Source organism: Paracoccus sp. (in: a-proteobacteria) (genome assembly GCF_046289755.1).
Lineage (GTDB): Bacteria > Pseudomonadota > Alphaproteobacteria > Rhodobacterales > Rhodobacteraceae > Paracoccus.
The window spans coordinates 1-52,639 of the sequence record NZ_JBKBVD010000025.1; the positions used below are offsets into that span (position 1 = coordinate 1).

Below are 52,639 nucleotides of genomic sequence, written 5' to 3' on the forward strand. Positions count from 1 at the left end.
GCCACTGAGGCCGCCGAACGCGAGGCAGAGCAACGCCGCGCCGCTGAGGCCGCCGAACGCGAGGCAGAGCAACGCCGCGCCGCTGAGGCCGCCGAACGCGAGGCAGAGCAACGACGCGCCGCTGAGGCCGCCGAACGCGAGGCAGAGCAACGCCGCGCCGCTGAGGCCGCCGAACGCGAGGCAGAGCAACGCCGCGCCGCTGAGGCCGCCGAACGCGAGGCAGAGCAACGCCGCGCCGCTGAGGCCGCCGAACGCGAGGCAGAGCAACGCCGCGCCGCTGAGGCCGCCGAACGCGAGGCCGAGCAACGTCGCGCCGCTGAGGCCGCTGAACGCGAGGCAGAGCAACGCCGTGCCGCTGAGGCTGCCGAACGCGAGGCAGAGCAACGCCGCGCCGCTGAGGCCGCCGAACGCGAGGCAGAGCAACGACGCGCCGCTGAGGCCGCCGAGGATGCGCAGCGGCAGGCGTTGGAAGATGCGCTGCGCGAGGCCCAGCAGAATGATGCGGGCGCGGGGGGCACCAACACGGCCTCGACCGGAGAGACGACAGGCGGCGACCGCCAGCGGATCGAGGGCGGCGATGGTGCCTCGGCGGGGCTGGACCCGCTGGCTGCCGCCCTGGCCGAGGCTCTGTCGGGCAATGGCGCCGACACGCCGCCCCCGCCGGGCGATGCGATGCAGCTTGCGCCCAGCCCGATCCGGCCCGTGCCGATGCCCGATGCAGATCCGGGCGCCAGACAAAGCCGCCTGCCCATGGGCGAGCCGCTGTCGCTGGCCGAACGCGACGGGCTGCGGGCGGCCATCGGGCAGTGCTGGAATGTTGGCATGCTGTCGGTCGAGGCGGCGCAGGTCACGGTGACCGTGGCAGTGACGCTTGGCCCCGATGGCCGTCCCGATCCGGCCAGCCTGCGCATCGCTGATTTCCGGGGTGGTTCCGCCGGGGCCGCGCAGCAGGCCTTTGACGTGGCCCGGCGCGCGATCATCCTGTGCGGTCAGTCGGGCTTTGCGCTGCCCGCCTCGAAATATGGCCGCTGGCGCGATGTCGAGGTGAGCTTTCGCCCCGACGGTATAGAATTCTGATGTGATGAGGACGCCATGTTCCACAAGCTGACCCTAGCCCCTGCCCTTGCGACCCTCCTTGCGATCGGCGGCCCGGCATTGCCCGCGCTGGCGCAGGACGGCCCCTTGCGGATCGAGATCACCGATGGCGTGATCGAGCCGATGGCGATCGCCATTCCGGCCTTTCACGGTGATGCGGAACTGGCCGCGCGCGTGCGTCAGGTGGTCGCCGACGACCTGACCGGCACCGGCCTCTTCCGCGAGATCCCGGCTGCGGCCCATGTCACCCGCCCCGCCAGCTTTACCGAGGCCGTCAGCTATGAGGACTGGCGCGCGATCAACACGCAGGCGCTGGTGGCCGCCGAAGTGACCCGCAACGGCGAGGACATCAGCGTCCGCTTCCGCCTGTTCGACGTGTTTTCGGGCCAGCCGCAGGGCGACGGGATGCAGTTCGACGCCCGCGCGGGCGACTGGCGGCGCGCGGCCCACAAGATCGCCGACCAGATCTATACCCGGCTGACCGGCGAGCGGGCCTATTTCGACAGCCGGGTGGCCTTCGTGCAGGAAACCGGCCCCAAGAATGCCACGATCAAGCGGATCGGGGTGATGGATTACGACGGCGCCAATATCCGCTGGATGACCGACAGCGCCTCGCTGGTGCTGGCGCCCAAATTCGCGCCCAACGGGCGGCAGCTTTTGTATACCAGCTATGACAGCGGCTTTCCCCAGATCCGGCTGATGGATGTGGCCAGCGTCACCTCGCGCCCGCTGACGCAGGATGCGGCTGCGATGGCCTTCGCGCCGGCCTTCAGCCCGGATGGCCGTTGGGTGGCCTATTCGCGCGAACAGGGCGGCAATTCCGACATCTGGCTGATGGACATCGCCACCGGCGCGCAGCGCCCGCTGACCAACGCGCCCTCGATCGAGACCTCGCCCAGCTTCAGCCCGGATGGCAGCCGGATCGTGTTCGAAAGCGACCGTTCGGGGACACCGCAGCTGTATATCATGGGTCTGGACGGGGCCGAGCCGCAGCGGATCAGCTTTGCCGAGGGCCGCTATGGCACCCCCGTCTGGTCGCCCAACGGCGATATGATCGCCTTTACAAAGCGCATCGGTGACCGCTTCCATATCGGTGTCATGCGCACCGACGGCTCGGGCGAGCGCACGCTGACGGAATCGTTTCTGGACGAAGGCCCGACATGGGCGCCCAATGGCCGCGTGGTGATGTTTACCCGCGTCACTCCGGGCGGAACCGGACAGCCGCGTCTGCATTCTGTGGACATTACCGGGCGAAACATGCGACCGCTGAATCTGGACTTTGCCGCCTCGGACCCGTCCTGGGGGCCTATGCTGCCGTGAGGATGACATGACGAACGCCGCGATCAAGCCTGCCCTTCTTGCCTGCCTGCTTGGCCTTGCCGCCTGTGCGCAACCCGCCCCGCCTGCGCCGCCGGTGCTGGACCCCTATGCCCAGACCGGGGCCGGGGCGATCTATCAGGGCAATCTGCCCGGCGGTGTCATCGGCGCCGAGGCCAGTGCCCAGTATTTTCAGGCGCAAGTGGGCGATACGGTGCTGTTTGCCGCCGAGCAGACCGGCCTGACCGCCGAGGCCCGTGCCATTCTGGCGCGACAGGCCGAGTGGCTGAACCGTCACGGCAACTTCACTGCCGTGGTGCAGGGCCATGCCGAGGAAACAGGCACGCGCGAATACAACCTTGCGCTTGGCGCGCGCCGCGCCAGCGCGGTGCAGGAATATCTGGTGGCGCAGGGCGTGGCTCCGGGCCGGGTCCGCACGCTGAGCTTTGGCAAGGAACGCCCGGCCCAGACCTGCTCTGACGAAAGCTGCTATTCGCGCAACCGCCGCGCGGTCACCGTGGTCACCGACAGCGGGGCGGGGATGTGATGATCAGACTGCCGCGTATCGCCCTTGTGGCGCTGATGCTGGCCGGTCCTGTGGCCGGTGCGGGGCAGGTCGTGGCGCAGGATGCTGCGCGCGAGGTGACCCTGGGCCAGATGCGCGGCACGCTGGCCGACCTGCGCACCCAGTTGCAACAATTGCGCGGCGAGTTGGTCGCGTCTGGCGCGGCGGGGTTTCAGGCGGTGGGCGGCGCGGCCGCGATTGACCGCATGAACGCGATGGAAGCGCGGCTGATGCAGTTGACCGATCAGGCCGAGCAGCTGCAGAACCGCATCAGCCGGATCACCACGGACACCGAACGGCGGCTGGCCGATCTGGAGTTCCGGCTGTGCGAAATGGACGAAACCTGTGATCTCAGCGCGCTGACCGTGCCGTCGGGTGTGGGATCACAGGCGCCCGAGCTGGCGCCCTCGGCCCCCGCGGCCGGTCCGGCCGGGCATGATGAGACGGTGACGACCGCCACCGAGCAGGCCGATTTCGATCAGGCGCGCACCATGCTGGACGCGGGCGAGAACCTGACCGCCGCCGAGATGTTCGCCGCCGTGGCCGAAACCCATGCCGGTGGCCCCCTGACCGCCGAGGCCCTGTATCTGCGCGGTGTGGCGCTGGACCGCGCGGGCAACCCGCGCGCCGCCGCAACCGCATGGCTTGAGGGGTTTGCCGCCAATCCCGATGGCGCGCGGGCGGGCGAAAGCCTGCTGGGCATCGCGCAGGTGATCGAGGAACAGGGCGAGGCGACCGCCGCATGCCTCTATCTGGCCGAGATCCCGGCCCGCTTTCCGGGCAGCCCTGCCGCCGCAGAGGCCGAGGCCCGGCTGACGCGCCTGGCCTGCGGCAGCAGCGATCTGGGCGCGCTGGACCCGTTGCTGGACCCGACACTGGACCCAGAGGCCGCCGCCGATCTGGCCGAACACCAGTAGGCCGCCGAGGTGACGGCCCCCCTCCTGCCCGACCCCGCCACCCGTATCCGCGCCGCGCTGGACCGGCTGGCGGGCGATCTTCCTGCGGTCGGGCTGGCCGTGTCCGGCGGCGGTGATTCGGTCGCGCTGATGCAGGTGGCAGCCGACTGGGCGCGCGGGCGGCGCGTGATGGTCGCCACCGTCGATCACGGCCTGCGCCCGGGCAGCGAGGACGAGGCCGCACAGGTCACCCAGAAGGCACGCGCCCTTGGCCTGCCCCACGCCGTGCTGCGCTGGACGCGCGAAACCGACACCGGCAATCTGATGGCGCAGGCGCGGGACGCACGGCTGCGGCTTCTGTCGGGCTGGGCGCAGCGCAATGAGCTGACCGCCGTGGCGCTTGGCCACACCGCCGATGATCTGGCCGAGACGCTGCTGATGCGGCTGTCGCGGGGCGCGGGCATCGACGGGCTGGCGGGCATGGCCGAATGGCGCGACGCCTTTGACATGCGCTGGCTGCGTCCGATGCTGGGTGTCCACCGGGCCGAGCTGCGCGACTGGCTGCGCGCGCAGGACATCGACTGGGTCGACGATCCCAGCAACGACAATGCCGATTTCGAACGGGTGCGCATCCGTCAGGCCATCGCCACGCTGGGGTTTGATACGAGCGCGCTGGCCCTTGCAGCGCGCCATATCTCCGAGGCGCGTGACGCGCTGTCGGATTATGCCGCACTGATCTCGCGCGAGGCCCGGACCGAGCGGGGCGCCCTTGTCCTCAAGCGCACCGCCTTCAGCGACGCCCCGCCCGAGATCCGCCGCCGCCTGATCGTGGCGGCCTGCCGCTGGGTCACCGGCGCCGACTATCCGCCCCGCCGCGCCACCCTGCTGCACGCGCTGCGCGCGGTCGCGGCAGGCGGTCGGGTGACACTTGACGGAACCTTGATCACGCCCGCGGGCGCCGATCTGCGCTTTACCCGCGAGACGGCGGCGGCGATTCGCGCCGACGCCGCCACCGGCGCCGTCTGGGACCGCCGCTGGCGGATCGAGGGGCTGAAGCCGGGCCAGCATATCGCAGCGCTTGGATATGCGCCCCTGCCGCGCCTGCCATGGCGCGACATCGGCATCGACCGCGACGAGGCAGCGGCCAGCCCCGCGCTGTGGCAGGGCACGCTTTTGGTGGGGGCGCCGGTGCTGCGGCCGGTGGCGGGGTTGCGCCTGCGCCCCCTCCGCGATGCGGCGGATTTCCACAGTCTGGTAAAGGCGCATTGAACCTTCGCAGATAATGCCTATTTTCGTCACAACCGCTTTCCCGCCGGAGGACCAGCTTTGGGCAACGCACGCAACTTCGCCTTCTGGGTGGTTCTGTTTCTGATGATCCTCGCCCTGTTCAACCTGTTCAGCGACGGAACAGGAAATATGAACAGCCGCCAGATCAGCTATTCGGAATTCATGCAGAGGGTGCAGAACGATCAGGTCACCGCCGTCACCATCGACGGCGAGGATGTCGCGATCACTGGCACCGATGGCCAGCAATACGCCACCGTCCGCCCATTGGGCGAGGAACTGGCCAGCAATCTGGTCGGGCGCGGCGTCGATGTGCGCGTGGTCAAACAGCAAAGTAGCGGCTTCATGTCGATGCTGGGCGTCTGGCTGCCCTTTATCCTGCTGATCGGGGTCTGGATCTTCTTTATGAACCGCATGCAGGGCGGCGGCAAAGGCGGCGCGATGGGCTTTGGCAAGTCGCGCGCCAAGCTGCTGACCGAAAAGTCGGGCCGGGTGACGTTTGACGACGTCGCAGGTATCGACGAGGCCAAGGACGAGCTGGAAGAGATCGTCGAATTCCTGCGCAATCCGCAGAAGTTCAGCCGCCTCGGTGGCAAGATCCCCAAGGGCGCGCTGCTGGTCGGCCCTCCGGGCACCGGTAAGACGCTTCTGGCCCGCGCCATCGCGGGCGAGGCGGGCGTGCCCTTCTTCACCATCTCAGGCTCGGACTTTGTCGAGATGTTCGTGGGTGTCGGCGCCAGCCGCGTCCGCGACATGTTCGAACAGGCCAAGAAATCCGCGCCCTGTATCCTGTTCATCGACGAGATCGACGCGGTGGGCCGTGCCCGTGGCGTGGGCATCGGCGGCGGCAATGACGAACGCGAGCAGACGCTGAACCAGCTGCTGGTTGAGATGGACGGGTTCGAGGCGAACGAAGGCATCATCATCATCGCCGCCACCAACCGCAAGGATGTGCTGGACCCGGCGCTGCTGCGTCCCGGCCGCTTTGACCGCCAGATCTATGTGCCCAACCCCGACATCAAGGGCCGCGAAAAGATCCTGAACGTGCATTCGCGCAAGGTGCCGGTCGGCCCCGATGTCGATCTGCGCATCATCGCGCGCGGCACGCCGGGCTTTTCGGGCGCCGATCTGATGAACCTCGTGAACGAGGCCGCGCTGATGGCCGCCCGCATCGGGCGCCGGTTCGTCAGCATGGAAGATTTCGAGAATGCCAAGGACAAGGTCATGCTGGGCGTCGAGCGTCGCAGCATGGTGCTGACGCCCGAGCAGAAGGAAAAGACCGCCTATCACGAGGCCGGTCACGCCATCGTCGGGCTGTCGCTGCCCAAATGCGACCCGGTCTACAAGGCCACGATCATCCCGCGCGGCGGCGCCCTTGGCATGGTCGTCAGCCTGCCCGAGGTCGATCGCCTGAACTTCCACAAGGACGAGGCCAAGCAGAAGATCACCATGACCATGGCCGGCAAGGCCGCCGAGATCATCAAATACGGTGAGGAAGGCGTGTCGAACGGCCCCGCAGGCGACATCCAGCAGGCCAGCGCGCTGGCGCGGGCGATGGTGATGCGCTGGGGCATGTCCGACAAGGTCGGCGCCGTGGATTATGCCGAGGCCCACGAAGGCTATAACGGCAGCACCGGCGGCTTTTCGGTCTCGGCCTCGACCAAGGAACTGATCGAGCAAGAGGTCCGCGAGCTGATCGAGGATGGCTATATCGAAGCCCGCCGCATCCTGATCGAGAAAGAGGTCGAGTTCGAGCGTCTGGCCAAGGGCCTGCTGGAATACGAGACCCTGACCGGCGAAGAGATCGGCAGCATCGTGCGCGGTGAGGCGCTGGACGGGGGCGATGACGACACGCCCAGCAGCGTGATCCCCTCGGTGACCGCGATCCCCAAGGCAGGCAAGCCCGCACCGGGCGGCGATCCCGCGCCCGCGTGATCCCTGACACGACGCGATGTGAAACCCCGGCCCCTCTGGCCGGGGTTTTGCGTTCGGGGCGGGCCTCTGCGTCAGGCTGGGCTCTTGCGGTTTTTGTCGCGCCGGTGCATGGGACTGGGGCATGAAACCGACCGACCAGATCCCCGACATGCCCGCGCTGAGGGCTGAAATCGACCAGCTGGACGCGCAGCTTGTCGCGCTGCTGGCGCGTCGGCGTGATCTGATCGACCGTGCCGCCCGCATCAAGGCAGGCAACGGCTTGCCCGCCCGCATCGACGCCCGCGTCGAAGAGGTGGTGGCCAATGTCCGCCGCCTAGCCGCAGCGGCCGGGCTGGATGCCGACCTGATCGAGACCCTCTGGCGCCAGCTGATCGAGGCCGCCATCGCCCAGGAAGAGCGTCATCTGAACCGCAAGGAGCGCCCATGACCGCCCATATCATCGACGGCAAGGGCTTTGCCGCCACCCTGCGTGCCCGGATCGCCACCGAAGTGCAGGCGCTGGCCGCGCGCGGCATCACGCCGGGGCTGGCTGTGGTGCTGGTGGGCGAGGATCCGGCCAGTCAGGTGTATGTCCGCTCGAAAGGCCGGATGACGCGCGAGGTGGGTATGACCTCGTTGGAGCACCGGCTGCCCGAGACGACCTGTCAGGCCGATCTGCTGGCGCTGATCGCGCGGCTGAATGACGACCCGGCCGTGAATGGAATTCTGGTTCAGCTGCCGCTGCCGCGCCATTTGGACGAGGCGGCGGTGATCAATGCCGTCTCTCCCGAAAAGGATGTCGACGGGTTCCACATCCTGAATGTGGGGCGTCTGGCCACCGGGCAGAAGGCAATGGTGCCCTGCACGCCGCTTGGCTGTCTGATGCTGCTGCGCGACCGGATTGGCAGCCTTGCGGGCAAGCGCGCGGTGGTGATCGGGCGCAGCAATATCGTGGGCAAGCCGATGGCGCAGCTGCTGCTGCGCGACAGCGCCACAGTCACGATCGCGCATTCGCGCACTGCCGATCTGCCCGCACTGTGCCGCGAGGCCGAGATTGTGGTCGCCGCCGTGGGCCGTCCGCGGTTCGTGCAGGGCGACTGGCTGCGCCCCGGCGCGACGGTGATCGACGTGGGCATCAACCGCACCGAAGATGGTCTGGTCGGCGATGTCGATTTCGACGCGGCGGTGCAGGTCGCGGGGGCGATTACGCCGGTACCGGGCGGCGTCGGGCCGATGACGATTGCCTGCCTGCTGGCCAATACGCTGACCGCGACGGCGCGGGCCAATGGCCTGCCCGACCCCGAGGGGCTGACGCCCTGACCGGAGCGCCGGGGGCGCTTCGCCCCCCGGACCCCCAGAGGATATTTTTCCAAGGCAAAGCTGAACGTTCCGGGCCGTAGTTTCAGTCCTGAAACAGGCGTGGCTGTTCTGCTGGTCCGCGCGGGGCGTCGAGGCCCAGATGGCGCCAGGCACGGGCGGCCAGCATGCGGCCGCGCGGGGTGCGGGCGATCAGGCCCTGTTGCAGCAGATAGGGCTCGATCACCTCTTCGATGGCGTCGCGGCTTTCCGACAGGGCGGCGGCCAGCGTCTCGACCCCCACCGGGCCGCCGGCATAGTGCTGCGCCATCAGTGTCAGATAGCGGCGGTCGGCGCCGTCGAGGCCCAGATCGTCGACGCCAAGCCGGGTCAGCGCCAGATCGGCGATCTCGCGCGTCAGCCGGCCATTGCCCTCGACCAGCGCGAAATCGACGACGCGGCGCAGCAGGCGGCCTGCGATGCGGGGGGTGCCACGGGCGCGGCGGGCGATTTCCTGCGTGCCTTCCGGGTCGGCGCTGATCCCCATCAGCCGTGCCCCGCGCTGGACGATCAGGTCAAGCTCGGCGATCTCGTAGAATTGCAGCCGCGTCGGGATGCCGAAACGGTCGCGCAGGGGGGTGGTCAGAAGGCCAAGCCGGGTCGTCGCGCCGACCAGCGTGAAGGGCTGCAGCTCGATCCGGACGGTGCGGGCGGCGGGGCCTTCGCCGATCACCAGATCCAGTTCGAAATCCTCCATCGCGGGATAGAGGATCTCTTCGACCGCCGGGTTCATGCGGTGGATCTCGTCGATGAACAGCACGTCGCGCGATTCGAGGTTGGTCAGGATCGCTGCCAGATCGCCCGCCCGCGCAATGACCGGCCCCGAGGTCATGCGGAAATTGACCCCCAGTTCGCGCGCCATGATCTGCGCCAGCGTCGTCTTGCCCAGACCGGGCGGGCCATAGAACAGCGTGTGGTCCATCGCCTTGCCGCGCATCTTGGCGCTTTCGATGAAGACCTTCAGGTTGGCGCGTGCCTCGGCCTGTCCCACGAAATCGGTCAGGACCTGCGGGCGCAACGCGCGATCTTCGGCATCGCCCTCCAGCATCTCGGGGCGCAGGACCGGGTCTGATTGTGTCATCAGCGGCGGCCCGCGCCACTAGGCGGGATGCGGCTGCGGGTGGTGGCGGGCGTGGGGCGGCCCTCGAGGGCCATCAGCCGGGCGATCCGCTCTTCCGTGGGCGGATGGGTCGCGAAGAGGCGGTCGGCCTTGAGCGCGTGCAGCGGGTTGATGATGAACATGGCCGCTGCCGCGGGGTTCTTTTCCGCCGGAACATTGACGCTGCGGCCTGCTGCCTGGCTGATGCGTTGCAGCGCCGAGGCCAGCGCGCGGGGCTGGCCGCAGATGGCGGCGCCGGTGGCGTCGGCCTCGTATTCGCGGGCGCGCGAGATGGCCATCTGCACCATTGCGGCGGCCAGGGGCGCGATGATCATGGCAAGGATGGCGCCCAGACCGCCGCCGCGCCCGTCGCGACCGCCCATGAACAGCATCATGTTGCCCATCATGGCGATGGCGCCGGCCATGGTCGCGGTGATGGTCATGGTCAGCGTGTCGCGATGCTTGATATGGGCCAGCTCATGGGCGATCACGCCGGCGATTTCCTCGCGGCTGAGGGACTGGACCAGCCCCTGGGTCACGGCCACGGCGGCGTTTTGCGGGTTGCGCCCGGTGGCAAAGGCGTTGGGCTGGGCGGTTGGCAGCAGATACAGCTTTGGCATCGGCAGATCGGCGCGGCGGGCCAGTTCAGCGGTCATCTCATACAGCTCGCCCGCCTGACCCGGCGCCAGCTCGACCGCGCCCTGCTGGCGCAGGACCAGCTTGTCGCTGTTCCAGTAGCTGAAAAAGTTCATCCCCCCCGCGATCAGCAGCGCAATCAGCGCGCCGCCGCCGCCGCCCAGCATCCAGCCCAGCCCCATCAGCAGCGCGGTCAGCGCCGCCATCAGCATGAAGACCTTGACGTTACCTTCCATTGACGAAGCCTCCGGTTACTCTTTCGGCGCCAGCAGGCGCAGCGCCGCGCGGATCAACGCCGGCGTGGGCGCATCGGGTTCCCGCCCCTGCGCCTCGGCGATGGCGCCTGCCGCTTCCGAGGGACCATAGCCCAGATTGCTCAGCGCCGACAGCGCGTCGGCCATGGCCTGACCGGACTGCGCAGCGCTTGCGGCCGGGCGGGCCTCGGCGCCCCGCGCCGAGGCGGCGGGCGGGGCGGGCTCGATGCCCGGCCCGTCCGCATCGCCGCCCGCGGCCACGTCGCCCGCGTCGATGGTCAGCGCGCCGCCCATCGCCATGACCGAGGGCGCCTTGTCCTTGAGTTCCAGCACCACCCTTTGCGCCAGTTTCGGCCCGACCCCATTGGCCTTGCGCACCGAGGACCAGTCGCCAAGCGCGATCGCCCGCCCCAGCCCCTCGGGACCCAGCGTGCCGAGGATCGCCAGCGAGACCTTGGCCCCCACCCCCTGCACCGAGGTCAGCAGCCGGTGCCACTCTTTCTCCAGCATGGTCGGAAAGCCGAACAGCTGCAGCAGATCCTCGCGCACCAGCAGCTCGGTATAGAGCGCCGCCGCCTGCCCCACCGGCGGCAGGCCCGCCGCCGTGCGTTCGCTGACATGCACGATATAGCCCACCCCACGCACGTCGATCAGCACATGGTCGCGCGCCCGGTGCAGGATCACCCCGGCGATGCGCCCGATCATGCCGCACCCCGCTTTGGCGTGGCCACGCGCAGGGTGCGGCTTTGCAGATGGCGGGCATGGCAGATGGCAATGGCCAGCGCATCCGCCGCATCCGGGCTGTCGAAGACCACGCCGGGCAGCTGGATGCGCACCATGTGCTGGACCTGTTCCTTGGCCGCATGGCCCACGCCAACCACCGTCTTCTTGACCGCGTTCGGGGCATATTCGCCCACCGAGATCCCCGCCTCGGCCGGGGCCAGCAGCGCCACGCCGCGCGCCTGACCCAGTTTCAGCGTGCCGGTTGCGTCCTTGTTCACGAAGGTCTGTTCGACCGCTGCCTCATCGGGCGCATGCGCCGCGATGACCGCGCAAAGCCCCCGGAACAGGACCGACAGGCGCGCGCCCAGATCCTGCGTGCCGTCCGAATGGATGGTGCCGTTGGCCAGATGGCGGATGCGCGGGCCGTCGACCTCGATCACGCCCCAGCCCATGTTTCGCAAACCGGGATCAATGCCCAAGACCTTCATGCTGCCCTCTTTTTCCGGATTGTTAGCACGAAGCACGAACATCTGGCTAGGGGCAAAGCCGCAGGGGCGGGGGCGCTTCGCCCCCCGGACCCCCAGAGGATATTTTCATGAAGAAGAAGGGCGGGTCATTCCTCGATCACATCCAGCACGCCGGGGGTGGCGCGCAGGGCTTGCCGGGCGGGGGTGGTCAGGGGGGCGTCATTGGCCACCTCGATGTCGATCACCTCGTCGCCTTCGCGCAGGCGCAGGCGGATCGGGCCGCGGGCGCGGGCGGGGGCCATGATCTCGGCCTGGATGCGGGTCAGCACCTCGGCCAGACGCGTCACCGTGTCGGCGCCCTGAATTTCGACCGCGAGGCAGCCCGCGCCCGCATCGGCGACATAGTCCTCCAGCGGCGCCACCGAATTGGCCAGCATCTTGACCTGATCGCCCGAGGGTTCCACCTTGACCTGAAGGACCACGTTCTGGCCCGGTTCCAGCCGGTCGCGCGCGGCGGTCAGCAGGTCGGAGAAGACCGTGACCTCGTATAGCCCGGTCGGGTCGGACAGGCTGACAAACGCGTATTGCGTGCCCTTGGCCGACTTGCGCTCCATCCGTGCCGCGACCGTGCCCGCGATCTGGGCGACCAGCGGGCCCTGCAGCGCCTCGGCGCTGATCTCGGCCAGCGTCTGCACCTTCTTGCGGCGCAGCGCTGTCTGGTAATCGTCCAGCGGATGCCCCGAGAGGTAGAAGCCGATGGCCTTGTGTTCCTCGGCCAGCTTTTCGGTGGGCAACCAGATGCCGGTCAGGGGCGCGCGGGGGGGCGGCAGATCCTCGCCGCCGCCGAACAGCGAGGTCTGGGACGAGGCCGCCTGTTCCTGCACCGCCGCCGACCAGGCCACCAGCGCGTCCAGCGATTTCATCACCCGCGCGCGGTTGTCGTCCAGCGCGTCAAAGCCCCCCGCGCGGGCCAGCATTTCCAGCGGGCGCTTGCCCACGCGCTTCATGTCCACCCGGCGGGCGAAATCGTGGAGATTGCGGAACGGGGTCTCGCCCCCGTCATCTGAACGCCGCGCGTCATGGATCAGGCGCATCGCCTCGATGCCGACGCCCTTCAGCGCACCAAGCGCATAGTGGATGCGTCCCGGCCCCACGGTAAAGGTCGGGGCCGAGCGGTTCACGCAAGGCGGCACCATCTGGATGCCCATCCGGTCGCATTCACGTTTGTAGACCGCCAGCTTGTCGGTCAGGTGGCTGTCGCAGTTCATGACCGCCGCCATGAACTCGACCGGGTGGTTGGCTTTCAGCCATGCCGTCTGGTAGCTGACCACCGCATAGGCCGCCGCGTGGGATTTGTTGAAGCCGTAATTGGCGAATTTTTCCAACAGGTCGAAGACCTCGCCGGCCTTCTTGTCGGGCACGCCGTTGGCCACCGCGCCGGTGACGAATTTGGGGCGTTCCTTGGCCATCTCGGCGGCGATCTTCTTGCCCATGGCGCGGCGCAGCAGATCCGCGCCGCCAAGCGAATAGCCCGCCATGACCTGCGCGATCTGCATCACCTGTTCCTGATAGACGATGATGCCCTGCGTTTCCGCCAGAATGTCGTCGATGCTGGGATGGATGGATTCCAGATCGCGGATGCCGTTCTTGACCTCGCAATAGGTCGGGATGTTCTCCATCGGGCCGGGACGGTACAGCGCCACCAGCGCCACGATATCTTCGATGCAGGTGGGCTTCATGCGGCGCAGCGCGTCCATCATGCCCGACGATTCCACCTGAAACACCGCGACCGTGCGGGCAGAGGCGAACAGCTCATAGCTGGGGGTGTCGTCCAGCGGGATCAGGTTGATCTGGTTTTCCGTGCCCGGCGGCGGGTCATAGAGCTGGCGGCCGTCGGCGGCGATGTGCAAGGGCCGCCCTGCCCCGTTGATCAGATCGACGGCGTTCTGGATCACCGTCAGCGTCTTCAGGCCCAGAAAGTCGAACTTGACCAGCCCCGCCTGTTCCACCCATTTCATGTTGAACTGCGTGGCGGGCATATCCGAGCCCGGATCACGATAAAGCGGCACCAGCTGATCCAGCGGCCGGTCCCCGATCACCACGCCTGCGGCATGGGTCGAGGCGTTGCGATAGAGGCCCTCCAGCTGTTCGGCGTAATCCAGCAGGCGGGCCACGACCTCTTCGCGGGCGGCCTCGCGCAGGCGCGGCTCGTCGGCGCGGGCCTTGGCGATGCTGACGGGTTTCACGCCCTCGACCGGGATCATCTTGGACAGGCGGTCCACCTGACCGAAGGGCAGTTGCAGCACCCGGCCCACATCGCGCACGGCGGCCTTGGACAGCAGCGCGCCGAAGGTGATGATCTGGCCCACCTTGTCGGCCCCGTATTTTCCCTGCACATAGCGGATCACCTCTTCGCGGCGGTCCATGCAGAAGTCGATGTCGAAATCGGGCATGCTGACCCGTTCGGGGTTCAGGAAACGTTCGAACAGCAGGTTATAGCGCAGCGGATCAAGGTCGGTGATGGTCAGCGCATAGGCCACCAGCGACCCCGCCCCCGAGCCGCGACCGGGGCCGACCGGGATGCCCTGCTGCTTGGCCCAGTGGATGAAATCGGCCACAATCAGGAAATAGCCGGGAAAGCCCATCTGCTCGATGATGCCCAGCTCGAATTCCAGCCGCGCGGTGTACTCCCCGGGGCTGACGGCATGGGGGATGACCTTCAGACGCTCGGCCAGACCGGCATGGGCCTCGCGGCGCAGCTCGGCCACCTCGTCATCGGCGAATTTCGGCAGGATGGGGGCGTGGCGGGCCACCGCAAAGGCACAGCGGCGGGCGATTTCGACGGTGTTCTCGATGGCCTCGGGCAGGTCGGCAAACAGCACCGCCATCTCTTCGGGCGATTTGAAGTAATGGGCGGGCGTCAGGCGGCGGCGGGGCTGGGACTGGTCGACATAGGCCTTTTCGGCGATGCAGATCAGCGCGTCATGCGCCTCGTACATGGTGGATTTGGGGAAATAGACATCGTTGGTGGCGACCAGCGGCAGGTCGCGCGCATAGGCCAGATCAATCAGCCCCCCCTCGGACGCCACCTCGGCGGCCATCAGCGCACCGTTCTCGCCCGGATGGCGCTGCAATTCGACATAGAGCCGCGACGGAAAGGCCGCCGCCAGCCGGTCGAGCAAGCCTTCGGCCTTGGGCATCTGGCCCTGCGCGATCAGCAGCCCCAAGGGGCCGGTCGCACCGCCGGTCAGGCAGATCAGCCCCTCGGCCCGGTCACACAGCTCATCGACGGTGACATGGGGCAGCGCGCCACCCTCGCGCAGATAGAGGCACGAGGACAGCGCCATCAGGTTCATCCAGCCCGCCCGGTTCTGCGCCAGCAGCACGACCGGGCCGGTGGCCTCAGCCGCCAGCGTGACCTGACAGCCGACAATGGGCTGGACGCCCTTGTCCCGCGCCTTGATGCTGAACTCCAGCGCCGCGAACATGTTGTTCGTGTCAGTCAGGGCCACCGCAGGCATACCGGCATCTGCCGCAATGGCGGGCAGTTTGCCTACGGGAATTGCACCTTCCAGCAAAGAATGCTCGGAATGCGTGCGAAGGTGGATGAATCGGGGGGATTTTGCGGTCATGATGCCGTCAGTATCGCAGCCTGACCAAACAGCGCAATTGCTCTGTCGGGGAATTGCGGTCTAAGCAGGCAAGGCTTTGACCAAGGGGACAAGTTTGCGCGACAATACCGTTTTCAGGGCCGAGGGGATCGGCAAGTCCTATCCCGGCGTGCGCGCCAATGACGACGTCTCCTTTGTCGTGGCCCCCGGAGAGATCCACGCCCTGCTGGGCGAGAACGGCGCGGGCAAGTCCACGCTGGTCAAGATGATCTATGGTCTGGTGCGCCCCGATGACGGGCGGATGTTCCTGCTGGACGCGCCCCACACGCCTGCCGATCCGCGCGCCGCCCGCGCGGCGGGCGTGGCGATGGTGTTCCAGCATTTCAGCCTGTTCGATGCGCTGACCGTGGCCGAGAATATCGCGCTGGGGATGGAGAACCCGCCCCCGCGCCGCGAACTGGCCGCGCGCATCACGCAGGTCAGCCATGATTTCGGTCTGCCGCTGAACCCCGCCCGCCGCATCGTCACCCTGTCGGCGGGCGAGCGTCAGCGGGTCGAGATCATCCGCTGCCTGCTCCAGAACCCGCGCCTGCTGATCATGGACGAGCCCACCTCGGTGCTGACCCCGCAAGAGGCGCAGCTGCTGTTTGCCACCCTGCGCAAGCTGGCGGCAGGGGGCACCGCGATCCTCTATATCAGCCACAAGCTGGACGAGATCCGCGCCCATTGCGACCGCGCCACGATCCTGCGCCATGGGCGTGTCGTGGACAGTTGCGATCCGCGCGCCCATTCCGCCCGCGATCTGGCGGCGATGATGGTGGGCGGCTCGACGCGGGTGATCGACCGCTCGGGCCGCACGGCGGGCAAGGTGCTGCTGGAGGTGCGCGCCCTCAGCCAGCCTGCGCCCAATGCCGAAGGCACCGCGCTGAAAGACATCGCGCTGTCGCTGCGCGCCGGTGAGATTCTGGGCATCGGCGGCGTCGCCGGAAACGGGCAGGAAGAGCTGCTGGCCGCGCTGTCGGGCGAAGCCCTCAGCCGCGCGGGCAGCATTGCGCTGGAAGGCGCGGACCTGTCGCAGGCCGCCCCCGAGGCACGCCGCGCCGCCGGCCTGCTGACCGCCCCCGAGGACCGGCTGGGCCACGCCGCCGTGCCCGATTTCAGCCTGACCGAGAACACATTGCTGACTGCCGGTGCCCGCAAGGGGCTGGTCCGCCGGGGCCTGATCGACCATGCCGCCGCGCGCAGCTATGCCGAGGCGGTGATCCGGGAATTCGACGTGCGCACGCCCGGCCCCGGCACCGCGGCCCGCGCCCTGTCGGGCGGCAACCTGCAGAAATTCGTCATCGGGCGCGAGGTGATGCAGGCGCCCCGCGTGCTGGTCGTGAACCAGCCGACATGGGGCGTCGATGCGGGGGCCGCCGCCTCGGTCCGCCAGTCGCTGCTGGATCTGGCCCGCGACGGGGCGGGGGTGATCGTGATTTCTCAGGATCTGGACGAGCTGCTGGAGCTGTCCGACCGCTTCTGCGCGCTGAACGAAGGGCGCCTGTCGCCACCCGTCCCCACGGATGGCCTGACGCTGGACCGCATCGGCCTGATGCTGGGCGGCGCGCATGGCATGGAAGAGGCCCGGATATGATCCTGCTTGTCCCCCGCAGCACCCCCTCGGCGCTCTGGCAGATCGCCACCCCGGTCATGGCCGTGCTGGCCACGATGCTGACCGGCGGACTGCTGTTCTGGATATTGGGCCATGACCCGCTGGCCGCGATCCGCACCATCTTTCTGGACCCGCTGTTCGGGCCTGCGGCGTCCTATTCGCGCCCGCAATTGCTGGTCAAGGCGGCGCCGCTGATCCTGATCGCCTCGGGCCTTGCGATCGGCTTCCGGGCGGGCATCTGGAATATCGGCGCCGAGGGGCAGTATATCATCGGCGCCCTGACCGGCGCCGCCGTGGCGCTGGCGCTGTATCCGCTGGAGGCGTGGTGGCTGTTTCCGCTGATGGTCGTGGCGGGGCTGGCCGGGGGCTGGGCCTGGGGGATGATCCCCGCGCTGCTGCGCAACTGGTTCGGCGCGTCGGAAATTCTGGTGTCGCTGATGCTGGTCTATGTCGCGCAGCGGGTGGCCGCATGGATGGCCTTCGGGCCGATGCGCAACCCGCAAGGCATGGGCTTTCCCGGCTCGCGCAACCTCCAGCAATATCCTTCGGCTGCGAACCCCGAGCTGATCGCGGGCACGGGCGCGCATTGGGGCGTGGTTGCGGCGGCCGTCGCGGTGCTGGCGACATGGTTTCTGATGAGCCGCCACATCCGCGGCTTTCACATCCGCGCGGCAGGCACGGCGCCCCGCGCCGCACGGTTTGCGGGCGTGAACCCGGCCACGCTGGTGGCCTTCTGCCTCGGGCTGTCGGGCGCGCTGGCGGGGGCTGCGGGCCTGTTCGAGGCGGCAGGCCCGGCGGGCCAGATCACCGACCGCATCGGCGTGGGCTATGGCTTCACCGCGATCATCGTGGCCTTTCTGGGGCGGTTGCATCCGGTGGGCATCCTGCTGGCGGGTCTGCTGCTGGCGCTGACCTATATCGGCGGAGAGCTGGCGCAGATGACCATGCAGCTTCCCGCCGCCAGTGTGCAGGTGTTCCAGGGGATGCTGCTGTTTTTCCTGCTGGGGTTCGACCTGCTGACCCGCTATCGCCTGACGCGGAGGGTGCACGCATGATCGACCCGTTATCCGTCTTTCTGCTGCTGCTGGGCGCTGCGACGCCGATCCTGTTCGCCGCCCTGGGCGAGCTGGTGGCCGAACGCGCCGGTATCCTGAACCTCGGCGTCGAGGGCATGATGATCACCGGCGCATTGGCCGGTTTTGCCGCCGCCTATGCCAGCGGCAACCCGTTTCTGGGCTTTGTCGTGGCGGCACTGGCGGGGGCCACGATCTCGTTGCTGTTTGCTGCGCTGACGCAGGTGTTTCTGGCCAATCAGGTCGCCTCGGGGCTGGCGCTGACCCTGTTCGGGCTGGGGCTGGCCGCGATGTTCGGCAAGCCGTTCGAGGGGGTCAAGGCGCCCTCGATGCCGGTGGGGCCGCTGCGGATCAACTGGATCGTCTGGCTGGGGCTGGCGATGGTGCCGCTGGTCTGGTGGTTCCTGAACCGCTCGCGCGCCGGGCTGATCCTGCGCGGCGTGGGCGAGAACCACGACGCCGCGCATGCGCTTGGCTACAATGTGCGGCTGACCCGGGTGGCGGCCATTGCCTTTGGCGGCGCCATGGCGGGGGTGGGGGGCGCCTTCATCTCGATCGCGACCGTGCTGCAATGGACCGAGGGGATGACGGCGGGCGCAGGCTGGATCGCGCTGGCCATCGTGGTGTTTTCCAACTGGACCGCGCCCGGTGTGCTGGCGGGGGCGTGGCTGTTCGGTGGCGTCACGGTGCTGCAGCTGCGGCTGCAGGCGGCAGGCGTGGCGGTGCCGGTGCAGCTTTTGTCGATGGCGCCCTATCTGGCGACGATCACGGTGCTGGTCGCAATCTCGGCCCGCCAGAAATACAGCCGCCGGGCGGGGGGCGCGGCCCCCGGATCGCTTGGCACGAATTTTCACACGCTGCGCTGAGGCGCGGCGTTTCCATCCAACAGAGGATCAGACCCATGCAACGCAGAACCCTTCTGGCTTCGGCCTCGGCCCTGATACTGGCACTGGCCGCCCCGGCGCTGGCCCAGGACGAGCCCCTGAAGATCGGCTTTATCTATGTCGGCCCGGTGGGCGACGGCGGCTGGACCTATCAGCACGATCAGGGCCGCCTGGCGATCGAGGCCGCGTTCGGCGACCGGGTGCAGACCACCTTCATCGAAAGCGTCCCCGAAGGCGCCGATGCCGAACGCGCGCTGGCCGCGCTGGCGTCGCAGGGCAACCAGCTGATCTTTGCCACCAGCTTTGGTTTCATGGACCCGGTGATGAACGTCGCCGCCCGCTTTCCGGATGTGAAGTTCGAACACGCCACCGGCTACAAGACCGCCGAGAACGTCGCCACCTATGACGCCCGCTTCTACGAAGGCCGCGCCGTGATCGGCACCATCGCAGGCCACATGACGGAATCGAACCGCATCGGCTATATCGGGTCATTCCCGATCCCCGAGGTGATTCAGGGCATCAACTCCAGCTTCATCCATGCCCGCAAGGTGAACCCCGATGTCGAGATGCGGGTGGTCTGGGCCTATAGCTGGTTCGACCCCGCCAAAGAGGCCGACGCCGCAGCCGCCCTGCTGGCCGAGGGCGTGGACGTGATCCTCCAGCACACCGATTCGACCGCGCCGCTGGCACAGGCGCAGGCCGCAGGCGCGATCGGATTTGGTCAGGCCAGCGACATGGCGGCCTTCAAACCCGCGCCGCGCGTCGCCTCGATCATCGACGAGTGGTCGCCCTATTACATCAAGCGGGTGCAGGCGATGCTGGACGGGACCTGGGAAAGCGGGTCGAGCTGGGCCGGGATCGGCGACGGCGAGGTGGTGATCGGCGAAATCACCGAGGCCGTACCCGCCGAGGTCAAGGCCGAAGCCGAGGCGCTGCGCGATGCGATCGCTGCGGGCGACTACCATCCATTCACCGGCCCGCTGAACAAGGCCGACGGCAGCGTCTGGCTGGCCGAGGGCGAGACCGCCACGGACGCGGATCTGCAAGGCATGAACTTCTACGTGGAAGGCATCACGGCGCAGATCCCGCAGTAAAGGGGGGCGCTGCCCCCCGTCGCCTGTGGCGACTCCCCCCGGGATATTTTGACCAAGGCAAAGACAATGACGCCCCGCCTCGACAAGAGACGGGGCGCTTTGCCTTGGACGGTCATCGGCGTCCCCGCCTGTACCGCATCTGAGATCCTGACAGATGGGGGTTAAAACAACGTTAAGCCGCTTTGCCTTGGTCGAAATATCCTGCGGGGGGAGTCGCGCCTGCGCGACGGGGGGCGCAAAGCCCCCCTGCCCGCCCTCGGATCCGACAGAGCCGCGCGGAGGCTCACCCCATCCGCTCGCTGGCGTAGCTGCCGGGAGATGGCGGGAAAACGACCGTCTTGGATCCGTTGACAAACACCCGGCCGTGGATATGGGCGTGCACCGCCCGCGCCAGCACCTGCGCCTCGACATCGCGGCCCAGGCTGACGTAATCGCCCGGCGATTGCGCATGGGTCACGCGGGCCGTGTCCTGTTCGATGATCGGGCCCTCGTCCAGATCGGCGGTGACGTAATGCGAGGTGGCGCCGATCAGCTTCACGCCGCGCTCATAGGCCTGCTTGTAGGGGTTCGCGCCCTTGAAGCTGGGCAGGAATGAGTGGTGGATATTGATGATCCGGCCCGACATCTTCTGGCACATCTGGTCGGACAGCACCTGCATGTAGCGCGCCAGAACGACCAGTTCGGCGCCGGTATCCTCGATCACCCGCATCTGCGCAGCCTCGGCTTCGGCCTTGGTCTCGGGGGTGACGCGGATCATATGGAAGGGGATGTCGTGGTTGACGACCACCTTCTGATATTCGTGGTGGTTCGAGATGACGCCGACGATGTCGATCGGCAGCGCGCCGATCCGCCAGCGATAGAGCAGGTCGTTCAGGCAATGTCCGAAGCGGCTGACCATGATCAGCACGCGGCGCTTGACCGCGTCGTCGGTGACCTCGACCTGCATCCCGAAGCGTTGCGCGATGGGGGCAAAGCCCGTGCGCAGATCCTCCAGCGTGGCCGTCCCCTCCGAACGGAAACTGACCCGCATGAAGAACCGCCCCGTCTCGGTGTCGTCGAACTGGGCGCTGTCGGTGATGTTGCATTGGGCATCGGCAAGAAAGCCCGAGATCGCCGCGACGATGCCGCGGGTCGAGGCGCAGGTCACGCGCAGCGTATAGGTCTTCATCTGGTATCCCTCTGGCAGACGCGCGGGGCATCCGGTCCCGCACACCGCCATTTCGACCGTTTGCCCGCCAAGGGCAATCATGTTTGCGACGGGGCGCGCGCGCCCCGCGACATCAGGCGCCAGGATCAGGCGCCAAGATCAAGCGGCGGGCATCCGCGCCTCGATCATGCCGGCATACCAGCTGCTGCCTGCCGGGATCGCCTCGTCGGTGAAGTTATAGGCCGGGTGGTGCACCATCGCCGTGTCGCCATTGCCGACCCAGATATAGGCGCCGGGGCGTTCATTGAGCATATAGCTGAAATCCTCGCCGCCCATCATCGGCTCCATATCCGTCTTGATGTCGCCCGCAATGCCCTGCGCCACCTCGGCGGCCCATTCGGTCGCCTGCTCGTCGTTCATCGTCACCGGGTAGCCGCGCTCATAATTGACCTCGGCCACCGCCCCCATCGCCGCCGCCATATGGGTGGCGACGCGGGTGATCCCCTCTTCCAGCTGGTCGCGCACGCCCGCATCCAGGCTGCGCGCCGTGCCGCGCAGCGTCACCACCTGCGGGATCACGTTATGCGCCGTCGAATCGGTCGAGACGACGCAGACCGAGATCACCGCGTTCTTCAGCGGGTCGATATTGCGCGCCACCACCGATTGCAGCGCGACGATGATCTGCGCCGCCGTCAGCGTCGTGTCGATGCAGTCATGCGGCTTGGCGGCGTGCCCGCCCGTGCCGGTCACGGTGATGTCGAACTGATCGGCCGCCGCCATCATCGGCCCCGGCTTGATCGAGAAGCTGCCCACCGGCAGGCCGGGCATATTGTGCATGCCGTAGAATTCCTGGATCTTCCAGCGATCGACCAGACCGTCCTGAACCATCGCCAGACCGCCGCCGCCGCCCTCTTCCGCGGGCTGGAAGATCACGACCGCGGTGCCGTCGAAATTGCGCGTCTCGGCCAGATATTTCGCCGCGCCCAGCAGCATGGCCGTGTGGCCGTCATGGCCGCAGGCATGCATCTTGCCGGGCACTTTCGAGGCATAGGGCAGGCCGGTTTTCTCGATGATCGGCAGCGCATCCATATCGGCGCGCAGCCCGACCACACGGCCCATAGTGTCAGACTTGCCCCGGATCACGCCCACGACGCCGGTGCGGCCCACGCCCTCGGTGACCTCATCGCAGCCGAATTCGCGCAGCAGTTCGGCCACGAGGCCCGCAGTGCGGTGCACCTCATAGAGCAGTTCGGGGTTTTCGTGAAAATCCCGACGCCAGGCGGTGATTTCGGGCAGCAGTTCGGCAAAGCGGTTCTTGACGGGCATGGTGTTCTCCTTCGGGCGCAGGGTGGCGATTTCCTGCATGATCTGCAAGAGGGCGGCAAACAGAGCCGCCCCGCCTGCCTAGGAATGCGTCACGGGATCAACCAGCACCCGGTGCCCCGGCGCCACCTCGCGATAGACCGAGGGGGTCGCCACATAGTCGACCGGGTGCATGGGCGAGGGGATGGGGCGGAATTTCAGATCCTCGCTGATCTTCTTCTGGCGCGGATCGGCCACCGGCACCGCCAGCATCAGCTGCCGGGTGTAGCTGTGCTGGGGGTTCTCGAAGACCTGCGCGCGGGTGCCCATCTCGACGATGCGGCCCAGATACATGACGCCGACATGATGGCTGACACGCTCGACCACCGCCATGTCATGGCTGATGAACAGCATGGAAATCCCCAGATCCTGCTGCAGCTCCATCAGCAGGTTCAGCACCTGCGCCTGTACCGAGACGTCCAGCGCCGAGACGGCCTCGTCCGCGATGATCAGCTTGGGGTTCAGGGCCAGGGCGCGGGCGATGGCGATGCGCTGGCGCTGTCCGCCCGACATCTCGTGCGGGTAGCGGCGCATGAAGCTGCGCGGCAGCTCGACCCGGTCGAACAGTGCGGCGATGCGGTCCTCGCGTTCCGATCTGCTGCCGATGCCGTAATTCAGCATCGGCTCGGCCACCTGATCATACAGCTTCATATAGGGATCGAGGCTGGCGAACGGGTCCTGAAAGATCATCTGCATGTCGCGCCGGGCGCGACGCAGATCGCGCTGCGACAGGCCGATGACATCGGTGCCGCCCAGATCGACCGTCCCCGATTCGGGTTCGACCAGCCGCAGGATCGAGCGTCCGCAGGTCGATTTCCCGCAGCCCGATTCGCCGACCAGAGACAGCGTTTCGCCCGCGTTGATGGTAAAACTGACATCCTCGACCGCATGCACCCGCGCGACCGTGCGCCGCAGCAGGCCGCCTTTGACGGCAAAGCGCGTGGTCAGGTTCTTGACCGTCAGCAGCGGTTTGGGGTCGGTGACGATGATCGGCTCGGGGGCGCCGGTCGTGCCGTCCTGCATCAGGCGCAGGCGTTCGGGGGCGGGTTTGCCGGTCATCTCGCCCAGACGCGGCACGGCGGCCAGCAGCATCTTGGTGTAATCTTCGCGCGGATTTTCAAATATCTGGGTGACCGGGCCTTCCTCGACCTTGTTGCCGCGATACATGACCACGACACGATCTGCCATTTGCGCGACCACGGCCATGTCATGGGTGATGAAAAGAACGGCAATCTGTTTCTCCCGCTTCAAACGGTCGATCAGCGCCAGAATTTCAGCCTGAATCGTCACGTCCAGCGCGGTCGTCGGCTCATCGCAGATCAGCAGGCGCGGCTCGCAGGCCATGGCGATGGCGATCACGACGCGCTGGCGCATGCCGCCCGACAATTCATGCGGATACTGGTCCAGACGGCGTTCGGGTTCGGGGATGCGGACCTGCCGCAAAATCTCCAGCGCGCGGGCGCGGGCCTCGGATTTCTTCAGGCCGCGATGGGCGATCAGCCCCTCGGTCAACTGGTCGCCCACGGTAAAGACCGGGTTCAGCGCCGTCATCGGTTCCTGGAAAATCATTCCGATCTGGTTGCCGCGGATGTCGCGCATGGCGGCGCTGGACTGCTTTGCAAGGTCGATCATCCGGCCGTCGCCGGGATCGAACATCAGCGCGCCGCCCGCAATCGTGCCGCCGCCATATTCCACCAGCCGCATCAGCGACAGCGAGCTGACCGACTTGCCCGAGCCGGATTCGCCCACCACACAGACGCATTCACCCGGCTTGATGTTGAAGCTGACATCCTTGACGCCGACGACGACCCCGTCATTCGTTTCGAATTCGACCCGCAGCTTCTCAATGGAAACAAGAGGTTTGTCGTCAAGCATGGCCGGCCCCCGGATTTGTCCAAGTGGGCAGGCTAGCCAATGCCCGCCGAGAGGTCAAAGCCGAAACCGCGCGTGCGACCTTGCGCGAATGGTCTTGCTTTCCGCGCGGGCTTCGTTCGATGATGCGCGAATTCAGCGCGGGGCAGACCGGACCTGACACATGCGGGAACGCGACCAAGAACAGGCCCGAAGATGGCCGGTGTGACGTGGCTGCCCCACGCGCACGAGACCCAACAGGAGAGTGTGATGAAATTGAGAACCGTGTTGATGGGCGCAGTGGCGACGCTGGTGATGGCACCGGCAGCCATGGCCGAACGAGGCCGCGACGGTCAGGTCAACCTGATCCTGTGGCAGGCCCCCTCGACCATGAACCCCTATCTGTCGGGCGGCACCAAAGAGATGATCGCCGCCAGCCTGACGCTGGAGCCGCTGGCGGGTTTCGACGCCGAGGGCAATATCTATCTGCGCCTTGCCGCCGAGATGCCCAGCCTTGAGAATGGCGGCATTGCCGAGGATCTGCGCTCGATCACCTGGAAGCTGCGCGACGACATCAAATGGTCGGACGGCACCGATTTCACCGCCGATGACGTGGTGTTCACCGCCGAATACTGCATGCATCCCGAAGGCGGCTGCTCGCAGCTGGCCAAGTTCGAGGGTGTCGAATCGGTCGAGGCCGTCGACCCGCACACCGTCCGCATCACCTTTACCGAGCCGCGCCCCGATCCCTTTACCACCTTTGTCGGCTCGCAATCGCCGATCCTGCAAAAGGCCCAGTTCGCGGACTGCCTCGGCGCAAATGCGCCCACCTGCACCGACCAGAACTTCAGCCCGGTCGGCACCGGCGGCTTCCGCGTCACGCAATTCCTGACCAATGACACGATCAGCCTTGAGGCGAACCCCGAATACCGCGACCCCGACAAGCCCGCCTTTGCCACGATGCTGGTCAAGGGCGGCGGCGATGCGGCAGGCGCGGCGCGTTCTGTTCTGGAAACCGGCGAGTTTGACTATGCGTGGAACACCCAGCTGGCCCCCGACGTGATCGCCAGCATGGAGGCCGCCGGTCGCGGTCAGGTCTCGGCCGCCTTCGGCAGTCTGGTCGAGCGTCTGCACATCAACCTGACCAACCCCTCGTCCAGCTTGCCCGAGGGCGAGCGTTCGACGAGCCAGCACCCGCACCCCTTCCTGTCCGATCCGGCGGTGCGGCAGGCGCTGTCCATGGCCATCGACCGCGAACTGCTGGTCGAGATCGGCTATGGCACCTCGGGTCAGCCGACCTGCAACTATGTTCCCGCGCCCGAAGCCTGGGCCTCGGACAACACCGACTGCCTGGCCCAGGACATCGAGGGCGCCAATGCGCTGCTGGAAGAGGCCGGCTGGGTCATGGGCGGCAATGGCGTGCGCGCCAAGGACGGGGTCGAGCTGCGGATGCTCTATCAGACCTCGGTCAATGCGGTGCGTCAGGACTTTCAGGCGCTGATCAAGCAGTGGTGGTCGGAGATCGGCATTGATGCCGAGCTGAAGACCGTCGATGCCTCGGTCTTCTTCGGTTCGGATGCGGGTTCGCCCGATACGCTGCAAAAATTCTATGCCGATGTGCAGATGTATGCCGACAACTTCGATGGCGTGAACCCGACGCCCTATCTGTCGAAATGGACCTGCAACAAGACCCCTTCGCCCGCGAACCAGTGGCAGGGCGAAAACATCAGCCGCTTCTGCGACGAGGAATATGACCAGCTTGTCGCCCAGCTTGGCGGCATCATCGACCCCGATGAGCGCGCCGAAATGGGTCGCCGGATGAACGACATGCTGACGAAAGACAGCAATGCGATCATCCCGCTGGTCTATCGCGGCACCGCCTCGGCCCATGCCAACACGCTTGGCGGCGTGCAGCTGAACGCCTGGGACAGCGAAATCTGGAACACCGCCGACTGGTACCGCATCGCGGAATGACCTCTCTGCCGCCCCGGTTTCCGCGACCGGGGCGGCGCCCTCTGATCGCGGCCCCGCGCGGGCCGTGACACGGGGCTGGTCCCTGCCCGCCCCCTTCCGACCGAGGCATCATGCTGACATTCACCCTCCGCCGGCTGTTTCTGGCGATTCCCACCCTGTTGTTCATCTCGCTGGTGATCTTCCTGCTGCTGGAGGCATCTCCGGGCGACCCCTTGGGCGATGTGCCCCTGACCGTGCCCCCCGAGGTGCGCGAACGCATGCGCGCCGCCCTTGGTCTGGGCGAGCCGTGGCCCGTCCGCTATCTGCTGTGGCTGAAACAGTTCTTCTGGGTCGAGCCGCTCTACTGGACCGACCGCTGGATCGGCACGGATTTCAGTCAGGGCGCGCAGCGCATCGTCAGCTTCCAGTCGCGCAGCCCGGTCTTTGACGTGATCGCACAGCGCCTGCCGCAGACCCTGATCGTCGTGGGCATGTCCTATATCGTGGGCATCCTGATCGCCGTGCCCATCGGCATCCTGTCGGCCTACAAGCAGTACAGCCTGTTCGACCAGATCGGCACCTTCGTGTCGATGATCGGCTTCTCGATGCCGACCTTCTTTACAGGTGTGGTGCTGATCATCGTCTTTGGGGTGAACCTGCAATGGTTCCCCTCGGTCTATGACACGACGCTGGTGGTGCGGGACTGGGACAGCTTTCTGGCGCAGGTGCGGCAGATGGTGATGCCGGTGACGGTGCTGGCGCTGTACAACGCGGCGCAGATCAGCCGGTTCATGCGGTCGTCGATGCTGGACAATCTGGGGCAGGACTATATCCGCACCGCCCGCGCCAAGGGCCTGTCGGAACGTAAGGTGGTGCTGAAACACGCGCTGCGCAACAGCCTGATCCCGGTCGTGACGGTGATCGCGCTTGGCCTGCCCGCGGTGTTCGGCGGCGCCATCATCACCGAACAGGTGTTCCGCGTGAACGGGCTGGGGCAGTTGCTGATCTCCTCCATCTACGCCAATGACATTCCGATGGTGATGACCCTGACCTTCATCTTTGCCATCCTGATCGTCCTCTTCACCCTGATCGCAGACATCCTCTATGGGGTGCTGGACCCGAGGATCCGCTATGACTGAGCCGACACGCCCCCCCGCCGAACAGATGACCCCCACCGCCGGAGGCCCTGCCATAAGCCCCGCCGCCCCCGAGGCGGTCATCCACCGCAGCCAGTGGTCCGATGTCTGGCGCCAGTTCCGCCGCCACCGCGGCGCCATGGTGGCGCTGAGCCTGTTTATCGGCATCATCCTGTTCGTGTCGGTCGGACCGCTGATCTGGCGGATCGACCCGACCTTCGTCGACATCCGCGCCCGCAATCAGGGCTTCACGCTGGCCCACCCGCTTGGCACCGACCAGCTGGGCCGCGACCTTCTGGCGCGGCTGATGGCGGGCGGGCAGGTCTCGATCGCGGTCGGGCTGACGGCCATGGTGATCGCCATCTTCCTGGGCAGCCTGATCGGCGTGCTGTCGGGCTATTTCCGCCGGCTGGACGCGCCGCTGATGCGCATGACCGAACTGTTCCTGGCCCTGCCGCTGCTGCCCTTGCTGCTGCTGATGGTGACCCTGTTCCGCGAGCCCCTGTCGCAGAATTTCGGCGCAGCCTTCGGGATCTTCCTGCTGATCGTGACAGCCATCGGCGCAACCAGCTGGATGCAGGCCGCCCGCATCGTGCGCGGCGAGGTGCTGGGCCTGAAAGAGCGCGAGTTCATCCTGGCCGCGCGTTCGATCGGCACCCCCGCGCATCGGATGATCCTGCGCCATGTGCTGCCCAACGTCATGTCACCGATCATGGTCGCCGCGACCCTGGGCATTGCCACGGCGATCATCACCGAATCGGCGCTCAGCTTTCTGGGGCTGGGCTTTCCGCCGGACTTCCCGACCTGGGGGCGGCTGCTCTATGACGCGGTCGATCAGATGGTGCTGTATCCGTGGCGGGTCATCTTTCCCGGTGTCCTGATCTCGCTGACGGTGCTCTGCGTCAACTATATCGGCGACGGTCTGCGCGACGCGATGGACCCGCGCATCCGGGGGCGGTGAGGGGGCGCTGCCCCCGTCCCTTCGGGACTCCCCCGGGATATTTTCGGCCCCGGCAATGGCGCCTTTGCCTGGGCTGAAAATATCCTGGGGGGTGAATTGGCCGAAGGCCAAGAGGGGGCGGAAAGCCCCCTTTTTCTGTTCAATAGGCCGCGCTGCCGGTGCCCGAAGGCAGGGCGCCGTAGGGAAGCCAGATCGTCTTGAGGCGAGTGGCGTGGCGCAGAAAGGTCTCACCCTGTGCTTGCGGGCCGGTCCAGTCGCGCAGGGGCACCGGCCAGACGGGTTTGAGGTTGCCGCTGGCCGCGCGGTCGATCGCCGCCAGTTCCCCGGATGCACCTGCATGCCAGAAGGCTGCGACCTCATCATGGGCGGCCAGATGCGGGGCCAGATCGGCGCGCGGGCCGGTGACGATGTTCACCACCCCGCAGGGCAGGTCCGAGGTGTCCAGCACCTGATACAGGTCGGTTACCGCCAGCGGGTCGTCCTGTGCCGGGATCGCGACCACCGCATTGCCCATCGCGATCGCCGGCAGAACCAGCGACATGAACGCCGCCAGAGGCTGCGTGTTCGGGCAGGCGATGCCGATGATCCCGAAGGGTTCGGGGATGACATTGACCAGATGACCGGGTTTCGCCTGCACATTCGCGCCGTCGAACTTGTCGGCCCATGCCGCATAGTGGAAGGCGCGCGCGATGGCGGCGGTGATCTCGGGTTTGCTGGTGCGGGCAGCGAACTCGTCTGCGCGGGCCGCAAGGTTCTCGGCGATGTAATACAGCACCTGCGCGCGGGCATGCCCGCCCATCGCCGCCCATTTCCCGGCCTTGGCCGCCGCCTCGACCGCGTTGCGGATGTCCTTGCGGCCACCAAGCGGCGCCAGCCCGCCCGGCACCGCATACATCGCGCCGCCATCCGGGCGCTTTTGCGCGCCGCCGATATACAGCTTGGCGGTGCGGTCGATGCCCTGCCCCTTGCCGGGCGTGCCCTCGGTCGCCGTCACCGGCGCTTTCGTTTCAGCTTCGCGCGCGGGTTTGATGGCAGGTTCAGCCAGGTAATCCAGCATGCCCGCAGCCCCGCCCTCGCGGCCATAGCCGCTTTCGCGATAGCCGCCAAAGGGGGCGGCGGCATCGAAGAGGTTCGCGCTGTTGATCCAGACGATCCCGGCCTTGATCCGGGCCGCCAGATCGGTGGCCACGGTGACGCTTTCCGACCAGACCGAGCCTGCCAGCCCATAGCGGGTGTTGTTGGCCAGTTCGACCGCCTCATCCGCCGTGCGGAAGGTGGACAGGGTGGCGATGGGGCCAAATATTTCCTGCTCCATGCCGGGATTGGCGGGGGCGATGTTCTTCAGATAGCCGGGCGCGACAAAGCAGCCCTCATCCGCCGCACCGCCGACCAGCTCGGCGCCCGCATCGACCGCCGCGCGGCAGATCGACAGGATGCGGTCTTTCTGCACCGGATCGACGATGGCGCCGATATCGGTGGACTTGTCCAGCGGCGGACCGACACGGAGGCGGGCCATGCGGGCGGCCAGCAGCGTCTCGAAGCGGGGCGCCACCGCCTCGGCCACCAGAATGCGCGAGCCCGCGCAGCAGACCTGCCCCTGATTGAACCAGATGCTGTCCACGACGCCCTCGACCGCGGCGTCCAGATCGGCGTCCTCCATCACGACAAAGGGCGACTTGCCGCCCAGTTCCAGCGTCAGGCGGCGGCCCGTCCCGGCCAGTGCCTGCGCGATGCCGCGTCCAACCTCGGTCGAGCCGGTGAAGGCGATCTTGTCCACCTCTGACGCCACCAGCGCCGCCCCCGTCGCCCCGTCGCCGGTGACGATATTGACCACGCCTGCGGGCAGGCCGACCTCGGCGCAGATCTCGGCAAATGCCAGTGCGGTCAGGGGCGTGTATTCGGCGGGTTTCAGCACCACCGTATTGCCCGCAGCCAGCGCCGGCGCGATCTTCCAGGCCAGCATCAGCAGCGGGAAATTCCACGGGATGATCTGGCCGCAGACGCCAAGCGGGGCATGGTCCGGGAACTGGCTGTCGCGCAACTCGGCCCAGCCCGCATGGTGATAGAAATGCCGCGCGACCAGCGGCAGGTCGATGTCGCGCGCCTCGCGGATCGGCTTGCCATTGTCCAGGGTTTCCAGCACCGACAGAAAGCGTTCGCGTTTCTGCACATGCCGGGCCAGTGCATAGAGATAGCGCGCCCGGTCCGTCCCCGACAAAGCCGCCCAGCCCTTTTGTGCGCGGCGGGCAGCCTTGACCGCCGCCGTGACATCGGCATCCGTGCCCTGCGTCACATGGGCCAGCACCTCGCCGGTCGAAGGGTCGCGGGTCTCGAAACTCTTGCCCGGTTTGGTGAAGGCGCCACCGATGAAATGGCCGAACGCCGCGCGCCGGGCCAGCCAGTCGCGCGCGGCCGAGGCATCCTCGGTCGAGGGGCCGTAGTCCATGCTCTGCATGATCTCGCTCACTGTGCTCATGGGGTCCTCAGGCGATCGCTTGGCGGTGGGCGCTGGCGTAGCGGCCCGTCACATGGTGGCTGATCTGGCGTTCGATATCGCCCAGAAGGCTGCTGGCGCCGATGCGGAACAGACCGGGGCGCAGCCAGTCGCGGCCCAGTTCCTCGGCCATCAGCACCTGCCACGCAATCGCGTCCCTGGCGGTGCGCAGCCCGCCTGCGGGCTTGAAGCCGACCTTGTGGCCGGTCTGCGCGTGATAGTCGCGGATGGTGCGGCACATGACCAGAGAGACGGGCAGCGTCGCGTTCACGCCCTCTTTCCCGGTCGAGGTCTTGATCCAGTCCGATCCGGCCTGCATGGCGACATGGCTGGCGCGGGCCACATTTTCCAGAGATTTCAGATCGCCGGTGGCCAGGATCGCCTTCATCCGGGCCGCGCCGCAGGCCTCGCGCATGGCGCGCAGCTCATCATAGAGCGCGGTCCAGTTGGCCTGCAGCACATGGGCGCGGGTGATGACGATGTCGATCTCATCGGCGCCCTGATCCACGGCATAGCGGATCTCGGCCAGCCGCAGGTCCAGGGGCATCAGACCGGCGGGAAAGCCGGTGGCGACGCTGGCCACGGGGATGCCGCTGCCTTCAAGCGCGCGTTTGGCGGGCGCGACCATGGTGGGATAGACGCAGACCGCGCCGGTGGTCAGGCCGGTGACGCCCACAGCCTCCAGCAGACCGGCGTCGATGGGCTGGCGGGCCTTGGCACACAGCCGCGCCACACGGTCGGGCGTGTCATCGCCCGCCAGCGTGGTAAGGTCGATGCAGCGCACGGCGTTCAGAAGCCACGCCGCCTGATGGTCCTTTTTCAGGCTGCGGCGGCTGGGCAGGGTGGCCGCGCGGCGTTCCACGGCAGGGGTGTTGATGCGGATGCCCTGAAACCAGTCGGGCCGCAGCGCGGTGCCGGGATTGCTCATCGCGGCCCCCGGCGGAAACGTGCCAGCCCGCGTTGCCGGAACTGCGCCCACATCCGCCAGATCAGGGCCAGAAACGCCAGCAGAACCAGACAGATCGCAATGGCGGGCCAGTTCAGCGGGCGCTCGTTCGGGCCTGCCACGGTGTTGATCGAGATGGCGTTGGGATAGGTCGACAGCCACGGCATCCGCCAGCCATACGAGGTGATGCTGACCCAGATCGGCGCCTGCGCCGAGGATTGCAGATTGGTCGCCTCGGCCTGCAGATTGGCGCTGTCATATTTGAAATAGGGCGGCCAGACCCAGCCCGTATCCTCGTTACGATAGACGCGGACGCGGCCGCCGGGGCGGACCGTGTCGACAAAGCGCACATCACGCTGGCCCTGCATGTTCTCGACCGTGCCGGTGCTGTCCGAGGCCCAGAACACCGAGGCCGAGGGCGGGATGGCGGTCAGCCGGTTATAGGTGTTGCTGATCCTGACGGTCTCTCGCGAGGGCAGCGTATAGTCCAGCAGCGCGAATACCAGCACGCCGAACAACACCCCGATAACGACACGGGCGTAATACATGATGCGGCACCTCCTAGCGCCAGTTGACCGCCGCCACGATGCCCAGCATCGCCAGCGACGGCAGAACAAAGACCAGCCAGGTCAGGCGCGCCTTCAGGCTGCGCTCGAACCCGACCATCGACCGCGAAATGAACGCCCGTCGCGCCGGTGTGTCGCCCGCCAGTTCGGGATGGCGCGCGTCCCACCGGTTCTCCAGCCGCTCCAGCCGCAGCGAACGGACATAAAGCCGCAGCAGGACATAGAACACAAGCTGCACCGCGAACATGAACAGAAACAGCCGGATCAGTGCTCCCACGATGCCTTGCCCCTTCTGCCCTGGCCGGTTGCGCAAAGCCTAGCACGCCCCGCGCGGGCGGGGCCAGACGTCGCGTCGCGTCAAAGTTGCGGCAGTGGCGGTGGCTGCGGGGCCTCCACAGAAAGGCGTGATGCGGCATGGCGGCGCTTTCGATCCGGTGCGATCCCGGATATGGACGACCCAGCCGGAGGCCCAAGGGAAGGGATGTGATGTTCTGGATACTCAGCGGGGCGCTGACCCTGATTGTCGGTCTGGTCATTCTGCTGCCCGCCTGGCGCGGACGCGGCGCCGGGTCCGAACCTGCGGCGGCCTATGATCTGCGCGTCTATCGCGACCAGCTGCGCGAGGTGGACCGCGATCTGGACCGCGGCCTGATCCAGCCCGAGGACGCACAACGCCTGCGCGCCGAGATCGGGCGCAAGGTGCTGGATGCCGACAAGCGGGTGACGCAGGCCCGTCCCACGGCGGCCCATGGCGGCGGTCTGGTCGTGGCGGCGGTGCTGGCGGTTCTGCTGGGCGGGACATTCGCGCTCTATCTGCGCGAGGGGGTGCCCGGCGCCCCCGACATGCCCATCGCCGAGCGCTTCGCCGCAGCCGAGGCCGCCTATCGCACCCGTCCCACGCAGGCCGAGGCCGAGGCCGCAGCCCCCGCGCGCCCTGCCCCCGACCCCGCCGAACTGGACCCCGACTATCTGGCGCTGATCGAACAGCTGCGCGCCGCCGTGGCCCAGAACCCGCAGGACCGGCAGGGCCTGTCGCTGCTGGTCACCAATGAGATGCGCCTTGGCAACCTGCCCGCCGCCCGCGAGGCCGCCGAGCAACTGGTCGCGCTGCAGGGCGATCAGGCTGATGCGACCGACCTCATGCGCCTGTCCTCGTTGATGATCGAGGCGGCGGGCGGGATCATCACCCCCGAGGCCGAGGCGATGCTGGTCCGCGCGCTGCGCGCGGATCCCGGCCAGCCGCAGGCGCGCTATCTGCTGGGCGTGCTGCAGATCCAGAACGGCCGCCCCGACCGCGCCTTCACCCTCTGGCGCCGCCTGCTGGAAGAGGGGCCTGCCGATGCGCCCTGGACCCCCTCGATCCGCGCCGCGATCGAGGATCTGGCCTGGCTGGCGGGCGAGGCCGGATACGCCCCCCCCGAGGTGCCGGCAGGCGCGCCGGTGATGCCCGCCCTGCCCGGCCCCGATGCGGCCACATTGGAGGCAGCCGAGGATATGCCCGCCGCCGAGCGTCAGCAGATGATCGAGGGCATGGTCGCCGGGCTGCAATCGCGGCTGGCCCACGAAGGCGGCACCCCTGAGGAATGGGCGCGGCTGATCATGGCCCTGTCGGTGCTGGGGCGCGACGCCGATGCCCGCGCCATCCGGGACGAGGCGCAGGTCCGCTTTGCCGGATCGGACGAGGCGCTTGGCGTGATCACGCAGGCCGCACAGGACGCGGGGCTGGTGCAATGATCATCGAGGACATGGCCGAATTCGCCGCAGCCCTCCCCCGCCATGGCGCGGTGGCGGGCCTCGATCTGGGCACCAAGACCATCGGCGTGGCCGTCAGCGACGGGCTGCGTCAGGTCGCCTCGCCGCTGCTGGTGATCAAGCGGCGCAAGTTCACGCTGGATGCCGCCGATCTTCTGGCGCTGGCATCGGCACGTGGGCTGACGGGCCTCATCCTCGGCCTGCCGCGCAATATGGACGGCAGCGAGGGGCCGCGCGCGCAATCGACCCGTGCCTTTGCGCGCAACCTGTCGGCGCTGACGCCTTTGCCGATCGGCTACTGGGATGAACGCCTGTCGACCGTGGCCGCCGAGCGCGCGCTGCTGGAGGGCGACACCTCGCGCAAGCGCCGCGCCGAGGTGATCGACCAGGTCGCGGCGGGCTATATCCTGCAAGGCGCGCTGGACCGGCTCGGATACCTCGCCCGCTGATCTGCCCCGCCTCTCCCCCGTTTGCCCCCGCCGTGCGCCGCACGGCCCCGGCCAAGCGGCAGCGTCCGGGGCGGGCATCGCCCGTCCCGGCCCCTTGTTCATGCGGCACCCTTTGTCCAACGGCATTCCATGACAAGCGCTCCTCCCAGCCCCTGCATCCGGCTCTGCGCAATTGACCCCGGCACCCGGCTCTGCTCGGGCTGCCTGCGCAGCCTCGATGAGATCGCGCGCTGGTCCGGTCTGACCCCCGCGCAGCAACGCGCAATCATCGCCGATCTCCCGCACCGACGTGCCACTACGCGGCCCTGAGGCCGAACTCCGGGCGGCCTCACCCCGCAGCCCGGGACCTGTGTCCATTCTATCGCATCGCGGCACCGGAACGACCGGAACGGGTCTTTCATCTGCCTGACGAACGGGCAACAAGAGCCGTCAACCTTCTGAACCGGAGTTCATCATGTCAGTCAGTTCAGCCACAGGGCGCAGGCTGCCCGGATCGTCCTTTACCCAGGGGCTGATCTGGATGGCGTTCAGCATGGTGTCATTCATCGCCATGTCGGTCGGCTCGCGGGAAATGGCCGCGACCCTGTCGATCCGGCAGGTCCTGTTCTTTCGCGCGCTGGTCGGGCTGATTGTCATTCTGGCCGTGGGCCGCGCCCTGCTGCCCGAAATCAGGCGCATGCAGGCCGTCCCGCTGCACCTGGCGCGCAACGTCATCCATTTCACCGCGCAGTATTTCTGGACCATCGGCATCGTGCTGCTGCCGCTGGCCTCGGTCTTTGCGCTGGAGTTCACGATGCCGATCTGGGTGGCGCTGTTCGCCTGGCTTCTGCTGGGCGAACGCCTCAGCCGGGCGCGCCTGCTGGCCACGGTGGGCGGGTTTGTCGGCGTGCTGGTCATCGTGCGGCCCGGTCTGGGCATGGTCGACCCGGCAGCGGCGCTGGTCCTGATCGCGGCGGCGGGATACGGGCTGTCGCTGATCATGGTCAAGCGGTTGACGCGGTCCTGCTCGCCCGGCGCCATCGTCGTGTGGATGATCCTGATCCAGTTGCCTCTGGGCCTGATCGCCGCGCTGACAGACTGGCGCCCGGTTCATGTCAGCGATGTGCCATGGATGCTGGTCGCGGGCATCGGTGCGCTCAGCGCGCATTTCTGTCAGGCTCAGGCGCTCAAGCGGCTCGAGGCTTCGGTTGTCATCCCGATCGACTTTCTGCGCGTGCCAATGGCGGCAGTGGTGGGCTTTTACGCCTATGGCGAGGCGATTGATCTGTGGGTCTTTCTTGGCGGGGGGATCATCCTGCTGTCCAACCTGCAGGCCGTGCTGGCCGAGCGGCGCGGCAAGATGACCGGCGCCCTCGACACCGAACCGCTGGTGAAGGCATCGCAGCAGCAGCCGAAATAAACCGCTGCGCGGCACCGCAGCGGTGCCGCGCAACCCCGCTTGTCACCGTCGAGACAGCTGTTCTGGCGGCACTCATCCTGATCGAGGTCATACGCTCGCCCGCGCCGTCACGCCCCCGCGGGCCAGATCCCCGTGATCCCACCATTGGACCACAGACATGATCACCTTTCTCAGGAAAACCGCTTGACGCCCCCGAGTGGCTGGACTAAATCGCGGCCTGTTCGTGGCGGAGTAGCTCAGTTGGTTAGAGCAGCGGAATCATAATCCGCGTGTCGGGGGTTCGAGTCCCTCCTCCGCTACCATTTCTCCGCCCGATACGCGTTGAAATGGCAGCACGAACGCCCTTCCAGACGATCCTCACACCGCCTTTGCATTCCCCAATGCGACTGCGCGCACGGTTTGCGCCGGCATCGGCGCCGCCGCGCGATAGCATCACCTTGATGGGGAGAGTTCCGACACGCATCCCGCCGCGCCAAATGCCACAGGGCGCCCTCTCGGACGCCCTGCGCAAACCCGGCCCCGCGATGGGATCAGCGGGTGAATTTCTTGTATTTCACCCGCTTGGGGTTGACCGAATCCGGGCCGAGGCGGCGGATCTTGTCCTGCTCATAGGCTTCAAAGTTGCCCTCGAACCATTCGACATGGGCGTCGCCCTCAAAGGCCAGGATATGCGTGCACAGACGGTCGAGGAAAAAGCGGTCGTGCGAGATGATGACCGCGCAGCCCGCGAAATCGTCCAGCGCCGCTTCCAGCGCCTGCAGGGTCTCCACATCCAGATCGTTGGTCGGTTCGTCCAGCAGCAGCACGTTGCCGCCCGATTTCAGCAGCTTGGCCATGTGCACGCGGTTGCGTTCACCGCCCGACAGCTGCCCCACCTTCTTCTGCTGATCGGCGCCCTTGAAGTTGAAGGCGCTGCAATAGGCACGGCTGTTCATCGTCGCATCGCCAAGCGCGATCAGCTCGGCGCCGCCGCTGATTTCCTCCCAGACGTTCTTGCCATCGGCCAGCGCGTCGCGGGACTGGTCGACATAGGACAGCTGCACCGTGTCGCCCAGGGTGATGGTGCCCTCGTCGGGCTGCTCCTGCCCGGTCAGCATGCGGAACAGCGTCGATTTGCCCGCGCCGTTGGGACCAATCACGCCGACGATACCGCCGGGGGGGATGGTGAAATCGAGGTTCTCAATCAGCAGCTTGTCGCCCATGGCCTTTTTCAGGCCGGTCACTTCGATCACCTTGCCGCCGAGGCGTTCGCCATTGGGGATGATGATCTGGGCGTTGGCGATGCGTTCCTTTTCGGTCTTGTTCGCCATCTCGTTATAGGCGTTGACGCGGGCCTTCTGCTTGGCCTGACGGGCCTTGGCACCGGCGCGGATCCATTCCAGTTCGCGCTCCAGCACCTTCTGCTTGGACTTGTCTTCGCGCGCTTCCTGCGCGACGCGCTTGGCCTTGGCCTCCAGCCACGAGGAGTAATTGCCCTCGTGCGGCAAACCCCGGCCACGCTCCAGTTCCAGGATCCAGCTGGTGATGTCGTCCAGGAAATAGCGGTCGTGGGTCACGGTCAGGATCGTGCCCTTGTACTCGATCAGATGCTTTTGCAGCCAGGCGATGGTTTCCGCGTCCAGGTGGTTGGTCGGCTCGTCCAAGAGCAGCATGTCGGGCGCCTCAAGCAGCAGCTTGCACAAGGCGACCCGGCGGCGTTCGCCGCCCGACAGGGTTGCGACATCGGCCTCGTCGGGGGGGCAGCGCAGCGCCTCCATCGCGACATCGACCTGGCTGTCCAGATCCCACAGGTTTTCTGCGTCGATCTGATCCTGCAGCGCCGACATCTCGTCCGCGGTCTCATCCGAATAGTTCATCGCCAGTTCGTTGTAGCGGTCCAGCTTGGCCTGCTTGGCCGCCACGCCCAGCATCACGTTGCCGCGCACGTCGAGCGTTTCGTCCAGCTGCGGCTCCTGCGGCAGATAGCCCACGGTCGCGCCCTTGGCGGCCCAGGCCTCGCCGGTGAAATCCTTGTCGATGCCGGCCATCACGCGCATCAGGCTGGATTTGCCCGAGCCGTTGACGCCCACGACGCCGATCTTGACGCCGGGAAGAAAGTTCAGACGGATGTTCTCAAAGACCTTCTTGCCGCCGGGATAGGTCTTGGACACGCCGTCCATATGGTAGACGAACTGATAGGACGCCATGGGACTCTCCTGTAAATTTGCCGTCTTGTAGGCGATCAGGCAGGATGATGAAAGGTCAGCGGATGGCGTCCGCGAAATCGGCGCCCATCAGGTCGCGGATGGCATCGACCTGAGGCGCCAGCCGGTCCTCCAGCGCGGCAATCGCCTGCGCAGGCGGCATCAGGCCCGCAGGGTTGGCAAAGACCTTCTGAGTCAGGTTGCCGTAAAAGCACGGGCCGATCCCCAGATGCGCCTCGACCGCATCCATGACCTTGTGCGGCTGGCGGGCGATGTGGCCGAAGGGGATGACCAGCATGTCGGGATAGCGCGCCAGCCAGCGCGGCAGATAGGTCGCGTAATCACCGCGCTCGTCCAGCACCGGGTTGGCCACCTCGGTTAGCCAGTCGTCCAGCGTCACCGGCAGGCGCTTTTCCCGGCGCAGGTTCATGCGCAGTTGCGAGACGGCCCGGTCGACCGGATGGCGGATCAGATAGATCACCTTTGCGCGGGGCAGCAGATCGCGGACCGCCTGCACCCCCACGTCCGGCAGCCCGGAATATTCGGGCGTGAAATCCATCGGCAGGGCATGGGCGGGCGCGGGGGCGAAGACGCGCTTGTACCACTGATTGTGGAACATCTTGCCGCTGGTGATCGCGTCCAGATAGGCGTCCAGTTCGGGCGCCAGATCGACCTTGCGGGTGATATGACGCTGGCGGATTTCCTGCGGCTTGTTGCGATAGTGCCAGCCGATCCAGCGGCGGTGTTCAGGGATATGCAGGTGGTTGAAATACTGCACCTCCTTGAAGGGCGGGATCCAGACCTGCGGGTGCTGGCCCAGCATCTGCGCCAGCCAGCTCGTGCCCGCCTTTTGCGCGCCGATGCACAGCGCGCCGGGCTTGCGCGGCTGGCCCTGCGGATCAAAGGCCGGGCTGACGGTCAGCGTGGTCACAAGCCGCGTGATCTGGTCCTGTTCAGCCGAGTGTTCCCCAGAGATCATATTCGCCCGCCTCATCCACTGTCACCGACACAATATCGCCGGGTTTGAGGGCGTCAAACCCTTCGTCGATAAAGAGATTTCCGTCGATTTCGGGGGCATCGGCCCTGGTGCGGCAGGTGGCACCATCCGCGTCCACCTCATCGACGATCACCTCGATCCGCTGGCCGACCTTGGCCGCCAGCTTGGCCGCGCTGATCGCCTGCGCCTTTTGCATGAAGCGCTCGAACCGGTCCTGCTTGACCTGCGGGTCGACATGGTCGGGCAGATCGTTGGCCCGCGCGCCTTTCACGTTTTCGTACTGGAAGGCGCCGACCCGGTCCAGCTGCGCCTCATCCAGCCAGTCCAGCAGGGTCTGGAACTCGGCCTCGGTCTCGCCCGGATAGCCGACGATGAAGGTGGACCGCAGCGTGATGTCGGGGCAGACGGCGCGCCACGCCGCGATCTCGTCCAGCGTTTTCGCCGCCGCGGCAGGCCGGGCCATGCGCCGCAGCACGTCCGGGTGGGCGTGCTGGAACGGGATGTCCAGATAGGGCAGCACCAATCCATCAGCCATCAGCGGGATCAGGTCGCGCACATGCGGATAAGGATAGACGTAATGCAGCCGCACCCACGCGCCAAGTGAGCCCAGATCGCGCGCCAGATCGGTGATATGGGCGCGGTGGCCACGCTCGGTCCCGTGCTTGCGGTCAAGCCCATAGGCGCTGGTGTCCTGCGAAATCACCAGCAGTTCGCGCACACCCGCAGCCACCAGCTTTTCGGCCTCGCGCATCACGGCATGGGCCGGGCGGCTGACCAGACGGCCGCGCATGTCGGGGATGATGCAAAACTTGCACTTGTGGTTACAGCCCTCGGAAATCTTCAGATAGCTGTAATGGCGCGGGGTCAGGCTGACACCGCTGGCAGGCAGCAGGTCGATGAACGGATCGGGTGAGGGCGGCACCGCCTTGTGGACCGCATCCAGCACCTGTTCATATTGATGCGGGCCGGTGACGGCCAGAACCTTGGGGTGGGCGCCGGTAATGTAATCAGGCTCGGCCCCCAGACAGCCGGTGACAATCACGCGGCCATTCTCGCGCAGGGCCTCGCCGATGGCGTCCAGCGATTCGGCCTTGGCGCTGTCCAGAAAGCCGCAGGTGTTCACCACCACCGCATCGGCGCCGTGATAATCGGCGCTGATCGCATAGCCCTCGGCCCGCAGGCGGGTCAGGATGCGTTCGCTGTCGACCAGCGCCTTGGGGCAGCCGAGGCTGACCATGCCAATGGTCGGCTGGCCCTCCCGGCGATCGTCAGGGATGCGGGCGCGGGCTAGATCGGGGCGAAGATCGGGCGGGTTCTGCTGCATCCGCCGCACATAAGCGATTCGCGGTCGCACGAAAAGACGCAACGCACCGGCGCAACTTTTGCGCGGGTCCTTGCGTGGCTGGCGCAGACGCCCTGACCGGAAGGTTGCCCCATGATCCGCCTGCTGATTGCCCTGACTTTGGCGCTGGCCCTGCCCGCACAGGCCATGGCCGAACGCATCACCACACGCGCCGATTTTCTGTCGCTGGTCGATCAGCGCCGCCTGACCGCGACCGGCATCACCCTGAGCGTGATCCCCGACGGCCGGATCACCGGCCGCGCCTTTGGCCGCGAGGTCACCGGCAGCTGGAGCTGGGACGAGGGCGGCTGGTTCTGCCGCACGCTTGGCTGGGGCCGCCAGAGCTGGCCGCTCAACTGCCAGCTGGTGATCCGCGACGGCGACCGGCTGCGCTTTACCGCCGACCGGGGCACGGGCGACAGCGCGACGCTGCGCCTGCGCTGAGGCGCGCGTCGCCGGAACGTGATTTCCCTGCGCGCGGGCGCCGGGGGATAAGACGGGCATGAAACGCGCCCTCTCCCTCGCCCTGCCCCTGATCGCCGCGCTGGCTGGCTCTGCCGCGGCGCAATCCTCTGGCATCCAGCGCAACGGACCCTATACCGATGTCTGGAACCATCGCGGCGGCAATGTCATGCAGATGGTGCAGACGCGCGAGGAACTGGGCCGCTCGGGGCGCGAGGTGCGGATCCGCGGCTATTGCAGGTCCGCCTGCACGATGCTGACCACGCTGCCCAATGCCTGCCTGGGGCCGCATGCGACGATCGGCTTTCACGCGCCGCGTCTGCCCGGCACCCGGATCATCCCGCCCTATGTCGATCAGATCATGGGCAATTACTATCGCGCGGGCATCCGCGACCGCTGGTTCGGCGGCTGGAACCGCTCGATCAACATGAACGTCATCACGGCGCAGGATTATGTCCGGCTGGACCCGCAGGCGCGCATCTGCGACAGCCTGCGGACCCATGAGCAGCGCACCCGCCGCAACTAGGCCGCCGCCCCGGTTGCTGCGGATCAGTCCCGCAGCCGCCAGCCGGTGGCAAAGATCCAGCGGATGATGCCCAGACAGACCACCACCATCAGCCCCACGGCAAACAGCGAGGTGCCCACCGGCACATCGGCCAGGCCAAAGAACGACCAGCGCACACCGGAAATCAGGTAAAGCACCGGGTTCAGCTTGGCCACGCCCTCCCAGAAGGGCGGCAGCATGCTGGCCGAATAGAAGGCGCCGCCCAGAAAGACCAAGGGCATGATCACCATCATCGGCACGATCTGAAGCTGCTCGAAGGACTTGGCCCACAGCCCGATGATAAAGCCCAGCAGGCTGAAGCCCAGTGCCGACAGCGTCATGAAGGCCAGCAGCCAGAACGGGTGCAGGATATGCACGCCGACAAAGGCGAAACTGGTCAGCAGGATCACCACCGCGATCAGCAGCGACTTGACCGCAGCAGCCCCGACAAAGCCCATGGTGACCTCGATCCAGCCCACGGGCGAGACGAGATATTCATAGATCGTGCCGCTGAACTTGGGGAAATAGATCCCGAAGCTGGCATTGGCGACCGATTGCTGCAGCACGGTCAGCATCATCAGGCCGGGCACGATGAAAGCGCCATAGGCCACCCCCTCGACCGATTCGATGCGCCCGCCGATGGCGGCGCCAAAGACCACGAAATACAGCACCGTCGACAGCACCGGCGAGGCCAGAGATTGCCAGATCGTGCGGAAAAACCGCGTCATCTCGTGGTGAAAGATCGCGCCCACGCCGCGCCAGTTGATGGCCATCATGCCGCCTCCTCCGGTTCCGAGACCAGCGACATGAACACCTCTTCAAGGCTGGTCTGCCGGGTCGAGACATCGCGCACCGTGATCCCGCGCGCGGCCAGATCGCCCAGCAGCCGGGCAATGCCGGTCCGCTCGGCCCGTGTGTCGTAATCAAAGCGCAGCGTGCGCCCGTCTGCGGCCAGTTCCAGCCCCCGGCCCTGCAATTCCACCGGGATCGCTGTCAGCGGCGCGTCCAGTTCCACCGTCAGCGTCTTGCGCCCGAACTCGCCCATCAGCTCGGCGGTGGGGCGCACCAGCAGCAGACGGCCCTTGGCGATGACGCCGATGCGGTCGGCCATCTCTTCGGCCTCTTCCAGATAATGCGTGGTCAGGATGATGGTCACGCCCTCGCGGCGCAGATCGCCCACGACCTGCCACATCTCGCGGCGCAGGGCGACATCGACCCCGGCTGTGGGCTCATCCAGAAACAGCACCTTGGGCTGATGCGACAGCGCCTTGGCGATCAGCACCCGGCGCTTCATGCCGCCCGACAATTCGCGCGTCGCCGCACCCTGCTTGTCCCACAGCGACAGCGCCCGCAGGATCCGTTCAAGATAGGCGTCATCCTGCGGCATCCCGTACAGCCCGCGGGTAAAGCGGACCGTGTTGATGACCGTCTCGAACGGCTCCAGCGCGATTTCCTGCGGCACCAGCCCGATCAGGCGGCGCGCGGCGCGCCAGTCGGTGCGGATGTCGTGCCCGGCCACCCGGACGGTGCCGCCGGTCGGCACCACCAGCCCGCAGATGATCGAGATCAGCGTCGTCTTGCCCGCCCCGTTCGGCCCCAGCAGGGCGATGATCTCGCCCTCGTCGATCGTCAGGCTCACATCGTCCAGCGCTTTGGTGCCGCCGCCATACTCTTTCGAGAGCCGCTCTATCTCGATAATCGCGCCCATGCTGCGCCCTTTCGTCAGACCTGAGGCGCCAGATAAGCACGCCGCCGCGAGGTTACCAGCACCATGGCTTCTTCGCGGCCCAAATACCCGGCCCCCAGCCGCCAACAAGCGCGCGTGAGGGGTCGGCAAGACGGGTTGCGGCCCCGGCCCGGCTCGGCCACAGTCGCGCAAACATGACCTGATCAAGGAGGGACGGCATGTCCCGTTTGCGCCTTTTGCCTGCCGCCGTTCTGGGCCTCTTCGCCCTGTCCGCCTGTGACCGCGAGGCGCCCGGTACGGGCGCGATGCTGGCACCCGGCAGCAGCTATCTCGTCCACCAGATCGACGGCATGGCCGCGCCCGAAGGCGTGACCCTGGAAATCCCCGAGGCCGGGCGCATCGCCGGACAGGCGCCCTGCAACCGCTATTTCGCGGGGTTTGAACAGGACGCCGCATCGCTGGCGATCGGCGCGGTGGGCGCGACCCGCATGGCCTGCCTTGACGACGGTCGCATGGCGGCAGAAACCGCCTTTCTGTCCGCGCTGGAGGCGGTGACGACGGCAGCCCCCGGCGCCCAGGCGGGCCAGATCGCGCTAGGCGACGGCACCCGGACCCGGCTGCTGCTGACCCCGGACGCCTGAGCCGATGTTCCCGATCCGCGATCACAACCCATCAGAGGGCACGCCCTTTGTCACCTGGGCGCTGATCGCGGCGAATGTCGTGATGTATCTGCTGACCCTGCCCGGCAGCGAGGGCGGCGAGGGGCTGTGGCTGCGCCTGGCGCTCTATCCGGTGGCGGTCACGCAGGGCGAGATGCTGACCGGGCTTGTCAGCCATATGTTCCTGCATGCGGGCCTGCTGCATCTGGGCGGCAACATGCTGTTTCTGTGGATCTTCGGCGACAATCTGGAAGAGCAGATGGGCCATGCGGGCTTTCTGGCCTTCTACCTTGCGGCGGGGCTGCTGGCGGCGGCGGCGCAGATCGCCACCGACCCGGTCTCGGGCATTCCGATGGTGGGGGCGTCGGGCGCGATCGCGGGGGTGATGGGCGGCTATCTGCTGCTGTTTCCGCGCGCGCGGGTCGATGTGCTGGCGATCTTCATCGTCTTCTTCAAGGTGTTCACCCTGCCCGCATGGGTGATGCTGGGGGCATGGTTCGCGCTGCAATTGCTGGGCGGGTTCACGGTGGCGGGCGGTCAGGGCGGGGTCGCCTACTGGGCCCATGCGGGCGGCTTTGCGGCGGGTCTGGCACTGGCGCTGCCGCTGTTCCTGCGCCTTGGGGGGCCGCGCTTCTGGGCGCGCACCCATGGCCACCCGCCGCATCCCGAGACGCGCTATACCGCCAGCCGCATTCCCCGCATCCGGCGCTAGACCCTTGCCGGGGGCGGGGCCGCGCGCGTCCTGCCCCATCGAGGGGCAGCCCGCCCGCCGGGGCTATGCCCCGACCCGGCGCCCCACGCTCATGTGCCGCTTGAAGCCGAAACCGGGGCGGCGCTCGACCGTAAAGCCCGCCTCCTGCAAGGCGCGCCGCACATGGCCCGCCGCCGTATAGGTCGCAAATGTCCCCCCCGGCGCGGTATGCGCGCCCACGCCCGCCATCACCTCGGCCGACCACATCTGAGGGTTGCGGGCGGGCGAGAAGCCGTCAAGGAACCACGCATCCGCATGCCCCTGCCAGCCGGGCAGCGTCTGGCGCACATCGCCCAGCACCAGGGTCAGCTCGACCTGCCCCACCATGATCTGCGGCGTTATCTGCGGCTGCCCCCACCCCGCGCGCAATTCCTCGGCCAGCGCTGCCAGTTCGGGGAACGCCGCATGCGCGCGCGCTAGCTGATCCACGCTCATCGGGAACGCCTCGAAACTGGTCATCCGCACCGGCACCCGCGCCACCGCTGCCAGCGCCAGACAATTCAGCCCGGTGCCAAAGCCCAGCTCGGCCACGTGAAAGCCGGGGCGCAGCCGGGCGGGCAGGTCATTGCCGTCCAGAAACACATGCCGCGTCTCGGCCAAGCCGCCCGCCAGACTGAAATAGGGATCGTCGAACCGGGTCGAGACCGGCACGCCGCCCTCGCGCCATTCAAGCTGCGGCTCGTCATTCCCGTGCTGATCGGCTATCTGATCCATCACCGCCAGCTAGGGAAGGACCGCTGCCGTGACAAGTCCCCCAAGCGTCCCGGTCACCGTCATCGGCGCCGGCATCTTCGGCCTCGCCTGCGCCTTCGCCCTGATCCGCCGGGGCGCACCCGTCCGCGTGATCGAGGCCCGCCATGTCGGTGCAGGTTCATCGGGCGGCCATGTCGGCGCGTTGGCCCCCCATGCGCCGGACAACTGGAACCCGAAAAAGGCGCTGCAACTGGACAGCCTGCTGGCCGCCACGCCGTTCTGGGCCGCGGTCGAGGCCGCATCGGGGCTGCCCTCAGGCTATGGCCGCACCGGACGGCTGCAACCGATCCCCGATATGGCGACGGCAGACCGGATGGCAGACCGCATCGGGGCCGCCGCCCGCAACTGGCCCGCCCCCCTGACGATGGGCCTGACCGACAGCCCCTCGGGCCCGCTGATCCCCGACAGCCCCACCGGGTTGTGGCTGCTGGACAGCCTGACCGCCCGCCTGAACCCCCGCGCCGCCTGCGCCAGCCTTGCCGCAGCCATCCGTGCGCTCGGTGGCGAGATCACCGAAGGCCAGCCCGTTCAGGGCGACATCCCCGGCCCGGCGCTCTGGGCGACCGGCGCCGAGGGGCTGGAGGTGCTGGGTCAGGATCTGGGGCGCCGGATCGGTCAGGGGGTCAAGGGCCAGTCGCTGCTGCTGGATTTCGCCGCCCCCGACCAGCCGCAGGTCTTTGCCGACGGGCTGCATATCGTGCCCCATGCCGATGGCACCACGGCCATCGGCTCGACCTCGGAAAACAGCTATGACCACGACCGCCCCGACGATCAGGCCGATGCGCTGCTGACCCGCGCCCGCGCGATCTGCCCGGCGCTGGCCGATGCGCCGGTCCTCGACATCTGGGCCGGGATCCGCCCCCGCGCCCGTTCGCGTGCGCCCCTCCTTGCGCCCTGGCCGGGGCGCCCCGGCCATGTCATCGCCAATGGCGGCTTCAAGATCGGCTTTGGCATGGCGCCGCTGATCGCCGACCGCGCCGCCCGCCTGATCCTCGACGGCGACACGGACCTGCCGCCGCTGTTCGCCCTGCCCTGACCTCTTGACTGCCCAAATACCCAAAGCAAACCCGACGCTTGCCTCGCTGCCGCCCACGGGCCAGACTGCCCCAAAGCCCGGAGACACCGATGACCCCCAAGCTGGACCACGCCTTCGCCGCCATCGACGCGGCCAATGCCAAAGACCCCAATCTGCAGGACGGCACCCCCGCCGAACTGCTGTACGGCCAGCGCATGACGGCCGAGCAGATCAGGCTGTTCCCCGACGCCTCGGACGTGCTGCGCATCGCCTGCCGGGGCCAGCATATCGAACGCTGGACCCTGCCGCGGAGCGCCTATCCCGAAGGCCGCCCCGGCTATCTGCAATGGCGTCAGGAACAGGGCCGCCGCCATGCCGAGCGGGTCGCGGGCATCATGGCCGAGGCGGGCTATGACGCCGATCAGACCGACCGCGCGCGCAAGCTGCTGACCAAGCAGGGCATCAAGCGCGATCCGCAGGTGCAGGCGCTGGAAGACGTGATCTGCTTTACCTTCATCCGCTGGTATCTGGGCGATTTCGCGCCCACCCAGCCCGACCACAAGCTGCCGCGCATCATCGAAAAGACCGCCCGCAAGATGTCGCCCGAGGCGCGCGCCCGCGCGCTGGCCGAGTTCGACATCCCCGAGGCCTTCGCCGCCTATTTCGCCGAGACCGAAGCAAATCCGGCGATCGACCGCGCCGTCATCGTCTCGCATGGCCAGCCGGGCGATCCCGGCCCGCAGCAACAGGCGATCGAGGATCTGGCCGCCGCTGTCGCCACCCACCTGCCGGGTTTTGAGGTGCGCGGCGCCACGCTGGCCATGCCCGGCGCGCTGTCGGCGGCCGCGACCTCGCGCAGCCTGATCTATCCGATGTTCATGGCCGAGGGCTGGTTCACCGGCACCGAACTGCCCCGCCGCCTGACCGAAGCGGGCGCGCCCGGCGCCATCATCACCCGACCCTTCGGCGCCGATCCCGGCCTGCCGGAACTGATCGTCGCCAAGGCGCAGGAGGCCGCCCATGCGCAGGGCTGGGCGCCCGAGGACACGACGCTGCTGCTGTCGGCGCATGGCTCGCAACGCTCGCAGGGCAGCGCCAATATCACCCGCGCGCTGGCCGACCTGATCGCACCGCATTTCGCGCGCGTGGTCACAGGCTTTGTCGAACAGGAGCCTTTCATCGCCGAGGCCGCGCGCGATCTGGGTCAGGCGGTCAGCCTGCCGCTGTTCGCCCTGCGTGCCGAACATGTGCAGGACGACCTGCCCGAAGCGCTGGACGAGGCGGGCTTTGACGGCCCGCGCCTCGACCCGATCGGGCTGGCCCCCGAGGTGCCCGAACTGATCGCCCGCGCCCTGCGCACCGAGCTGGAGCGGCAGGCATGACCGATCAACCGGGGACCCTGCCCACCGCCCTGCCCGCCTATGATCCCTCGGCCGAGGGCGCGCGGATGTCGTTCGACGGGCGCATGTCCTATGGCGATTATCTGGGCCTCGACCGGCTGCTGGCAGCACAGCACCCGCTGTCGGACGCCCATGACGAGATGCTGTTCATCATCCAGCACCAGACCAGTGAGCTGTGGATGAAGCTGGCGCTGCACGAACTGGGCGCGGCGCGCGACCTGATCGCCACCGGCCATCTGCGCCCGGCCTTCAAGATGCTGACCCGCGTCGCCCGGATCATGGAGCAGCTGAATTCCGCATGGGACGTGCTGCGCACCATGACCCCCAGCGAGTATCAGCGGTTCCGCCCGGCGCTGGCCGAAAGCAGCGGCTTTCAGTCGGCCCAGTACCGGATGATCGAATTCGTCGCAGGCAACCGCAATCCGGCGATGATCGCGCCCCATGCCCACCGCCCCGATCTGGCCGACCCTCTGCGGGCCGAACTGACGCGCCCCTCGCTATATGACGAGGTTCTGGCGCGGGTAGCGGCAGCGGGGTTTGATCTGCCGTCCCGCGCGGCGCTGGACCAGCCCCACGCCCCCGATCCCCTTGCCCGCGCCGCATGGGCGCAGATCTACCGCGACCCGTCGCTGCATTGGGAGCTGTATGAGCTGGCCGAAAAGCTGGTCGATTTCGAGGATTACTTTCGCCGCTGGCGCTTCAACCATGTCACCACCGTCGAACGGGTGATCGGCTTCAAGCGCGGCTCGGGCGGCACCTCGGGGGTCAGCTATCTGCGCCGGATGCTGGACGTGGTGCTGTTTCCCGACCTATGGGATCTGCGCAGCGAGCTGTGACGCTCAGCGCCGCGCCTCGGGGCGGGCGTAATAGGCATAGCTGGCAACCTCGGCAAAGCCATGCCGCTGATACAGCGCCTGCGCGGGCTGGTTGGCGCGGCTGACGGCAAGGGCCAGACGGCTGGCGCCGCCTTCTGCCGCCCAGAACGCCGCCTGACGCAGCATCCAGCCCGCCAGCCCCTTGCGCCGGAACGGCGCCAGAACCTCCAGCGCGTGCAGCATCGCCACATCGCCCGACCGCGCGACAAAACCGGCAGCGGCGGCCCGGTCCTCGATACGGCCCAGCAGCGCCGTCTTGTCCAGCACCACCCGCGCCATCACCGCCTGCCGCGCGGGATTGATGCTGCCCGCCGCCCAGACCTGGCGCTGGATCGCCAGCGGCGGCCAGATGGCAAAGGTGGTGACCCGTGGCAGCGGACGGTCGGTCAGGCGGGCCACCGGCGCCTCCAACACCAGCGTCGGGATCTCGGGGCGGTAGCCGCGCGCCTCAAGCGCGCCGATCAGCGCGTGGTCCTGATCCCATGCGCGAAACAGCGGGCGCTGGTTCCAGCGCGCATGCAGCGCCTCGGCGGCGTCAATATCCGCGCCGGACCACGCGCCATCGGCGCGGGCGGAACTGACCCGCCCCCCGGCCCCCGCGCCACGCCCGACGACAAAGCCGCCCGCCCGCGCCGCCTCGGCGGGGGGCCAGCTTGCCTCGAAGGCATGGGCCAGAGCGGCGTCGGTCACAGGCTCAGCCGCGCCTTCAGCGCCGCCATCGCCTCGGCCACCCGCGCGGCATCGAGGCCGCGCACGACCAGATTGGTGCCCCAGCCCGACGGGTCATGGAACGGATAGCTGCCCAGAGACAGGTCGGCGAAATCAGAGGCCACGGCCTTGAGATCCTCGGCCACATCGCTTTCCCCGCGCCGCACCTCGACCGACAGCGACTGCACCGGGCGCCCGCCCGACAGGCGCGGCAACAGCCAGTCGACCATGCCGCGGAACACCTCGGGGACACCGGCCATGACATGGGTGTTGCCGATCGAGAAACCGGGTGCCGCCGAGACGGGATTGTCGATCAGCGTGGCCCCCACGGGAATGCGGGCCATGCGCAGGCGGTTTTCGGTCAGCTCGACCCCCATGCGCTGGCAGCGGGCCTGCAACAGGGCGCGGGCCTCGGGGTGGATCTCGACCGTGGTGGTGTGGGCGGCGGCGACGGCATCGGCGGTGATGTCGTCATGCGTGGGGCCGATGCCGCCCGAGGTGAACAGCAGATCATATGCACCGCCGAGGCTGCCATCCAGCGCCCGGATCGCGGCGACGATCTGTTCATGCACGTCCGAGACGACCCGGATCTCGCGCAGATCGAACCCGGTCGCCGACAGAACCTGCGCCAGATGATGGGCATTGCCCTCGCGCGTGCGGCCCGAGAGGATCTCGTCGCCGATCACCAGAATTGCCACGGTGGGATTGTCCGACTGCATGCGCTGCCCTTTCGCTTATCTCGCCTCCCTTTATGCCCGCGCGCGGGGCTGGAACAAGTGCGGCATCGCGTCTATCTAGGCGCAATGACGAAAGGATCTGCCATGGACGAAGGCCGCATCACCCGCGAGGGCATCCGTATCCACATGCCCGCCGATTTCGACGGCATGCGCAGGGCCGGCCGCGTGGCCGCACAGATCCTGGACGAGATCGGCCCGAAGGTGCAGCCCGGCGTCAGCACCGGCGCGCTGGACGACCATATCCGCGAGCGGATCGCCGAGTTGGGCGTGACCTCGGCCACGATCGGCTATCGCGGTTATCAGCATGCCAGCTGCATCAGCGTGAACCATGTCGTCTGCCACGGCATTCCCGGCGACAAGCTGTTGCAGGATGGCGACATCCTGAACATCGACGTGACGGTGATCGTGGATGGCTGGTATGGCGATACCAGCCGCATGTATGTGGCGGGCCGCGCCTCGATCAAGGCGCAGCGGCTGTTGCAGGTGACCCATGACGCGCTGATGAAGGGGATCGAGGCGGTGCGCCCCGGCGCCACTTTCGGTGACATCGGCCACGCGATCCAGACCTATGCCGAAGCGCGGCGCATGTCGGTGGTGCGCGACTTCTGCGGCCATGGCATCGGCAAGGTGTTCCACGCCCCGCCGAACGTGGTGCATTTCGGCCGTCCCGGTCGTGGCGCGGCGCTTGAGGAAGGGATGTTCTTCACCATCGAGCCGATGATCAACCTTGGCCGCCCCGAAACCAAGGTGCTGGCCGATGACTGGACCGCCGTGACCCGCGACAAGTCGCTGTCGGCGCAGTTCGAACACTCGGTCGGCGTCACGGCAGACGGGTGCGAGATCTTCACGCCGTCCGACCGCTTTTTCCCCACGCTGGACTGAGCGGCACGGGCATCGCATTTTGCGTCCCGCGAAGGCCGGGGGCGCTTCGCCCCCCGGACCCCCCGAGGATATTTCAGCCAAGGCAAAATGCGGGAGTCGTGCGACATGCGGCTTCGGTCAGATGCTGTGCGCTCAGGGCATGAGCGGGGCGGGGCGCGCAGGGGGTCCGGGGGGTGCAACCCCCCGGGACTTCGCGGGACGCAATCAGGCGCGACCTGCCGTGCCTGACAACAGCGACGGGTCGATGCCCTGTGCCCGCAATGCGCGGCTCCATTTCTCGTCATGCGACGGATCAAAGATCAGCTCTTCCGCCCCGTTGCCCGTCAGCCAGCCATTCGCCAGCATCTCGGCCTCCAGCTGCCCCGGCCCCCAGCCCGAATAGCCAAGCGCCAGCACCGCCGCCTCCGGGCCCGAGCCAGAGGCCAGATCCTCCAGAATGTCGCGCGTTGTGGTCATCGCCAGACCGCCCGAAATCCGAAGCCGTCCTTCCGGGTCCGTCCCATGTTCGGGCACCTTGTGCAGCACGAACCCGCGACCGGGTTCGACCGGACCGCCAAAGCAGACCTCGATCCGCCGGGCGCCGTCATCCGCCTCGATCCCCAGTTGCTCCAGCAGGTCGCCAAAGGCGATCTCGGGCAGGGGGCGGTTCAGCATCAGCCCCATCGTGCCCTCGTCCGAATGTGCGCAGACCAGCACGACCGCGCGCTGAAAGCGCGGATCGGTCATGCCGGGCATCGCGATCAGGATCTTGCCTGTCAGGTTCGGGGTCTGCACGTCCAGCGTCATCATCACTCCTTTTCATCAAAGATCGGTGCGCGGCGCAGAAGTTGCAAGCCGCACGCGGCTTTGTGACTTCTCATCGCGCCCCCGTCGCGGATAAGGCTGAGGGCATGACACGAGTTTCTGCCCTTTTGATCAGCACGCTGCTTCTGGCCGCGCCCGGTGCGGCCCAGACCGGGGCCGGGGACATGCCGCTTGGCCTCGTCTCGGCGCGCATTCTGCCCGGCTGGACCGACCCGGATGGCACCCGCGTGTCGGCGCTGGAGCTGGTGCTGGAGCCGGGTTGGAAAACCTATTGGCGCAGTCCCGGCGACAGCGGCCTGCCCCCCAGCTTTGGCTGGGAAGGGTCGGACAATCTGGACCGGATCACCTTTCACTGGCCAGCGCCCGAGGCCATCAATTCGGGCGGGTCGCAGGAACTGGGCTACCATGACCGTCTGCTGCTGCCCTTCACCGCAAGCCCGCAGCAGGCCGGCAAGCCGATCGGCCTGACCAGCCAGATCGAGCTGGGCCTGTGCGAGAACATCTGCGTGCCCGCCCATCTCGACCTCTCGGCGCCGCAGCCGGGCGGCGCCCCCGACCGCCGCATCATGGCGGCGATGGACGAAACGCCCCGGCTGATCGCCGACCTGCCCGACTGCCGCATCAGCGACATCGCCGACGGGCTGCGGGTCGAGATGGCCCTGACCGGCGCCGCGCCCGGACTGGCCGCGCCCGAACTGGCTGCGATCGAGGTCGAGGGCAAGCCCGACCTCTGGGTTTCGGGCGCCGAGATCGAAACGCGGCCCGATGGCACCTTCGCCGTGGCCGAACTGGTCGGCCCCGAGGCGGCGCCCTTTCCGCTGGACCCGCGCGCACTGCGCCTGACCGTGATCGGCGCGGATGAGGCGGTGGAAACGCTTGGCTGCCGCCTGACGCCCTAGGCG

48 protein-coding genes, 1 tRNA gene and 1 pseudogene are annotated in these 52,639 nt (G+C 67.5%); 29 read left to right on the forward strand and 21 right to left on the reverse strand.

Annotation, left to right across the window (positions count from 1 at the left end):
- The 8 genes and pseudogenes from ACK41U_RS10825 to folD form a co-directional block, all read left to right on the forward strand.
- Positions 1-1,077 (forward strand): annotated as a pseudogene (locus tag ACK41U_RS10825) (hypothetical protein); the annotation flags it as partial.
- Between the two features lie 15 nt (positions 1,078-1,092).
- On the forward strand, positions 1,093-2,415 hold the full coding sequence (gene tolB / locus ACK41U_RS10830) for a Tol-Pal system beta propeller repeat protein TolB (protein ID WP_409679656.1): 1,323 nt from the start codon (positions 1,093-1,095) through the stop codon (positions 2,413-2,415).
- 7 nt (positions 2,416-2,422) lie between these two features.
- Complete coding sequence (gene pal, locus ACK41U_RS10835; protein WP_409679659.1) at positions 2,423-2,959, forward strand: peptidoglycan-associated lipoprotein Pal; 537 nt, start codon at positions 2,423-2,425, stop codon at positions 2,957-2,959.
- Positions 2,959-3,894, forward strand: a complete 936-nt coding sequence (locus ACK41U_RS10840) for a tetratricopeptide repeat protein (protein ID WP_409679662.1) — start codon at positions 2,959-2,961, stop codon at positions 3,892-3,894. The genes pal and ACK41U_RS10840 overlap by 1 nt, the downstream gene beginning before the upstream one ends.
- A 9-nt stretch (positions 3,895-3,903) precedes the next feature.
- The gene (gene tilS / locus ACK41U_RS10845) at positions 3,904-5,142 is read left to right on the forward strand and encodes a tRNA lysidine(34) synthetase TilS (protein WP_409679665.1); all 1,239 of its coding nucleotides are present in this window, start codon (positions 3,904-3,906) and stop codon (positions 5,140-5,142) included.
- A 57-nt stretch (positions 5,143-5,199) separates the two neighbouring features.
- Positions 5,200-7,092 (forward strand): ATP-dependent zinc metalloprotease FtsH, encoded by a 1,893-nt coding sequence (gene ftsH, locus ACK41U_RS10850; protein WP_409679668.1) that lies wholly within the window; start codon positions 5,200-5,202, stop codon positions 7,090-7,092.
- 121 nt (positions 7,093-7,213) lie between these two features.
- Entirely contained in the window at positions 7,214-7,519 is a 306-nt protein-coding gene (locus tag ACK41U_RS10855) for a chorismate mutase (protein ID WP_409679671.1), read from the forward strand.
- Entirely contained in the window at positions 7,516-8,391 is an 876-nt protein-coding gene (gene folD / locus ACK41U_RS10860; RefSeq protein WP_409679674.1) for a bifunctional methylenetetrahydrofolate dehydrogenase/methenyltetrahydrofolate cyclohydrolase FolD, read from the forward strand. Before ACK41U_RS10855 ends, folD begins: the two co-directional genes overlap by 4 nt.
- An 82-nt stretch (positions 8,392-8,473) precedes the next feature.
- Here the strand turns inward: folD and ruvB are convergent, their stop codons facing one another.
- The 5 genes from ruvB to dnaE form a co-directional block, all read right to left on the reverse strand.
- Positions 8,474-9,508 carry a Holliday junction branch migration DNA helicase RuvB gene (gene ruvB, locus ACK41U_RS10865; protein WP_409679677.1) on the reverse strand — a complete coding sequence of 345 codons (1,035 nt, stop codon included), beginning with the start codon at positions 9,506-9,508 and terminating at the stop codon, positions 8,474-8,476.
- Positions 9,508-10,398, reverse strand: coding sequence for a zinc metalloprotease HtpX (gene htpX, locus ACK41U_RS10870; RefSeq protein WP_409679680.1), 891 nt, complete (start codon positions 10,396-10,398; stop codon positions 9,508-9,510). The genes ruvB and htpX overlap by 1 nt, the downstream gene beginning before the upstream one ends.
- Positions 10,399-10,413: 15 nt before the next feature.
- A complete protein-coding gene (gene ruvA, locus ACK41U_RS10875) occupies positions 10,414-11,121 on the reverse strand; it encodes a Holliday junction branch migration protein RuvA (protein ID WP_409679683.1) in 708 nt (235 codons plus the stop codon).
- A complete protein-coding gene (gene ruvC, locus ACK41U_RS10880; protein WP_409679685.1) occupies positions 11,118-11,627 on the reverse strand; it encodes a crossover junction endodeoxyribonuclease RuvC in 510 nt (169 codons plus the stop codon). Before ruvC ends, ruvA begins: the two co-directional genes overlap by 4 nt.
- A gap of 125 nt (positions 11,628-11,752) precedes the next feature.
- Positions 11,753-15,238: a DNA polymerase III subunit alpha gene (gene dnaE / locus ACK41U_RS10885; RefSeq protein ID WP_409679688.1), complete on the reverse strand. Its 3,486-nt coding sequence runs from the start codon at positions 15,236-15,238 to the stop codon at positions 11,753-11,755.
- A gap of 94 nt (positions 15,239-15,332) precedes the next feature.
- Here dnaE and ACK41U_RS10890 point away from each other — a divergent pair, with 94 nt between their 5' ends.
- From ACK41U_RS10890 to ACK41U_RS10905, 4 genes are read left to right on the forward strand one after another with little or no spacing between them, the layout of a single operon-like run.
- The gene (locus tag ACK41U_RS10890; RefSeq protein WP_409679691.1) at positions 15,333-16,853 is read left to right on the forward strand and encodes an ABC transporter ATP-binding protein; all 1,521 of its coding nucleotides are present in this window, start codon (positions 15,333-15,335) and stop codon (positions 16,851-16,853) included.
- Positions 16,850-17,926: an ABC transporter permease gene (locus ACK41U_RS10895; RefSeq protein ID WP_409679693.1), complete on the forward strand. Its 1,077-nt coding sequence runs from the start codon at positions 16,850-16,852 to the stop codon at positions 17,924-17,926. Before ACK41U_RS10890 ends, ACK41U_RS10895 begins: the two co-directional genes overlap by 4 nt.
- On the forward strand, positions 17,923-18,810 hold the full coding sequence (locus tag ACK41U_RS10900; protein ID WP_409679695.1) for an ABC transporter permease: 888 nt from the start codon (positions 17,923-17,925) through the stop codon (positions 18,808-18,810). The genes ACK41U_RS10895 and ACK41U_RS10900 overlap by 4 nt, the downstream gene beginning before the upstream one ends.
- 35 nt (positions 18,811-18,845) lie before the next feature.
- Positions 18,846-19,922: a BMP family ABC transporter substrate-binding protein gene (locus ACK41U_RS10905; protein ID WP_409679697.1), complete on the forward strand. Its 1,077-nt coding sequence runs from the start codon at positions 18,846-18,848 to the stop codon at positions 19,920-19,922.
- A gap of 283 nt (positions 19,923-20,205) precedes the next feature.
- On the opposite strand, the gene purU is transcribed toward ACK41U_RS10905, so the two are convergent.
- From purU to ACK41U_RS10920, 3 genes are all read right to left on the reverse strand, one after another.
- Positions 20,206-21,090: a formyltetrahydrofolate deformylase gene (gene purU, locus ACK41U_RS10910; protein ID WP_409679701.1), complete on the reverse strand. Its 885-nt coding sequence runs from the start codon at positions 21,088-21,090 to the stop codon at positions 20,206-20,208.
- A 138-nt stretch (positions 21,091-21,228) separates the two neighbouring features.
- The gene (locus ACK41U_RS10915) at positions 21,229-22,395 is read right to left on the reverse strand and encodes a M20 aminoacylase family protein (RefSeq protein ID WP_409679704.1); all 1,167 of its coding nucleotides are present in this window, start codon (positions 22,393-22,395) and stop codon (positions 21,229-21,231) included.
- Between the two features lie 78 nt (positions 22,396-22,473).
- On the reverse strand, positions 22,474-24,306 hold the full coding sequence (locus ACK41U_RS10920) for an ABC transporter ATP-binding protein (RefSeq protein WP_409679707.1): 1,833 nt from the start codon (positions 24,304-24,306) through the stop codon (positions 22,474-22,476).
- A gap of 246 nt (positions 24,307-24,552) precedes the next feature.
- On the opposite strand from ACK41U_RS10920, the gene ACK41U_RS10925 reads away from it, so the two are divergent.
- From ACK41U_RS10925 to ACK41U_RS10935, 3 genes are all read left to right on the forward strand, one after another.
- The gene (locus ACK41U_RS10925) at positions 24,553-26,256 is read left to right on the forward strand and encodes a peptide ABC transporter substrate-binding protein (protein WP_409679710.1); all 1,704 of its coding nucleotides are present in this window, start codon (positions 24,553-24,555) and stop codon (positions 26,254-26,256) included.
- Between the two features lie 110 nt (positions 26,257-26,366).
- Positions 26,367-27,374 (forward strand): ABC transporter permease, encoded by a 1,008-nt coding sequence (locus tag ACK41U_RS10930; RefSeq protein ID WP_409679713.1) that lies wholly within the window; start codon positions 26,367-26,369, stop codon positions 27,372-27,374.
- Positions 27,367-28,332: an ABC transporter permease gene (locus ACK41U_RS10935; protein ID WP_409679716.1), complete on the forward strand. Its 966-nt coding sequence runs from the start codon at positions 27,367-27,369 to the stop codon at positions 28,330-28,332. The genes ACK41U_RS10930 and ACK41U_RS10935 overlap by 8 nt, the downstream gene beginning before the upstream one ends.
- Positions 28,333-28,471: 139 nt before the next feature.
- Here the strand turns inward: ACK41U_RS10935 and ACK41U_RS10940 are convergent, their stop codons facing one another.
- From ACK41U_RS10940 to ACK41U_RS10955, 4 genes are read right to left on the reverse strand one after another with little or no spacing between them, the layout of a single operon-like run.
- Positions 28,472-30,808: an aldehyde dehydrogenase family protein gene (locus tag ACK41U_RS10940; RefSeq protein ID WP_409679718.1), complete on the reverse strand. Its 2,337-nt coding sequence runs from the start codon at positions 30,806-30,808 to the stop codon at positions 28,472-28,474.
- A 7-nt stretch (positions 30,809-30,815) separates the two neighbouring features.
- Positions 30,816-31,754 carry a deoxyribose-phosphate aldolase gene (gene deoC / locus ACK41U_RS10945; RefSeq protein ID WP_409679720.1) on the reverse strand — a complete coding sequence of 313 codons (939 nt, stop codon included), beginning with the start codon at positions 31,752-31,754 and terminating at the stop codon, positions 30,816-30,818.
- Entirely contained in the window at positions 31,751-32,320 is a 570-nt protein-coding gene (locus tag ACK41U_RS10950) for a DUF1523 family protein (protein ID WP_409679722.1), read from the reverse strand. The genes deoC and ACK41U_RS10950 overlap by 4 nt, the downstream gene beginning before the upstream one ends.
- Before the next feature lie 13 nt (positions 32,321-32,333).
- A complete protein-coding gene (locus ACK41U_RS10955) occupies positions 32,334-32,615 on the reverse strand; it encodes a hypothetical protein (protein ID WP_409679725.1) in 282 nt (93 codons plus the stop codon).
- A gap of 209 nt (positions 32,616-32,824) precedes the next feature.
- On the opposite strand from ACK41U_RS10955, the gene ccmI reads away from it, so the two are divergent.
- From ccmI to ACK41U_RS10980, 5 genes are all read left to right on the forward strand, one after another.
- Positions 32,825-34,072 carry a c-type cytochrome biogenesis protein CcmI gene (gene ccmI, locus ACK41U_RS10960; RefSeq protein WP_409679728.1) on the forward strand — a complete coding sequence of 416 codons (1,248 nt, stop codon included), beginning with the start codon at positions 32,825-32,827 and terminating at the stop codon, positions 34,070-34,072.
- Positions 34,069-34,539: a Holliday junction resolvase RuvX gene (gene ruvX, locus ACK41U_RS10965; protein WP_409679731.1), complete on the forward strand. Its 471-nt coding sequence runs from the start codon at positions 34,069-34,071 to the stop codon at positions 34,537-34,539. Before ccmI ends, ruvX begins: the two co-directional genes overlap by 4 nt.
- Positions 34,540-34,668: 129 nt before the next feature.
- Positions 34,669-34,848 carry a DUF1289 domain-containing protein gene (locus tag ACK41U_RS10970; RefSeq protein WP_409679734.1) on the forward strand — a complete coding sequence of 60 codons (180 nt, stop codon included), beginning with the start codon at positions 34,669-34,671 and terminating at the stop codon, positions 34,846-34,848.
- Between the two features lie 145 nt (positions 34,849-34,993).
- Positions 34,994-35,938 (forward strand): DMT family transporter, encoded by a 945-nt coding sequence (locus ACK41U_RS10975; protein ID WP_409679737.1) that lies wholly within the window; start codon positions 34,994-34,996, stop codon positions 35,936-35,938.
- Between the two features lie 225 nt (positions 35,939-36,163).
- Positions 36,164-36,240: transfer RNA gene (locus tag ACK41U_RS10980), tRNA-Met, on the forward strand.
- A 228-nt stretch (positions 36,241-36,468) separates the two neighbouring features.
- Here ACK41U_RS10980 and ettA read toward each other — a convergent pair.
- Genes ettA through rimO form a run of 3 tightly spaced genes read right to left on the reverse strand, consistent with a single transcriptional unit; the run spans position 36,469 to position 40,442 of the window.
- Positions 36,469-38,124 carry an energy-dependent translational throttle protein EttA gene (ettA, locus tag ACK41U_RS10985; protein ID WP_409679740.1) on the reverse strand — a complete coding sequence of 552 codons (1,656 nt, stop codon included), beginning with the start codon at positions 38,122-38,124 and terminating at the stop codon, positions 36,469-36,471.
- Between the two features lie 55 nt (positions 38,125-38,179).
- Positions 38,180-39,100 carry a sulfotransferase family protein gene (locus tag ACK41U_RS10990; protein WP_409679743.1) on the reverse strand — a complete coding sequence of 307 codons (921 nt, stop codon included), beginning with the start codon at positions 39,098-39,100 and terminating at the stop codon, positions 38,180-38,182.
- Positions 39,075-40,442, reverse strand: a complete 1,368-nt coding sequence (gene rimO, locus ACK41U_RS10995; RefSeq protein ID WP_409679746.1) for a 30S ribosomal protein S12 methylthiotransferase RimO — start codon at positions 40,440-40,442, stop codon at positions 39,075-39,077. The genes ACK41U_RS10990 and rimO overlap by 26 nt, the downstream gene beginning before the upstream one ends.
- A gap of 111 nt (positions 40,443-40,553) precedes the next feature.
- Between rimO and ACK41U_RS11000 the strand changes: the two genes are divergently transcribed.
- Both ACK41U_RS11000 and ACK41U_RS11005 read left to right on the forward strand, forming a co-directional pair.
- On the forward strand, positions 40,554-40,904 hold the full coding sequence (locus ACK41U_RS11000; protein ID WP_409679749.1) for a dihydrodipicolinate reductase: 351 nt from the start codon (positions 40,554-40,556) through the stop codon (positions 40,902-40,904).
- Positions 40,905-40,962: 58 nt separating this feature from the next.
- Positions 40,963-41,448 carry a hypothetical protein gene (locus ACK41U_RS11005; RefSeq protein WP_409679752.1) on the forward strand — a complete coding sequence of 162 codons (486 nt, stop codon included), beginning with the start codon at positions 40,963-40,965 and terminating at the stop codon, positions 41,446-41,448.
- 23 nt (positions 41,449-41,471) lie between these two features.
- Here the strand turns inward: ACK41U_RS11005 and ACK41U_RS11010 are convergent, their stop codons facing one another.
- The gene (locus ACK41U_RS11010) at positions 41,472-42,233 is read right to left on the reverse strand and encodes an ABC transporter permease (RefSeq protein ID WP_409679791.1); all 762 of its coding nucleotides are present in this window, start codon (positions 42,231-42,233) and stop codon (positions 41,472-41,474) included.
- Positions 42,234-42,238: 5 nt separating this feature from the next.
- Entirely contained in the window at positions 42,239-43,174 is a 936-nt protein-coding gene (locus ACK41U_RS11015) for an ABC transporter ATP-binding protein (protein ID WP_409679754.1), read from the reverse strand.
- 197 nt (positions 43,175-43,371) lie between these two features.
- Between ACK41U_RS11015 and ACK41U_RS11020 the strand changes: the two genes are divergently transcribed.
- Both ACK41U_RS11020 and ACK41U_RS11025 read left to right on the forward strand, forming a co-directional pair.
- The gene (locus ACK41U_RS11020; RefSeq protein ID WP_409679757.1) at positions 43,372-43,794 is read left to right on the forward strand and encodes an META domain-containing protein; all 423 of its coding nucleotides are present in this window, start codon (positions 43,372-43,374) and stop codon (positions 43,792-43,794) included.
- 4 nt (positions 43,795-43,798) lie between these two features.
- Positions 43,799-44,524, forward strand: coding sequence for a rhomboid family intramembrane serine protease (locus ACK41U_RS11025; RefSeq protein ID WP_409679760.1), 726 nt, complete (start codon positions 43,799-43,801; stop codon positions 44,522-44,524).
- 63 nt (positions 44,525-44,587) lie between these two features.
- On the opposite strand, the gene mnmD is transcribed toward ACK41U_RS11025, so the two are convergent.
- Entirely contained in the window at positions 44,588-45,277 is a 690-nt protein-coding gene (gene mnmD / locus ACK41U_RS11030) for a tRNA (5-methylaminomethyl-2-thiouridine)(34)-methyltransferase MnmD (protein WP_409679763.1), read from the reverse strand.
- 28 nt (positions 45,278-45,305) lie between these two features.
- Between mnmD and ACK41U_RS11035 the strand changes: the two genes are divergently transcribed.
- From ACK41U_RS11035 to ACK41U_RS11045, 3 genes are all read left to right on the forward strand, one after another.
- Positions 45,306-46,352: an NAD(P)/FAD-dependent oxidoreductase gene (locus ACK41U_RS11035; protein ID WP_409679766.1), complete on the forward strand. Its 1,047-nt coding sequence runs from the start codon at positions 45,306-45,308 to the stop codon at positions 46,350-46,352.
- Positions 46,353-46,441: 89 nt separating this feature from the next.
- Complete coding sequence (locus ACK41U_RS11040; RefSeq protein WP_409679769.1) at positions 46,442-47,713, forward strand: DUF4202 family protein; 1,272 nt, start codon at positions 46,442-46,444, stop codon at positions 47,711-47,713.
- A complete protein-coding gene (locus tag ACK41U_RS11045; RefSeq protein ID WP_409679773.1) occupies positions 47,710-48,567 on the forward strand; it encodes a tryptophan 2,3-dioxygenase in 858 nt (285 codons plus the stop codon). The genes ACK41U_RS11040 and ACK41U_RS11045 overlap by 4 nt, the downstream gene beginning before the upstream one ends.
- Before the next feature lie 3 nt (positions 48,568-48,570).
- Here the strand turns inward: ACK41U_RS11045 and ACK41U_RS11050 are convergent, their stop codons facing one another.
- Positions 48,571-49,296, reverse strand: coding sequence for a GNAT family N-acetyltransferase (locus tag ACK41U_RS11050; protein WP_409679776.1), 726 nt, complete (start codon positions 49,294-49,296; stop codon positions 48,571-48,573).
- The gene (locus ACK41U_RS11055) at positions 49,293-50,033 is read right to left on the reverse strand and encodes a competence/damage-inducible protein A (protein WP_409679779.1); all 741 of its coding nucleotides are present in this window, start codon (positions 50,031-50,033) and stop codon (positions 49,293-49,295) included. Before ACK41U_RS11055 ends, ACK41U_RS11050 begins: the two co-directional genes overlap by 4 nt.
- A 102-nt stretch (positions 50,034-50,135) precedes the next feature.
- On the opposite strand from ACK41U_RS11055, the gene map reads away from it, so the two are divergent.
- A complete protein-coding gene (gene map, locus ACK41U_RS11060) occupies positions 50,136-50,933 on the forward strand; it encodes a type I methionyl aminopeptidase (protein ID WP_409679782.1) in 798 nt (265 codons plus the stop codon).
- A gap of 204 nt (positions 50,934-51,137) precedes the next feature.
- Here the strand turns inward: map and ACK41U_RS11065 are convergent, their stop codons facing one another.
- Positions 51,138-51,719, reverse strand: coding sequence for a YqgE/AlgH family protein (locus tag ACK41U_RS11065; RefSeq protein ID WP_409679785.1), 582 nt, complete (start codon positions 51,717-51,719; stop codon positions 51,138-51,140).
- A gap of 104 nt (positions 51,720-51,823) precedes the next feature.
- Between ACK41U_RS11065 and ACK41U_RS11070 the strand changes: the two genes are divergently transcribed.
- Positions 51,824-52,636 carry a protein-disulfide reductase DsbD domain-containing protein gene (locus ACK41U_RS11070; RefSeq protein WP_409679788.1) on the forward strand — a complete coding sequence of 271 codons (813 nt, stop codon included), beginning with the start codon at positions 51,824-51,826 and terminating at the stop codon, positions 52,634-52,636.
- Positions 52,637-52,639 lie beyond the last annotated feature (3 nt).

What these genes read in the sequence shown, in the direction of transcription:
- tolB (WP_409679656.1), top strand. Translation starts at nt 1,093, where the DNA reads ATGTTCCACAAGCTGACCCTAGCCCCTGCCCTTGCGACCCTCCTTGCG.
- pal (WP_409679659.1), top strand. Translation starts at nt 2,423, where the DNA reads ATGACGAACGCCGCGATCAAGCCTGCCCTTCTTGCCTGCCTGCTTGGC.
- ACK41U_RS10840 (WP_409679662.1), top strand. Translation starts at nt 2,959, where the DNA reads ATGATCAGACTGCCGCGTATCGCCCTTGTGGCGCTGATGCTGGCCGGT.
- ACK41U_RS10855 (WP_409679671.1), top strand. Translation starts at nt 7,214, where the DNA reads ATGAAACCGACCGACCAGATCCCCGACATGCCCGCGCTGAGGGCTGAA.
- folD (WP_409679674.1), top strand. Translation starts at nt 7,516, where the DNA reads ATGACCGCCCATATCATCGACGGCAAGGGCTTTGCCGCCACCCTGCGT.
- ruvB (WP_409679677.1), bottom strand. Translation starts at nt 9,508, where the DNA reads ATGACACAATCAGACCCGGTCCTGCGCCCCGAGATGCTGGAGGGCGAT.
- htpX (WP_409679680.1), bottom strand. Translation starts at nt 10,398, where the DNA reads ATGGAAGGTAACGTCAAGGTCTTCATGCTGATGGCGGCGCTGACCGCG.
- ruvA (WP_409679683.1), bottom strand. Translation starts at nt 11,121, where the DNA reads ATGATCGGGCGCATCGCCGGGGTGATCCTGCACCGGGCGCGCGACCAT.
- ruvC (WP_409679685.1), bottom strand. Translation starts at nt 11,627, where the DNA reads ATGAAGGTCTTGGGCATTGATCCCGGTTTGCGAAACATGGGCTGGGGC.
- dnaE (WP_409679688.1), bottom strand. Translation starts at nt 15,238, where the DNA reads ATGACCGCAAAATCCCCCCGATTCATCCACCTTCGCACGCATTCCGAG.
- ACK41U_RS10895 (WP_409679693.1), top strand. Translation starts at nt 16,850, where the DNA reads ATGATCCTGCTTGTCCCCCGCAGCACCCCCTCGGCGCTCTGGCAGATC.
- ACK41U_RS10900 (WP_409679695.1), top strand. Translation starts at nt 17,923, where the DNA reads ATGATCGACCCGTTATCCGTCTTTCTGCTGCTGCTGGGCGCTGCGACG.
- ACK41U_RS10905 (WP_409679697.1), top strand. Translation starts at nt 18,846, where the DNA reads ATGCAACGCAGAACCCTTCTGGCTTCGGCCTCGGCCCTGATACTGGCA.
- purU (WP_409679701.1), bottom strand. Translation starts at nt 21,090, where the DNA reads ATGAAGACCTATACGCTGCGCGTGACCTGCGCCTCGACCCGCGGCATC.
- ACK41U_RS10915 (WP_409679704.1), bottom strand. Translation starts at nt 22,395, where the DNA reads ATGCCCGTCAAGAACCGCTTTGCCGAACTGCTGCCCGAAATCACCGCC.
- ACK41U_RS10920 (WP_409679707.1), bottom strand. Translation starts at nt 24,306, where the DNA reads ATGCTTGACGACAAACCTCTTGTTTCCATTGAGAAGCTGCGGGTCGAA.
- ACK41U_RS10925 (WP_409679710.1), top strand. Translation starts at nt 24,553, where the DNA reads ATGAAATTGAGAACCGTGTTGATGGGCGCAGTGGCGACGCTGGTGATG.
- ACK41U_RS10930 (WP_409679713.1), top strand. Translation starts at nt 26,367, where the DNA reads ATGCTGACATTCACCCTCCGCCGGCTGTTTCTGGCGATTCCCACCCTG.
- ACK41U_RS10935 (WP_409679716.1), top strand. Translation starts at nt 27,367, where the DNA reads ATGACTGAGCCGACACGCCCCCCCGCCGAACAGATGACCCCCACCGCC.
- ACK41U_RS10940 (WP_409679718.1), bottom strand. Translation starts at nt 30,808, where the DNA reads ATGAGCACAGTGAGCGAGATCATGCAGAGCATGGACTACGGCCCCTCG.
- deoC (WP_409679720.1), bottom strand. Translation starts at nt 31,754, where the DNA reads ATGAGCAATCCCGGCACCGCGCTGCGGCCCGACTGGTTTCAGGGCATC.
- ACK41U_RS10950 (WP_409679722.1), bottom strand. Translation starts at nt 32,320, where the DNA reads ATGTATTACGCCCGTGTCGTTATCGGGGTGTTGTTCGGCGTGCTGGTA.
- ccmI (WP_409679728.1), top strand. Translation starts at nt 32,825, where the DNA reads ATGTTCTGGATACTCAGCGGGGCGCTGACCCTGATTGTCGGTCTGGTC.
- ruvX (WP_409679731.1), top strand. Translation starts at nt 34,069, where the DNA reads ATGATCATCGAGGACATGGCCGAATTCGCCGCAGCCCTCCCCCGCCAT.
- ACK41U_RS10970 (WP_409679734.1), top strand. Translation starts at nt 34,669, where the DNA reads ATGACAAGCGCTCCTCCCAGCCCCTGCATCCGGCTCTGCGCAATTGAC.
- ACK41U_RS10975 (WP_409679737.1), top strand. Translation starts at nt 34,994, where the DNA reads ATGTCAGTCAGTTCAGCCACAGGGCGCAGGCTGCCCGGATCGTCCTTT.
- ettA (WP_409679740.1), bottom strand. Translation starts at nt 38,124, where the DNA reads ATGGCGTCCTATCAGTTCGTCTACCATATGGACGGCGTGTCCAAGACC.
- ACK41U_RS10990 (WP_409679743.1), bottom strand. Translation starts at nt 39,100, where the DNA reads ATGATCTCTGGGGAACACTCGGCTGAACAGGACCAGATCACGCGGCTT.
- rimO (WP_409679746.1), bottom strand. Translation starts at nt 40,442, where the DNA reads ATGCAGCAGAACCCGCCCGATCTTCGCCCCGATCTAGCCCGCGCCCGC.
- ACK41U_RS11000 (WP_409679749.1), top strand. Translation starts at nt 40,554, where the DNA reads ATGATCCGCCTGCTGATTGCCCTGACTTTGGCGCTGGCCCTGCCCGCA.
- ACK41U_RS11005 (WP_409679752.1), top strand. Translation starts at nt 40,963, where the DNA reads ATGAAACGCGCCCTCTCCCTCGCCCTGCCCCTGATCGCCGCGCTGGCT.
- ACK41U_RS11015 (WP_409679754.1), bottom strand. Translation starts at nt 43,174, where the DNA reads ATGGGCGCGATTATCGAGATAGAGCGGCTCTCGAAAGAGTATGGCGGC.
- ACK41U_RS11020 (WP_409679757.1), top strand. Translation starts at nt 43,372, where the DNA reads ATGTCCCGTTTGCGCCTTTTGCCTGCCGCCGTTCTGGGCCTCTTCGCC.
- ACK41U_RS11025 (WP_409679760.1), top strand. Translation starts at nt 43,799, where the DNA reads ATGTTCCCGATCCGCGATCACAACCCATCAGAGGGCACGCCCTTTGTC.
- mnmD (WP_409679763.1), bottom strand. Translation starts at nt 45,277, where the DNA reads ATGGATCAGATAGCCGATCAGCACGGGAATGACGAGCCGCAGCTTGAA.
- ACK41U_RS11040 (WP_409679769.1), top strand. Translation starts at nt 46,442, where the DNA reads ATGACCCCCAAGCTGGACCACGCCTTCGCCGCCATCGACGCGGCCAAT.
- ACK41U_RS11045 (WP_409679773.1), top strand. Translation starts at nt 47,710, where the DNA reads ATGACCGATCAACCGGGGACCCTGCCCACCGCCCTGCCCGCCTATGAT.
- ACK41U_RS11055 (WP_409679779.1), bottom strand. Translation starts at nt 50,033, where the DNA reads ATGCAGTCGGACAATCCCACCGTGGCAATTCTGGTGATCGGCGACGAG.
- map (WP_409679782.1), top strand. Translation starts at nt 50,136, where the DNA reads ATGGACGAAGGCCGCATCACCCGCGAGGGCATCCGTATCCACATGCCC.
- ACK41U_RS11065 (WP_409679785.1), bottom strand. Translation starts at nt 51,719, where the DNA reads ATGACGCTGGACGTGCAGACCCCGAACCTGACAGGCAAGATCCTGATC.
- ACK41U_RS11070 (WP_409679788.1), top strand. Translation starts at nt 51,824, where the DNA reads ATGACACGAGTTTCTGCCCTTTTGATCAGCACGCTGCTTCTGGCCGCG.